Here is a 57,501-nt window from a genome sequence, read left to right as displayed (position 1 = left end):
CGCAATTGCATTACGCTATTTCAATCCGGTGGGAGCCCATCCTTCTGCTTTGATTGGTGAACTTCCCTTAGGTGTTCCGGCGAACTTAATTCCATTTATTACACAAACTGCCGCGGGAATTCGATCTGAACTTAAGGTGTTTGGCAATGATTACAACACAGTAGATGGTTCTGCTGTAAGAGATTATATTCACATCAATGACTTAGCGAGAGCACACGTGGTAGCGGTGAAAAGGATGTTGAACAAACAGCAAAAAGGCAACTACGAATACTTTAACATCGGTACCGGAAAAGGCCTCTCGGTGTTAGAAATTATCAAAGCCTTCGAACGCGTCAATAATTTGAAGCTCAACTATAAAATCGTAGAACGTCGTGCGGGCGATGTGGAGCAAGTCTATGCCGACACGACTTTTGCTAATCAAGAACTCGGTTGGAAAGCAACAGAAACAATCGACGAAATGATGCGCTCTGCTTGGACATGGCAACAATATCTGATGAGCCGGGAAAGTAAAAAATAAACCGTTATCGCTAATCTAAATCATGACCACGAACCCAGTAACTGCAACCATCACGAAGAAGACCTTCGGTAAAATGTCGGATGGTCGAGAAGTCTTCCAATACACGTTGTCGAACAAAAATAACATCAGCGTCGGCGTCATTAACTATGGTGGTATTATTACCAGTATTGTCGTACCCGATAGGAACGGAAAATTTGAAGACATTGCATTGGGGTTTGATACACTCGAAGATTATAAAGCTTACAGCCCATACTTCGGCGCGATCATTGGTCGTTATGGGAATAGGATTGGCAACGGTCGGTTTACGATCGACGGAACGGAGTATCACGTTGCGCAGAACAACAACGGTCAGCATCTTCATGGTGGGTTGAAAGGATTTGATAAAGTATATTGGACCATCGAACCGTTTGATAGCGATGAAGGCGCGGCATTAAAACTGACGTATCTTTCACCTGATGGTGAAGAAGGCTATCCCGGAAATCTGTCTGTCGAAGTAATCTATCTTCTCACTGACGGTAACGAATTTAAGATTTTAATATCCGCGACGACCGACAAAAAAACAATTGTGAACCTAACCACGCACAGTTACTTCAATTTGTTAGGAAATGCGAAACGTGATATTCTTGATCACCAAATTCAACTGTTCGCGGACCAATTTGTACCCGTTTCAAGCACGTTGATTCCGACAGGAAAATTAGAGTCTGTTGGCAACACACCTTTCGATTTTAGAACTCCACATACAATTGGCGAAGGTATTGATAGTACTCATGAACAGGTTCAGCTAGGATTGGGTTACGACCACACCTGGGTAACCGGCGACGTGGGCGTGAAAAAGAAAATCGCGGTGGCCTATGAGCCAACTACTGGACGTGAACTCACGGTATACTCCACGGAACCAGGTGTTCAGTTTTACACGGGCAATTTCCTGAATGGGGCGAAGGGTAAAAACGGCGTTGTGTACCCAAAGCGTTATGGATTCTGTTTGGAGCCGCAGCATTTTCCTGATTCTCCCAATAAAGCAGACTTCCCAACGGTAATATTAAAGCCTGGAGAGCGTTTCCACACAGAAACCGTGTACAAGTTCTCGACACGGTAGACAACTTAACGCTTTTCCGGAAGCTTGATTTTTTGGGTTTGAAAAGGAATTTGAACCTAATAGTCAAAAAGACAATAATTAAGTTGGATGTTTCCCGGAAAGCATCCATTTTTATCGATTGAATAGAATAGAAACGCATATTATAAAAGGAACCTAACAAGTATTTGCCTTCCATAAACCTTACAAACCAATAAACCAATGCAATCATTAGATGTGAAAGACTACATAGTCTTTCTAATTTACTTCGTCATCGTGGCCGGTTATGGCTACTGGATTTATCATCGCAAGAAAAAAGCAACAGCAGATTCGAAAGACTTCTTCCTCGCAGAGGGATCACTCACGTGGTGGGCGATTGGCGCATCGTTGATTGCATCAAACATTTCGGCCGAACAATTCATCGGTATGTCTGGATCTGGGTTCAAGATGGGCCTCGCGATTTCAACATACGAGTGGATGGCGGCGGCTACTCTTATCGTTGTGGCTGTGTTCTTCATACCGGTTTACTTGAAAAACAAGATCTACACGATGCCACAATTCTTGAATCAACGCTACAACGGAACAGTAGCGATGATCATGGCTGTATTTTGGCTATTGCTCTACATCGTTGTAAACTTGATGTCGATCCTTTATCTCGGCGCGCTTGCCATCAGCGGCATCACTGGCTTCGATATTTACTTGTGCATTTTCGCGCTTGCAATTTTTGCAATCTTTATCACCCTCGGTGGTATGAAGGTGATTGGTTACACAGATGTTATCCAGGTGTTCTTCCTGGTACTTGGTGGGCTTGTGGCGACTTGGATCGCCCTGAACTTAGTTGCTGAAGAAGCTGGTCAAGTTGGTGTGATCAACGGTTTCAAATTATTGACGACCGAAGCAAATGATCACTTCCATATGATCTTCAAGCCGAGCGATAAAAATTATATCGACTTACCAGGTCTTACGGTGTTGATCGGCGGTATGTGGATTACAAACTTAAACTATTGGGGATGTAACCAATATATCACTCAGCGTGCTTTAGGTGCGGATCTTAACACGGCACGAAACGGAATTCTTTTCGCAGCGTTCTTAAAACTGTTGATGCCGGTAATCGTTGTGCTTCCTGGTATCGCCGCATATGTGCTTCACTCTAAAGGATATTTTGCACAAGAGATGCTAGATTCAAAAGGTGTGCTTGACGTCAACAAAGCATATCCTTCATTACTTAACCTTCTTCCTGTTGGATTGAAAGGACTTGCATTTGCCGCATTAACGGCAGCGATTGTAGCATCGCTTGCAGGAAAAGCAAACAGTATCGCCACAATCTTTACATTGGATATTTACAAAAAAGCGATCAATAAAGATGCCTCTGAAAGCAAGCTGGTATGGCTAGGAAAAGCTTCGGTTATTGTATCGATGATTCTTGCGGTCATTCTCTCATTGCTTGTTGGTGAAAAATTGATGGGTGAGGGCAAACAAGGATTCCAGTACATTCAAGAATACACTGGGTTTGTTTCTCCTGGTATTTTTGCCATGTTTATTCTTGGTTTCTTCTGGAAACGAACAACCTCAAACGCGGCGCTCTTTGCTACGATTGCAGGTTTTGCATTCTCATTGGTGCTGAAAGTGCTTCCGCAGTTTGCAGACTTGTCATCACTTGCACCATACGGTTTCGCAGTATTAAATGGCGATGGCCTTTGGGAAATTCCATTCCTAGATCGCATGGGCTTTGTATTTATTTTCTGCGTGATCGGTATGAGTATTATTACCAATATTGAAAATAGACGTGGTGTTAAAACCAATGGACTTGAAGTTGATACGAGCATGTTTAAAATGTCGCCAGGCTTTGCTGCAGGATCATTGATTGTCCTGGGTATTCTTGCCGCGCTTTACACTATTTTCTGGTAGCAGAACGGAGAATTTAAAACTAAAGCCACAGTAAAATTGCTGTGGCTTTTTTATTTTTAACCTATGAACCGCATCGACCGTCTCACGGCCATTTTAATTCAATTGCAAACCAAGCGTGTTGTCAAAGCAGAAGAAATTTCTGAGCGTTTCGGCATTAGCTTGCGCACTGTTTATCGCGATGTAAAAGCATTGATGGAAGGCGGTGTGCCGATCGGATCAGAAGCAGGGAAAGGATATTTTATGGTTGATGGTTACAACCTTCCGCCTGTGATGTTTACGGATGAAGAAGCAAGTGCATTGCTTACGGCCGGAAAACTTGTTGAAAAAATGACTGATCATTCTGTGCGAAAAGCATATGAGTCAGCGCTCATGAAAATTAAGTCGGTTCTTCACGATGCTGAAAAAGATCATTTAGAAAGTTTGCAATCTGCGATGGAAGTACGATACGTGCCACCAGAGGGTAAACAAGAATTTCCCAATCACTTTCTCACTACGATTCAGCGCGCCTTAACGCAGAAGGAATCGTTGATGATGGAATACATCTCTACGTACGAAAAGGAATTTACACGACGCGAGATCGAACCCATCGGCATGGTATACTATCGATCGGGTTGGCATCTAATAGCATGGTGTAAATTAAGAAATGGTTATCGCGATTTTAGAGCAGATCAAATTAAAACCTTAGTGACTACGGGGAGTAAGTTTGATGGACGAAACTTGTTGTCATTACAAGAGTACTTTCAATCATTTTTACAAGCACATCAAGACGTCGAAAAAGTGGTGGTCACGTTCGACAAAGAGTTCATTCGGAAACGACCTGTGTATGGACAAGTTTCAGAACAAGATCTGGGTGATAAAATTCAGATGACATTTCTCTCAGGATATCTCAGTTATATGGCGCAATGGTTGCTGATGTATGGAACGCATGTTGAAATTCAACAACCAGAGAAGTTAAAAGAGATTATGGCAGGTCTCATCGAAGAGCTCCATACGCACTATACAAAGCAATCTGTGCTAACGGCTATCTGATCGATCGCCTCCCCACTTGTTATTTTTTTGTGGTGTCAATTCCACACCTCATGATTATACCCTCGTTCACGATCGCGTCAATTGTCGCAAAAAGGACGGTTGCTACTATGGAATGCAAATTGTGGTGTTGCAACAATAAACCAGCCCAGATGAACAAGGATTTACGGATACTCGTCTTGGAAGACATGGAGGATGATCTGGAAATAATTGAATACATGCTTGAAAAAGCCGGCATGCAATTCAAGACGAAGCGAGTCGACACCAAAGAGGAATTTATCACGGCGCTGCATCAGTTCAATGCCGACGTAATTCTGTCTGATCACTTTCTGCCAACATTTAACTCACTTGAAGCGCTTTCCATTACGCGACAAGCAGGATTTCAAACGCCATTTATTTTGGTGACCGGCGCGATTTCCGAAGAGTTCGCCGTGAATACATTAAAGCAGGGAGCCGATGATTATATATTGAAATCAAACCTCACACGACTTCCATCTGCCATTGTTAACGCACTCAAGCAACGCGAAGCGGAAGCCGAGAAAGCAAAAGCAAATGAAGCACTGCGTACGCAATACGAGGAACTTGTGAAAATCAACAAGGAGCTCGATAGCTTCGTGTATAGCGTTTCTCATAACCTGCGATCACCACTGATGTCTGTGCTTGGACTGGTCAACCTGGCGAAATCGGAAGATCAGAATCGTGATAACTTTTTCAATCAGTATTTTAAAATGATGGAAACCAGTATTCACAAACTGGATGAAACGCTGAAGGAAATATTGGACTACTCGCGAAACGCGCGAAAAGAGGTAAACATTGAGCGGGTTGATATTCGCAAAATTGTTGATGATAATCTTGAGCGAATGCAATATATGCCAGGCGCGCAAGACATTCGAAAGGAAGTGATTATCGATGATCAATTTCCGTTTTATACAGACCGATATCGATTCTCTTTCGTGGTGAATAATCTAATCAGTAACGCGATCAAATATCACGATCCGGATAAAGCCGAGCCGTTTCTACAAATAACGGTGTTAACGAAAGCTGATAAGGCAATTCTTGAATTCAAGGATAACGGTATTGGCATAAGCGATAAACATCTAAGCCGTGTATTCGACATGTTTTTCAGAGCAACTCAAAAGAACGATGGTGCAGGCTTAGGACTTTACATTGTGAAAGAAGCTATCGATAAGTTGAATGGACAAATTCAAGTGGTGTCGAAAGTAGGACAGGGGACAACGTTCTCTATTGAAATTCCATGCAGCGCTTTACCGACTGTGATGGGTGAAAATACAACAATCAATCAAGTCGAGGGCCACCTGCATCCTTGAGCTTGCGATCGAGGTCTGCACGCTTTTGGATTAATACTTCTTTAACAATTTCGCGGTAGGGCATTTCGTCGATTTGCTCGATCACTTGATTCTTTTCAATGTAGCGCATACCATATTGGTATCGCTCCATTGTTGCATACTTTAAAAAAGGCTTCCTGAGAATCTCTAAATCGAATTCTGTGGATGGAATGTTTGATTTTACAATGTTGAAAATGGCATTAGGAGATTGGGGATTTTTTTCTTTAAGGGCCTCAATCGTTTTCACTACATCGCGATTTTCTGTCTCATCAATCAATCGAATGATTGCCGCAAACGGAATGTCCAAAGAATCCATCTCGCGTATCAATTTTTCTGTCGCATGATTCACGGGGCGCTTAATTTTTGAAATCTTCGCCTTATATACTTCAGGTAATACGGCCGGTTCTGAATCTTGAACAATTGCTTTGCCGACGATCTCAGGAAGCATGCGATAGTATGCATACCAGACTACACCTGCAATAATCGCAACAATAACACAGAGGATGATGATGAGTTTACTAATGCCTTTCATGAGCGACAGTCAAACAACGAATGTATCAAAAGATTCGAACACTTCAAGTTAAAGCGCTACCGGAAAAAGCCTCATCATGTTGACGGCACATTATTTTCGACATGCAGCACGAGCATCGATATAATGAAACTATACCTTACTATTTTTTGTCTGCTGGCAAGCTTCACGTGCAGGGCACAGTTTAATGATTCTACGAACTACTATCTGAACTATACGGCCACCGGAATTGTCAACAAAACGAACGACGGCCGCTCTTATGTGCTTAACAATAATCTACGATTTAGCATCAGTAAAAAAAGGATATCAGCGAATTCTTCTGCGTTGTGGATCTATGGTAAACAGAATGAAAGCCGGACCAACAATGATATAATCGCTGCGTTGGACTTTAATATTTATGAACGCCGCCAGCCTGCGCGATTTTATACATGGGGACTTGCGTCGTATGAGTCAAGTTTCTCTTTGAAAATTAATGCACGTGTTCAAACAGGTCTTGGTATTGGCTACAACATTGTTGACCGACCTAATGTAGTTTTTATAGTCAGCGATGGTATTTTATATGAGCATAGTGATTTGTATCAAACGCCCGAAGGAATTGATAATGACTATGAAACCGCGCGTAATTCTTTTCGCATCAAATTTCGGTGGGTAATTAAGAACCGTGTAACAATCGACGGTTCTGATTTTTTACAGCACGCGTTGAACGATCGCAAGGATTACATTGTGAAGAGTAACACCAATGTGTCTGTGAAATTACTACGGTGGCTAAGTTTTACTACTTCGCTCGTGTACAATAAAATCTCCCTTACAAACCGGGAAAACTTACTGCTGAACTATGGACTTACCATCGAGAAATATTTCTAACTATTGCTTTTGAAATCCGAGTGAAGTAGAGTTTACACAATAGCGTTTTCCGGTCAATGTAGGACCATCATCGAAAAGGTGACCGAGATGAGATCCACATTTTGCGCACATAATCTCAATTCGTGTCATGCCATGGCTCTTGTCTACTGCAGTTTTTATTTTACCACCTGCAATTTCTTTGTCGAAGCTTGGCCAACCACATTCTGAATCGAATTTCATATCGGAAGTGAAAAGCTCATTACCGCATGCAGCACAAGTGTATACACCTTTGTCTTTATGATATGTGAAGGTGCCTGTAAACGGTCGGTCAGTTCCCTTCTCACGTAGAATGTGGTATTGTGTAGGGGTGAGTAACGCCTTCCATTCGGCTTCCGTCCGATTGATTTTTGTTACCGTGTCGGTAACATGAACCGATGAGTTCGGGGTTTGACTTGTTGATTGGTTACAACTTAAGAGGACAATACCCAAAAGGGCGATTATAAATGAGCGCATAATTTTTATTGGTTTGTGGGCTACGATGGCATAACAAAAGTATTCGCCAGTAAATTCCCTTGGCGCGTTTCGTGCACCGTTTATGTAGATACGAAAAGTGATGAGTGTCGGATTTCAATTTTTCATTTCGGAGTACATACGTTCGCCATCAATCTGAACGGATCGTGTACGGTGATATTCTTCGGAGACGTATTCAATCCAAGCCATAATGGATTTTTGAGGTACATGATCGAGAAGCCATAAAAACACTTTACGATCAATTTCATCAAGATTAAAGAACTCGAGTTTTTCATTTTCCATGCGTCGACGCAATATAAAATCAACATAGCCTAACATTGTAACGGCAATTAAAATAGGTAAAATTCGTGGGGCACTCAAAGGGTAAGAATCCGGGTTGATAATGTTTTTTTACCCCGCCTACGCAAAATTACTTAGTTGCTTTTATTTTGTCTTGAATGTAGCGGAGGTGATATACAGTCATTGCGTCTTTTGTTTTGGTCAAAGCCTTGTCAATTCGCAGATCGATCTCGGCTAGCTTGTTCGCGACCACTGGCCCCACATCTCGCGTGTCCCAACCGCTGCGTGGCGTTGCCAGCTCAAGAAGGCGTTCAATGTAATGTCGCTGTAAATTTCTCCGGTAAATTGAAATGGATGCGTATGTGTTAAGCTCTGTCCATATCTCTTTGTCTACGTCATCCAACAAATCTAAAAATCGATATGCCTTTAGCCCATACATCGCTTCTGACTCTTGAAGTTTATTAAGGGTCGTATTGCTCAGAATATTATTCAATGCCATACGATGAGCGTCAGTCACGATTTGCTCCGGTGATTGTCCTGTGCGCGAAAGCAGTGCGGTATCCAATAACCATGTTGGCGTTTGAAAAACATGTCTCGATAAAAATTGCACGGCCTCGCGCTGAAGAGAACCTGGTACCGGCGAGTACACTGGCCCCACTTGCTCTGCCGTTTTTACCGTTTCAAATGTTCCGCCGATGTATGTGATGACGTGGCCTAAATAGAAATTGTATTGGTTGATCACCCCTGCATACAGTTGCTTTAAATTTCGATAACCTTCGTTTGGTTCGTATGTCCAATGAATTAATCGCGGCACAATGCGTTGTAAGTTTTTTATTCCGTAATCACCAGCCTTCATCGCATTGTCTCCAAGATCTTCCGTTTGAATGCGTGGATCATCGATTGTAAATTCAGAACCAAACCAAAGTCTTTTGTCTTTCATCTTGTCCATGATCCAACCGTTGAGAAAAGGTATCTCATTCTCTTCGGATTTTATTTCTGGAAGAAGTCTATAACCATACTCGATCGCCCAACAATCGTAGTCACCGATGCGAGAAATCAAACCTGCTTCACCGACACTGTCTTCTGGCTGCGCCACGTAATTGAAGCGTGAGTAGTCCATAATGGACGGCGTATGACCGTGTACTGCAAGCCACTCACGGTCGCGAAGTTTTTCAACAGGCACTGTTGAACTACTGCCGAAATTGTGCGTGAGTCCTAATGAATGCCCGACTTCATGCGCGCAGACAGATCGGATAAGTTGTCCCATCAATGCATCATCGAATTTCATTTTTTGTGCGCGTGGATCTGTCGTACCACATTGCACCATGTACCATTCGCGGAGAATAGACATCAGGTTATGATACCAGTTTATATGGCTTTCCAATATTTCGCCACTACGCGGATCGGTGATGATAGGGCCGGCGGCATTGGCAAATGATGAAGGCTTATACACAATTGCAGAATGTCGCGAATCTTCCAAACTCCAGTTGGGTTGCTCGCGCGGGTCAGGTGCTTCTTTCGCCAAGATCGCGTTCTTGAATCCTGCCTTCTCGAATGCCTTCTGCCAATCCATTACACCTTGCATTAAATAAGGAACCCACTTCTTAGGTGTTGCAGGGTCGATGTAATAGATGATTGGCTTTTGTGGTTCCACCAATTCGCCGCTTTTATATTTCGCCATGTCTTGGGGCTTTGGCTCCAATCGCCAGCGCTTGATGTAATTAACTGTCTTAACACCTTGTGGATTTGCGTCGTAATCGACGTAGCGTTCCGTAAAATATCCCACGCGTCGATCTGCAAATCTCTTGCGCATCGGTTTCTTCGGAAGCAGAACGATCGAGGTATTCAACTCAAGCGTAAAGTTATTATCACTCGATGTTTGTGTATACGTTTTAATTGTTCTGATTTCTAAATTAAGCGGGAAGGAATTGATGTCTTTGATATAACACATGTTCGATTGCATGCTGCCGACCCGCATCGTTTTTCTTGCTGTTGAGTTGAAGAACAAGATGTCGTTGTCGCCATTGATGTAGTCGGTGATATCGATTACACTGCCACGAAGATTGAGCGCGTATGCCCCTACACCGAACGCGGCGACAAGTGGTTGAAGATTGGAGCGAACAACAGCGTGGAACATGGCATTCGTACTGTCGCCAGGATTTTCCTCATATGTGATTCGTCTCAAAAACAATTTATGATTCGGACCACGCTCGAAGCGGATAATTGTGCTGCCCACCTGATCGCCAGCATATCCGGTATATTCAGGTCGAACACCTGCAGCGCCTTGTGCAATCCGCGTAACCACAAGCAAATCACGGCCGAGCAGACTGTCAGGGATCTCAAAATAATAGTTGTCATCTACGCGATGAACGGTAAACAAACCTTTTCTTGTCAATGCGTGCGGCTTGATCAGTTTGGCATAAGTGCTTGGTGCCGACAATTGATCATTACCAGCGGGCACTGAACTGGGCGCCTCACGCTTCGTCGTATCCGGCCGATAGGAGGCAATGTATTTCTTCTGAGGCACAACTTGAATAGCTGTGTCTTTGGATTGTAATCTCGCTGTATCGCCACGTTGAATCTCCTGCCCAACGACACTATACCAACTCATCAGGAGGGCGTAACATAATATCTTTCGCATCATCCGTCGTTTTCTTTGTTTCGTTAACGCTGTTGTTTGATGTATAATCTACAATGTATGTTCAATCATTAACTTGATTTTAGGTAGTGAGGTTCCAAATTTAAAGTACAAAGAACGGAAGTCCATCGCATGTTATGGTCGATGAACGTATGGATTGCGCGGCTTTGAATACCCTGTAGGCTTTCAATAGAATTAGCATAACGATCGACCATCGATAAAATAGATAAAAGCTGCTGGCTGCTCATTTTGAAATTTAATTATCTTGCAGCTTGCCCCAACCCGGATGTCACAATTGCTACACTATCCTGCGAGCCCAGTTATCAACGACGATTCTGCGATTCGACCATCTCCAGAATTTAAAAAAGAAGTCTTTAATGTTACTGGCGCCATCTTCCTCTTTATCATCGTTTACTTTTTATTGGTTGTCGGTGCTACACTACTAGCCTTGCTGTGTGGCTATGGTGGCATTATGTTGGTCACCGCGTTTCCGAAATTTATTACGCTCATGCTTGGCCTTGGACTTTGCGGCCTGGGTATCATGGTGATATACTTTCTTGTGAAATTTATCTTTAAAACCAATAAAGTAGATCGCTCTGGACTCATCGAAATTACAGAGCAAGATCAGCCCGTGCTGTTTGCTTTTATACGAAAGCTTACAGAGGATACACAAGCCCCGTTTCCAAAACGAATTTACCTTTCACCGGAAGTAAACGCATGCGTGTTTTATGACTCCGGATTCTGGAGTATGTTCTTACCGGTTCGAAAGAATTTGCAAATCGGTCTTGGCCTGGTCAATTCGGTTAATGTCGGTGAGTTCAAAGCAATACTTGCACACGAATTTGGGCACTTCTCTCAGCGAAGCATGAAGCTCGGAAGTTATGTGTACAATGTGAACCGGGTAATTTACAACCTACTTTACGACAACGAGAGCTACGGAAAGACATTAGAAGGATGGGCGAACGTCAGCGACTACTTTGCCATTTTTGCAAGCATCACCGGAGCGATCGTGCGTGGCATCCAATGGATTTTGAGAGGTGTATATGAATTCATGAATAAACGTTATATGAGTCTCTCCCGACAAATGGAATTCCATGCCGATGCTGTTGCCGCGTATGTAAGCGGATCTGATCACCTCGTTACATCATTGCGTCGAATGGAAGTAGCGGACTCATGCTATAACACGTTGTTGCAAATGTATAACAGCCGGATTAAAGACAACTTAAAGGCGGACAACATGTACACGCAACATCACGCTGTGATGCAACGATTCTCGACAGAACACAACATTCCGTTGGTACACGGACTACCCCAGGTTGATGCCAATACATTCGCGCATTTTAATCAACAGCGATTGATGATCAAAGATCAGTGGGCATCGCACCCTAGCACCGACGACCGTGAAGAACATCTTAATCGACTCAATATTAAAACTCCGTTTGTTCACGATTCCGCGTGGGTTGTCTTCAAAAACGTGGAGGCGCTTCAACAAGAGATGACTGCCAAAATTTATGAAACTGTAAATTTTTCATCGGCTCCCCAGCCGTTAGATCTGAAGTCTTTTGTTGCGCACTATGACGACATAACCGAAAAGTATAGCCTTGATAAGTTTTACCAAGGATACTACAATGGACGGAACATCGCTTCATTCGATGTCGAGTTGGTTGATAAAAAATATCTTAATATCGAATCGGAATCAATCGACAACGTGCTTACCAAAGAAGTGATCGCGTTGCCCTTGAAAGTGTCGTCAATTACGCGTGACCTAGAAGGCCTTGACATGGTGATGAAGTCGAACGGAAAAATTAAATCATTCGACTTTGAAGGTATGCGCTATTCTTGGGATGATGTGGGAAGTATTGTTGATCGCGTTCGGAAAGAATTGAAGGAAAGTGAGGCGGCGATAGTTTGCGCTGATGAAAAAATATTTACGCTAGCACTCTCACGTGCAAAACGGAACGGTAGTGATGAGCGATTTAAACAAGACTATCAAACGCTCTTTCGCATGACTGATGAAGTAAAGAACGACGTGGCCATGTTTGACGATTTGTCTTCGATCATAGCACCGATATTTACTTCTCAGCTATCTATTGAAACAGCCCATGCTATTATGAATCAAGTTCGGATAGCAGAACAGAAAGTAAAACCGAGATTGGAGCTATTGATGGGAGGCCTCGATGCTGCGGAGCAAGAGTCAGTGAAGAAATATATTGAGAATAAGCATGTGTACTTTGACGGCACAAACTTTAATCAGTATACATTAAATCTCCTTTTTGAAGCGTTGGAAATATTAAGAACAACAGCAGCGGAATCGTGCTTCAAGTTCAAGAAAGATTTGCTACAAGTTCAAGTTAGTCTTTTATCGTAGGCCGTGGTCCATTAAGAATTTCGTTCACGGGGCAATACGTTGATCCACATATTTCAGCGAGTTCAATTAAATTTGCTTTCGTCTGCTCCAGTTCACGAATTTGCTTATCAATCAAGGACACTTTATGTTCTATGTATTTCTTACTTCGGCTAGGGTCGAGTGTGCCGGACGTGATTAATTCTAGAATACGTTTCGCTTCTTTCAGTGTAAACCCACGAGACTTGATCTCTTGAATGGCGGCAATTTTTCGCAAAATGTCGTCCGGATATTCTTTGTAATTGTTACCCCTGCGTGAATCCTCCGGAACCTCGATCAATCCTAATTTCTCGTAGAACCGGATGGTGTGCCGCGACAATTTTGTTTTTTCTGAAAGCTCTCCGATTAACATAGTGGTATCATTTAACGACCATAGAGTATACTCTACGGTTGGTTTTCTTGAATAAAATTAACCCTCTTTCTTTCTAAAGCCAAGTATTTTTTGCCTCAGCATGATTACTGGTACAACATCGAAAAGATTGTCTCAATTTCTACTTGACAGTAGACTATACTCTACGCCCTACATTGGTGGAAAAAAAACTTATGAAAAATCTCCTTATGATGTTGTTCGTTTTCATGACTGCCATGAATGTATCAGCACAGTCGTCAAAGAATGAATTTGTTTTTCAAGCCAAGAGTTCACGTGCAGAACTTAACAGGGGAGGATCAAGTAATCTTGATCTGAGCATCGCGCGATCAAAAAAGTATGAGCATAGTGAAATGAAACTTACCGTCGGGTCTGGATTGCCAGCTGGAGTTGTCGTTTCGTTCAATCCAACTATGGGTGATGTGAACAGCGCGACAGCGGCCATTGTAGTATCTGAGGGTGCCACACCTGGTACGTACAATCTCGTATTGAATTGTACAATCAATAACAGAACAAAGGGAATCATTGTGAAACTAATCGTGCTTGAGTGATGGAATCGGAAACCGTATTGAAGTCAGTTGACGTTGCACATGAGAATTCGGTACTCAAGAAGTCAAAAAAACCGAACATACCATTAGCACTGCGTACGATTCAGTGGATATTTCCGCGTGTTGAAAAGCTGGCGCCACGCATTGCAGAAAAGTGGTTTATCAATTTATTTTTCTCTCCGCCGCGTTTCCCGATACCAGCAAATGAATTAAAGTTCATTGAGGAAGCAGAACGCTTTGAACTCTCGGTATGGGACAACAGGGTTAGGTGCTACAAATGGGGAACGCAAGGTCCAGTTGTATTTTTTGTGCACGGTTGGGCTGGGCGCAGCGCGCAATTCAAAACCTTTATTCCTTTTTTTACGAATGCGGGTTATCAAGTAGTAGCTTTCGATGCACCTGCTCATGGTTTAACAAAAGGCAAAAAGACTACAATTATTGATTTTAAGAACACGTTATTGGCGCTGCGCCAGGTGTTTGGCAAGCCGCATGCCGTGATTGCCCATTCATTGGATGGTGCCGCTTGTCTTTATGCTATCACGGAAGGAATGGATGTTTCGAGACTCGTGACGTTGTCGACACCTACCAGTGGTGATCAAATCATTAAAGAGTTTTCAACGCGGTTGGGTGCGTCGTCATCATTGAGCGAAGCTTTACAACGATACATTAAAAGTCGTTTGCATAAGCCCTTTGATGAATTTATGGCGTCTCACTTTGTTCAACAGCTAAATCCAGGATTGCGCTGGCTCATTGTCCACGACACGCACGATCGCGAGGCTCCTGTCGAGAACGCTTTGTCGTTAAAGGACAGCTATCCCGACGCCTCGATATTAATTACAGAAAGGTTGGGACACGTTCGCATTCTAAAGGATGAAGATGTGATTACGAAAAGCTTGCTGTTTATCAGCTGTTAGACATCGCTATCTTGAGATGTTGAAACTTTTCGCTCCGAACGCGCGTATTGTTCCCAGTCTGAATATCTTTACGGAACAATATCATGGCACTTAGTCTGAAACAAATCGAAAAAATCTCGAAGGCATTGGGTGACGCCAATCGTTTGCGGATTTTGCAGCACATTAGTAAAAAAGGCGGGTGCGGGCAATGCTCTGAAATCCAGGGGCTCATTGATTTAACGCAGCCCTCCATAAGCCATCACATAAAGATTTTGATCGAATCCGGTCTGATTGAGCCAGAGAAAGAGGGGAGAAACTTAAAGTATACCCTTAACGAACGACTCTTTAAAGATTATACTGCGTCGGTCACGCAACTAAAGTTCTAGGAAAAGCCGGTTTACATGCCGGTTTTTATTTTGAAAAATATATTGAAGAATTTAAATATATAAATGAACAAATTGAAGGCAGATGCCGTTAATAACAACAGCCGGGTGTATCTCGGTTTTTTTTAAGATAAACATATTGAAATATTTAAATATATAACTAATTCAATTCTTACGTTATGACAGCCAAAGCCCTTTTTTCTTCCCTCCATACCGGTTCACATATTTTTTCCAACAGAATCGTAATGGCACCCCTCACGCGCAGTAGAGCTATTGAAAATAAACCCAATCTATTGATGGCGAGTTATTACGCGCAACGCGCCGAAGCCGGTCTGATCATCAGTGAAGGAACTTCACCATCACCCAATGGCCTCGGTTATCCGAGAATGCCCGGGATATTCACCCAAGCACAGATCGACGGGTGGAAACTTGTAACGCAAGCTGTTCATGCAAAAGGTGGAAAAATCTTTGTGCAACTCATGCATAGTGGCCGCATTGGGCATCAACTTAATCTTCCAAAAGGAGCACATCTCGTAGCGCCTTCTGTTGTTCAAGCAAAGGGTTTTCTCTCTACAGATCAAGAAGGTAAAAAAGCTTACGGCGTTCCCCGCGAACTTACCATTGAGGGAATACAGAATACGAAAGAAGAATATGTGCAAGCGGCAAAGAACGCCATTGCTGCAGGCTTCGACGGCGTAGAACTTCATGGCGCCAATGGATACTTGCTTGAACAATTTTTATCACCACATACCAACCAGCGTAGCGATGACTATGGCGGATCGGTCGAAAATAGGATTCGATTTGTTCTCGAAGTAGCCTCGGTTGTGGCGGATGCCATCGGAAAAGAAAAAACAGGAATTCGCTTGTCGCCTTATGGTGTAGCAAGTGATATGCACGCTTACGACGAGATCGATGAGACGTACACGAAACTTGCCGCTGCGCTAAACGAGGTAGGTTTACTTTACATCCATATCGCTGACCATAGTGCGAGTGGTGCGCCAGCGGTACCATCACAAGTGAAAGCGGCAATCCGTCGCGAATTTAGCAATGTGATTATCCAGGCTGGAGGATACGATGTGCACCGTGCAGAGGCTGATGTTACATCGGGGCACGCCGACTTAGTAGCGTTCGGAAAAACCTTTATTAACAATCCTGATCTCGTCGACCGTTTACGAAACGGTAAACCGCTGAATCTCATTTTAGACGCGAGCACTTTTTATACATCGGGAGCAAAAGGCTACACCGACTACCCTGTATTTGAAGAAGCTGCTGTCACTATCTAACGCTTTAAACACATAAACCTTAAAACTAAATTATTACTGTATGGCCACAACAACGAAATCTGTAGCAGCGCTTATCGCTAGGGTTTTACTCGGACTTATCTATTTTGTTTTCGGACTTAATTTTTTCTTACACTTTATACCGATGGATGCTAAGCAAAGTGAAGCCGCGAGCAATTTTGTCGGAGGTCTTTTTGGCTCGGGATATTTCTTCCCGTTTCTGAAAGGAGCTGAAGTTATTCTTGGGTTGTTTTTAATAATCCGATTGTTTGTTCCGCTTTCCGTTGCGGCACTTTTTCCAATCACATTGAATATTTTTCTCTTTCACGCATTTCTTGAGCCCGGTGCAATGGCGCTATCGGTATTGATGCTGCTTCTGAACCTGTATTTGGTATGGGCATATCGCGATAGCTTTAGCCCTTTGTTCCGCGCAAAGTCATCCGTTGCTGCGTAAACTAATTTCAATCAGCGTATAGATCGGCCAGTGGAGATTCCACTGGCTATATTTTTTTAGGTATCACTTATTTTTTTTGTCACTACTGACATAAGGTTGTCATATCACCCCGTGACCTTTAAAAGAAAAAGATATGACCTCGATCCAGCAGCAGATTGAAATAGAGTGGCCAGTGGAAGCTCTCTTTAACTATGTATCCGATCTTTCAAACAATCACGCGTGGCAGCGTCAGGTTGTCGACGCCACTTGGATCGGAGAGAACAGGCATGAGGTAGGTTCCGCGTTTCTCCAAACCCGAAGCATCCTCGGCAAGCAAGTTCCAGCATTGATGCAGATGACATCCTATCAACGGTTTCAAAAGCGTTCCTGGATTATTCTACACGACCGTCTTCGACAAGAACTGGCGTTGGAGTTCGAGCCTCGTGGTGAAAAGACCTTACTCAAGCTTACCATAGACTTCGATTTGAAGGGGAGTGTACGTTCCTTAAAGCCTGCAGTGTTAAAACACGCTATGCGAGAAGGTTATGAGAATCTATCACGGCTAAAAAATATTCTGGAAAATTCATAGTCTCAAATTTCTACTGACATACTGCTGTCATTCGTCACAATCACCTTTACAAAAAAAACACTATGGAAATCAAAGAAATTAAACCGATCAATTTTCTCTTCTTCCGCACCGAAGCAAAAGTAACGGAGCTTGCAAACTTTCTTACGGTTGCGAAAGACCTTTATCGCGAAGCCGTGAAGCTTGATCTATGGGTATGTGGCCCGGTGCATTGGCACTACTTCGGGTTTACGGGTGATTTTTCGAAGCCCTTTACACTTGAAATCGCACTGCCCGTCGACAAAATCGCGCAAGAATATGACGGTCCATTTCATTTTAAACGAACGGAGCCTTTTAAATGTGCCTCCCTCGTTCATCCGGGAGATTGGCTGTCACTGCCCAATGCCTATGCCGCGTTATTGTCGTTCATTTCGACAAACGGATTGAGTCCGTTAGCTGCAAATCGTGAGCTCTACATCAATACCGATTTCCAGCACCCAGAGGCAAATTGGACCGAAGTGCAAATCGGCGTGCAGTAGTACCTAACCATAACTCGCGTATGCTTAAAAAGATATTTCGTATTGCATGGATGGGCGCCGTGATCTGGCTTGTGCCATTTGTGGTATCGCTCGGGTTCATTGATGGTGAAGGTAAATTCACCATCACAAAGACAATGCTCAAGTCGGTGGTAATCGCGATATCAACTTTAGCAGGATGCTTTATGCTTCACCAATATTTCAAACAGGTGGTACGCGACTATTTTATTCACGGCGTTGCCACAGCGGTTGTTTGGCTTTTGATCAATTGGTTTCTTGACATCGCGATTTTTGCCCCTTTGTCTGGAATGTCTATGCGCAGCTATTTTGAATCTGTTGGCGTTTCACATTTGCAAATTCCGATACTCTGCATTGTGATGGGAGTACTGTTCGAACTCAGGTCGAAGTCATGTTATATGAAAACTAGAAATCATGTTTAATTTGAAATACAACGCATCAACGCTCATCAAATATTTGGTAGTCATTGTGGGGATCCTCATCGGGATCGCCGCAATGATCGTGACTTTCGCTTAGCATCTCTCGCTATTGTTATGATGTATGTTTACGATTGGGTTTAATTCGGTAAATTAGTTCATCGATGATATCGACGATGATGTTGATACGGCGATGAACTAACGAATTCCCAAATGACACACGATCAGCTCATCAAAGATTTTTATAGTGCTTGCAATCAACGCGATTATGCGTTTATGCAACAGGCCTATCATCCGAAAGCAACATTTTTTGATCCGGTATTTCAGGAACTGAATGCGCAAAAAGTAAAGGCGATGTGGCAAATGCTGCTCACCGCTTCGAAAGATTTGCGTGTGGAGTGCTCCAATGTCCACTCCAACAACGCATCGGGTAGCTGTCGCTGGGATGCCTGGTACACATTTTCAAAAACCGGTCGGAAAGTCCACAATATCATCCACGCCAAATTCCAATTCGAACACGGTCTGATCATCCGGCATGAAGATCAATTCGATCTATGGCGCTGGTCGCGACAAGCGCTGGGTACGTCAGGATTGTTGTTGGGATGGAGTGATATTGTCCAAGGCAAGGTCCGTGCAACCGCTAAGGGCTCGTTAGACAAGTTTATTGCGGCAGGACAATAGCTTAGCGAGTCATTTCTGAGTCGATGCGCGGGCGCTAGCTAAAACCTTAAACTTTCCATTTTAAACCTTGAACGTTTCGTAACTTTACGGCATGACTATTGAAGATAAGGTATATGCCGTCGAGCAGGTGATGGAGAAGTTAGACCGTGAGATTGCAAGTTTTCAACAATGGTCAACACTTCACTGTAAAAATGGGTGCGGCAAGTGCTGTTTTAAACCCGATATAGAGGCGTCGGCACTTGAGTTTCTACCCTTTGCACATCACCTTTTTCGCGAAGGCAAGGCTGATGCGTGGTATGAGAACCTTCGGGAATCGACATCACCTTTGTGTCTGATCTTAGATCCCACGATCAATGGCGTAGGGCTGTGCTCTGAGTATAAACATCGCGGATTGATTTGTCGATTGTTTGGATACTCGGCTAGAACTAATAAGTATGGTAGTCGCGAATTAGTGACTTGCCAGGTCATCAAAACAGAACAACAAGCCGCGTTTGAAGTTGCTGTGGAGAAGATCGCATCGCAAAAGGGAGAAGTGCCGATTATGAGCGAGTATTATATGCAGTTACATGCGATCGATCCTGACATGGCACGCGAATTTTTCCCAATCAATAAGGCAATAAAAAGAGCCATAGAGGTTATCTTGCACTATTATGCGTACCGGTAGAATTTTACAGGGAGTGATGATGCTGGTAGTAGGCATTTTATCCCATACGGTGGATGGGCAAACGATCGATTCCACCCGACGTACCCAGCCATTTGAGAAATTTTGGACGCGTTCAAGAACCGTTCCTAAGTTTGGCGCAGGCATCCAGGATCGCGCTTTTGTAGAGGTAGGTCTTATTTACCAATCGATTTATAAACATCCGCTAAGTCTGGCATCTCGTGGGGGCTACTTTTCTGTCGACGTGTTTATCGACGACAAGAATTTGTTGCTTGGACCTAAGGCCGGTTATGAATTTACAGCCGGTTTTTTGGGTATCGGTGGCGATGTAACCTATTTTATCGACAACAACTACAATGAAGCTGGAGATGACCGAAAGGCTTGGGCTTTCACGCCGAAGATTGGTTTATCAATACTCGGTTTTGCGAATATTTTTTACGGGTACGAGATACCTATTTCCGATGAGCGTATTTCTACCATTTCGCGAAACCGCTTCTCGATGACAATCAATCTTAATCGCGACTACTTTAATCTAAAAGAGGCCCCGAGACGCTAAAAAAGTGATTGGATAACGAGTGAAGCAAATTGCTTCAAATCGAAAGGCTTTGGGGCGTCAAGGGTTAGATCTATTGCCTGAGAATTTTCCGGGTTAATAAACCAAACCGTAAAGAAGACTATCAGCGCGATGATGATTCCAAAGATTAGGGTCAGGGCTTTTAAATCAATCTGCTTTTTCATGCTTGGTCTTTAGCCAATGGTGTGCCAGGCTAGAATTGGGCCTTAATCCGTCTTTTTTGATGACTTTTCAAATAAAGGATGTTCACTTTTGAACGATCATTTAACGCAGTGTACACCAGGTTACCATGCGTTCATGGAAATGATCAATATTGAACTTCTTTATTGAGTAGATTTGTTGGTAGTTCAATTCTTTAATTACAAACCGATGAGATTAATAATTGCAATGATCGTGGGGTTGGGATTTGGCAACTTGTCTTATGCGCAGGATAAAGCACCTGCGCCTAGCGCTAAAGTTGTGTGGTTAACCTTCAGCGAGGCGGTGGAAAAATCCAAGACCTCCAAAAGACCAATTTTCATTGACGTTTATACCGACTGGTGCGGATGGTGTAAAGTAATGGACAAAAATACTTTCAGCGATCCGAAAGTGGCCGATTTGCTTAACGAGAAGTTTTATGCTGTAAAGTTCGACGCTGAGCAACGTGAAGATGTTGTATTTAATGGCCAGACGTTCAAATTTGTTGAAAGCGGTAGGAGTGGTTATCATCAATTGGCGGCAGCGTTGTTAAACAACAAGCTTAGCTATCCGACGGTTGTATTCTTAGATGAAAATTTCGGAATGATATCGCCGGTGCCAGGGTATCGCCAAGCGCCCGAATTTCACATGATCGCCCAATACGTTAGCGGCGGTCACTACAAATCAGCTTCACTCGAGGATTGGAAAAAAGACTATAAATCACCGTACTAAGGGTGCGATTGATATTGAGCTGATAAACAAAAAGCCCCGATGGAATGCATCAGGGCTTTTTCGTTGTATTGCTAAAGATCATGATTAGTGATCCTTCTTTTCCTGTTGCTTTTTCGTTTTCACGAAATCTAAGTAGCCTAGTGCTGTGGCAAAACCTACCAGCACAGCGACAATCGCGATAAAAATGTTAGCTCCGTCTCCTATAAACTGTTGAAACATGGTTGTAAGTGGTTTTCGAGAACAAATTTATATTTCAGGGATGTACCTTAAAAGGAATTACTGTTAAATATTAGTTAATACACCATGTCCCGATTGCAAACGATAGCAACGCACACACGGGGTCATGCTATGTTCGGCCAAGCCCGGGCTTCTGGTCTACTTTCTTCTTTAAAACACGGCGTTTGTTCATGTAGTAGAAATTGAATCCACCGAGCACGATTAGGCCTGACAGGATGATTAAAACAATAAAAAGCCTGCTGTTACGAAGCTCTAAACTGCTGATCTCTGACTTTTGTTTGTACATGTCAAGCTCTTTCTCCTTCTCTTGGAAGTCCATGATCATTTCCATCTGCGCAATATTCCGGCTGCTTTCTTCTCCGTAGATTTTCTCCCTGGCCTCATCGTACCTTACCTGCGACTCATATGCTTCCTTCCACTTGTTTTGTGTAGCATAATTCTCGCCAATAGCCTTGTAGATAGAGGGCAAGAATGAGTAGGCCTGCACGTCGCCGCACAGCGCTAAAGCTTCATCCAAGTATTTCTGCGCTTGTGCCGGTTGTTTTGCACGAGCATACGTGATGCCTAAGTTGGTGAGTATATTCAAAATACCAAGCTTGTTGTCGTTGTTGCGCTCAAGGGCAAGCGCTTTCTCATAATTTTCAACGGCGCGCTCATAGTTGTTCTGTTTGAAGTAGATGTTACCGATGTTGGTAAGTGGATCAGCGAATTTAACATCTTGCTTCTCGCTGAGTTCGGAAGCTTGTGAAAAGAACTTCATCGCTTTATCATATAACTGTATTTCGCTGTACAGATTTCCCAGGTTATTCATCGAGCCAATGATCCGTTTCTTGTCATCTAACTCAAGCAACAAGTTGTATGACTCTTCGAGGTATTTCATGGCCTGTGAATAATCTTTCTTGATCGAGTAGATGTTTGAAATGTTATTCTTGGTAGTAGCGATACCTTCTTTGTTGTCGAGTTCGGTGTAGATCTTTAATGAATTGATATAGTACTCCAGCGATTTATCAAGCGCGCCTTGGTTGCGGTAGGCAATACCTAAATTGTTTAACGACGCAGCCTGTCCTTTTTTGTCACCGATTTCATTCGCAAGTGTATAAGCTTCTTTCGTGTAGCCTACTGCTTTCACCGGTTCTGTTTTAAGGTGCGCTCTGAATAATTCATTAAGCGTTTTTACTTTTCGATCGTTCTTCGCTGTATCCAACACAGCCTGTAGACTGTCGATATTCTGACCCACGATAGGGGATACTGAAATTGACAGAAGAAGTATTAAAAATGTTTGTTTCAAACTCATAGATAGGGGTAAACCGGTGATAAAAATAAGAAGTATTCTTGGAATAAGCGCATGGTATGCCTAAAACCGCCGCCTGCGTAAATGTGCTTCGACCGACGTTAATGTTTGTTCATCTTCCTCAATAACTATCATTTTATCTTTATGAAAAAGCTGATCTTTTTGATACCCCTGATCATGGTATTTTACACAACACTGCAGGCGCAAAAACAAAGCAAGAACAACCCTGAAGAAACTGCCATCAAAGAAGTCATAACACGGTTGTTCCGGGGGATGGAGAAAGGCGACAGTGCCATGGTGCGCAGTACTTTTGCGAAGGAAGTTTCATTGCTCACAGCCTTGCGCGATAAAAACAATAATCCCAAGCTCGTTCGTGAGTCATCAATCGATGACTTTTTAAAAGCCGTAGGAACCCCTCATGCGGATGTTTGGTATGAAGAAATCTGGGGGCTGGTAATTCAGATTGATGGAGACTTTGCACAAGCTTGGTGCGACTATGCATTTTATGCTGGAAATAAATTCAGTCACTGCGGGATTGATGCTTTTCACTTTTTCAAAGGCAGCGACGGCTGGAAGATTGTACACCTTGCTGATACAAGACGTAAAGAGGGCTGCGATATTCCCAAACCTATCCAAAAGAAGCACGATACACAGTAGTCGAACATTATTCATGGCATGACATTATCCACGATGACAGCACATGAGCTTACTTACATTTACCGACCGCGGCATTTATTGTGCGAAGGCTGACGTCTTTCTTGATCCATGGAAGCCCGTAAAGCGAGCAATCATCTCTCACGGGCATTCTGATCATGCAAGTTTTGGCCACGGTGCATATATGTGCACGACCGGTACTGCCCCTATCATCAAGCATCGTTTATCCTTAACTGACAATGTACAAGCTTTACCTTATGGCGAGCAGGTTGATATACACGGTGTGAAATTTTCCTTTCATCCTGCTGGTCACATCCCAGGGTCGGCACAAATTCGGGTTGAACATCAAGGTGAAGTGTGGGTGTTCTCGGGTGACTATAAACGCGCCCCTGATCATGTTTCAGAGCCCTTTGAGCCGGCACGTTGTCATACATTTATTACAGAGTCAACGTTTGGGCTACCGTTTTACCGCTGGCAATCACAGCAAGATATAATGAACGACGTAAACCTATGGTGGCGGAAAAATCAATCGGAAGGAAAAGTCTCTGTGATGGCCGGCTACGCACTTGGAAAAAGTCAGCGCGTTCTGAAAAATATAGATTCTTCTATTGGAAAAATTTTCACACATGGCGCGATTCATGTCATGAATGATGTGCTGATGCGTGCGGGAATGGTTTTGCCTGAAACAACGCGCGTTACTGCAGAAATGAAGAAGCAAGATTTTGAAGGCGCATTGATTCTTTGTCCGCCTTCTGCTGTCGGTTCATCGTGGATCAGAAAATTTATGCCTTTCTCCTTGGGGATTGCTTCCGGCTGGATGTTGTTACGCGGTGCGAGAAGAAGGAGAGGTGCCGATCGCGGATTTGTGTTGTCGGATCATGCCGATTGGAACGAGCTCAATACGACGGTGCATGAAACGGGAGCGGAACGTGTATTCGTAACGCATGGGTATGCGGCGGTGTTTGCACAATGGCTTCGAGAGAAGGGCCTCGATGCGCACGAAGTAAAAACACAATTTGAAGGAGAACTCGGCGAAATTGTAGAAGCTGCCAGTGAAGAGGGTGTGAAAACAGAATCTCAATGATGACGCTATGAAAAACTTCGCAGCACTGTTTACAGACCTGGATCAAACAACGAAAACTACGGGTAAGATCGATGCACTGGTGAATTATTTTAACAATGCATCCGATCAGGATAAGTTGTGGGCCGTTGCTTTGTTGTCGCATCGTCGCCCTAAACGAAGTGTGAGTACAGGAATGTTGTCGCTATGGGCATCTGCGTTGTCAGGATTACCGACGTGGTTGTTCGAAGAATCTTATCACGTTGTTGGAGACCTTGCGGAAACCATCACGCTGGTATTGCCGAAACCAACATCGTCATCAGAGGAATCGCTTACGTACTGGATTAACTTTATCAAGTCACTGGCACCATTGTCTGTTGAAGAGAAACGTGAAAAGATATTATGGGCCTGGGAGCAACTCGATCAGGTGCAACGATTTGTTTTTAATAAACTAATCACCGGAGGTTTTCGTGTCGGTGTATCACAACAGCTCATGGTGAAAGCGTTGGCGAAGCATGCAAATGCAAAGGAGAATGTGATTGCGCATAAGTTGATGGGGAATTGGTCGCCGGAAATAAATTCTATTCGTGAGATTTTATTTTCTGAAGAATCGCACGATATCTCGCAGCCTTATCCGTTTTACCTTGCGTATGCATTAGAAGAAGAAGTATCTGCGCTTGGAGAACCTCATGAATGGTTTGCCGAGCGAAAATGGGATGGCATTCGCGGCCAGATTATCGTTAGAGGCCGCGAGTTGTTTGTGTGGTCTCGCGGAGAAGAATTGGTGACTGATAAATATCCGGAGTTCAACGTCATGCTCGATCTTCTTGCTGATGGTACTGTGCTTGACGGTGAGATCATGCCTTTCAAAGATGATCTTCCGCTGTCGTTCAACAAACTTCAGACACGCATTGGTAGAAAAGTATTGAATCAGAAATTGTTGAATGAAGTTCCGGTGGCGTTTATTGCCTATGATGTGCTTGAGTGGGAAGGAAAAGATATCCGGGGGTGGACCATGACGGAGAGGAGAAAGTTGCTTGAACGAGTTTGTCATACGCCACACGAAGTGCTGCGCTTGTCGTCGCTGGTAATTTTTGATAATTGGGAACAACTTGCGGCGGAACGTGAGCGGTCGAGGGATTTTTTGAGTGAAGGAATTATGTTGAAGCGGAAGGATTCCATCTACAGAAATGGCCGTCGTCGTGGTGATTGGTGGAAATGGAAGATAGATCCTTTTACAGTTGATGCTGTGATGATTTATGCGATGGGCGGATCTGGGAGGCGGGCTAATCTTTACACGGACTATACCTTTGCTGTTTGGGATAAAGGACAACTCGTTCCATTTACCAAAGCATACAGTGGCTTAACCGATGAAGAAATTCGCGCTGTAGATCGTTGGGTGAAACAAAATACGATAGAAAAATTTGGCCCTGTGAGAAGCGTGAAACCGGAGCTGGTGTTTGAGCTGGCTTTTGAAGGGATTGCGAAGTCATCGCGTCATAAATCAGGAATTGCGCTACGCTTTCCGCGCATTAAACGGTGGCGCAAAGATAAACCAATGACGGAAGCGAACACACTTGATGATTTGTTACAGCTACTTTAACAGGTTGGTTATCATTGAAGAAACGCCAGGTCGAAATAGAAGATGTTATGATTTGCAGGATCTACGTAAAGTAAAGTGTTGCGCTGCATTTCCAGGAGCATCATTAACGTGGCTTTATCCTTGGCAATCGCTGGACTTACAAAAGTTGTTGTTTTTCCCTGGATAGATGTGGCATATACAATCACAGATTGGTTTACGTTGATTTCTTGAAAATTGCTTTCACTATTTCCGCTTACGGCGTTCATAAAAGCAACGCGAGGCATGTTATCATATTTTTCTTCGCGTTCTGTCCATCCGTTGGAGAAAACTTTACATTGTGTCAGATCGACGTCAATTTGCAGCCCATCTTTTTTCAGGTGTTGTATGATGCTTGCGTGTGTGTCGACACCATCTCCTGATTCTCTGGCAATGGTCAGAAAAATGATCGCTCCGGATGTAAGTAGGAGAAGTACGCCGGTTAAAAATAATGTCAATTGGAATACCTGAGCGCGTAACGTTCCCCAAATGAGGAGAACGCCTAAAAAGAATACTGCGAGGACAAGATAGAATGCGACCTTCTTGAAGATTTTGAGCATTGTGTGAAGGGAATATTTAGTCTTGCTGCTTTGGGTTCGCGATCTTCACAACGATCACTCTGCCATCGAATTCTTTTTCATTCAGTGCAGCGATGGCAGCGGTGGCTTCTTCATCATTAGGCATCTCAACAAAACCAAATCCTTTGGAGCGACCAGTCTCTTTATCGCGAACGATTTTACAAGATGTAACCTGACCGTACTTAGCGAAGGCTGCTTCGAGCTCTTCTTTTTTGCTTTTGAAATTTAGCTTTGCGACGAAGATGTTCATAATACACTGTTTAGGTAAAACAAACTGGGTATCGCGGGGTACCTTATCAAATATAGTTTAAAGTTAAAAGTTAAAAGTTTAAAGTCGAAGATTTTTTCGCTGGCCTGCGTGAGTGATGAGGAGATCGTCGCTAAAAAGGAAGCCGTCTCAGGATTTTGAGACGGCTTCGTTGAATATGACGAAGTCGGACGCCGAATTAAAGATGCATTTAACGTCAACACATCAGCACGTCGGCACTTCAACACATTAATCCAACGCCTTCACGCCAGGAAGAACTTTGCCTTCGAAGTATTCGAGCAAGGCACCACCACCGGTTGATACATAGCTAACTTTTTCATTGTAGCCGAATTGGTTCACAGCAGCTGCAGAGTCACCGCCACCGATTAATGAGAAGCCTCCTTTTTCAGTAGCTTTTACAACGGCATTAGCAACCGCTTTTGTGCCTGCTGCAAATTTTTCCATTTCGAATACACCCATTGGACCATTCCACAAAATAGTCTTAGAGTCTTCAATTGCTTTAGAAAAAACTTGTGATGCTTGTGGTCCGATATCAAGTCCCATCCAGCCATCTTTGATGGAAGTGTTATTTGCAATATCGGTATTGGCATCAGCGGCAAACTTGTCTGCTACGATTGAGTCGATAGGCAGTAGAAGATCGACACCTTTCGCTTTTGCTTTCTGAATAAGTTCTTTTGCGAGATCAAGTTTATCGGCTTCCACGAGAGAGTTTCCGATGTTACCACCCATTGCTTTGAAGAAAGTATAAGCCATGCCTCCGCCGATAACAAGATTATTTACTTTGTCGAGGAGGTTTTCAATGATCAAGATCTTGTCGGAAATTTTTGCGCCACCCATGATGGCCGTGAAAGGTCTTGCAGCTTTCTGCATCACTTTATCAGCATTCTCGAGTTCAGCAGCCATTACGTAACCTGCTGCTTTTTCTTTGAAGAACTGTGCTACAATTGTTGTGGACGCATGCGCGCGGTGTGCCGTTCCGAAGGCATCGTTCACATACACATCACCATGTTTGCTGAGCTTCTCTGCAAATTCAACATCGCCCTTTTCTTCTTGCTTATAGAAACGTAAGTTTTCAAGGATCAGAATTTCTCCAGGTTTAAGCGCTGCAGAAAGTTTGTATGCATCTTCTCCGATACAGTCGCTGGCAAATTTTACAGGACGACCAAGGAGTTGTTCTGTTGTTTTAAGAGTATGCTTCAGTGAGTATTTTTCTTCTGGTCCTTCTTTTGGACGACCAAGGTGCGACATTAGGATACAGCTCCCACCATCTTTCAAGATTTTGTTGAGTGTTGGGATCGTTGCACGGATTCTGTTGTCGTCAGTAACATTAAAACTTTTGTCGAGTGGAACGTTAAAGTCAACGCGAATCAAGGCACGCTTACCGCTGAAATTAATGTCGTTGATAGTTTTCATAGCTTATCTAGTCTGGTTTATTTAGATCGGGGACGAATTTATAAAACCTTCCACAGTCCACCCTCGTTGGGCTGTCGAATTTTTCAGAAAACGATTGATCCAACAACTGTTAGTGCGGAATTAATCGCCAAAGCTAATGTTTAGTCCTCGTGCGGCTTTCACCAGATATGCATCTTTGTCAACGAAGTGATAGTCGCGTGTGGCCTCTTCGAGTGAAACACTTGTAATGCTGTTGTTTCGAAACGAGACCATCTGTCCAAATTTTTTCTCCAGCGCAAGTTCAAAAGCTTTCACGCCGAATAGCGTAGCGAGTACGCGATCGAATGCAACCGGTGTTCCGCCGCGTTGAACATGCCCAAGAACAGTCTCGCGAATTTCGGCGTTGCACCCAGCATCTTTCAATTGTTTCGAGAGTTGATAAGCTACACCGCCAAGTCGTACATGTTCTGATCCCTTTTCTCCTGCAGCACTCGTAATACTACCGGCCTGTGGTTTTGCACCTTCCGCCACCACGATGTTTACAAAACCTCTACCTTTCTTGTATCGGAGATTAATGCGCCTGACGAGCTTTTCAATGTTGTAGGGGATTTCTGGAATAAGACAAATCTCGGCACCGCCTGCAATAGCAGTATGCAACGCAATCCATCCGGCATCGCGTCCCATCACTTCCATGATCATCACGCGATGATGACTCTCGGCTGTTGTCACGAGTTTATCAAAACTATCGGTAGCAATTTGAACGGCGGTCTGAAAACCGAAAGTAACATCGGTAGCAGAAAGGTCGTTGTCAATTGTTTTTGGAACGCCAATGATTGGAACACCTTTTTCAAAAAGTGCTTGCGATATTTTTTGTGAACCATCGCCGCCGATATTGACAATTGCATCAAACTTTAATGCCTTTAATTTTTTGACGAGTTCATCCGTACGGTCAATAAATTTTACGGTGCCATCCTTTTGCGTAACGGGAAACTTAAGTGGATTAGACTTATTGGTTGTTTTAAGTATGGTGCCGCCCTTAACATGAATACCGGCAGTTTTTCGACTTGTAAGTTTGATGATTTCTTGTGGTGAATTTAAAACGCCGTTGAATGCTTCAACTGTGCCAAAGACTTCCCAATCTTTTTCTTTTCGCGCACGTTTAGCGACGCCACGAATCACTGCGTTTAATCCAGGGCAATCGCCACCGCCAGTGAGTATCAATATTTTTTTTGTCATAGTCTATTTGGGTGTTGGGCATTGGGTGTCAGGTATTGGGCACTTGTTTGTTGATGAGGGATTGCATTCGGAGAGATACATCTTTCAACAACAGTTCGGTGTCCTAGTACGCCAACATCTCAATACATCGTTGGTTGTAATGAATTCAATATGAGAAATAATTGATAAGATGGCAACAAGGCAGAAAGCAAAAAAGCTGAGTTACTGATGTCCGGAGAAAATTTTTTTTAAACGATCCCAAAACCGGATCGCGCTTTACTCTTATCAGCTTTTTGAATGTTCTACTGAGCCGTCTGATTAGTCCGTGCATCGTCCTCTTCTTACTTTTCTTTTTGCTTCCCCAAATAGAAAAGTAACAAAAGAAAAAGGGGAAACTTATCCCGATAGCTATCGGGAGCTGCCCATCGCACATGCCGGAACTCCCCCGCGTTTAAGTTGTGCCACCGCGCGCACGCTCTATTAAAATTGATTTTTTAACAGCCCTTTTTGCCTATCAAAAACGATCGACTAGAAGTGCGGGTTATTTCCAAAACGAAAAATTCCCCGGACACTAGTAGCGGTTAGTAGTATGCAATCTTTTAACCTTAAACTTTTTACTTCGAACTTCTTCTCTAGTTTGCTGCCGCTCTGCGCAATCTGTCGTTGATAGCGCGACCAAGCCCGACGTCAGCAACAAATTCTGTCAGGATGCAATCGATCGGTAATTTATCAAGCTCTCGAAGCGCTGTAAATAAATGTTGAGCAGCTTGTTCGAGGCTACCTTCGGGTGAAAGTATGTATTGAAATTTTGTGTTGTAATTTTTTTGAAATGTCAGCAATGCGACGCGGTCAATAGGATATGACTGTCGTAGTGCGGCGATATCTCCGATGATCACTTTTTTTCGCGGCGCATAGTGACTCTTCAGTTGTCCTGGTGCCTTCGGGTTAGATGTAGAGAAAGCTTGAACATCGACTTTGCCGATTACGCTTTCGATTTTCTCTAAACTCAAACCGCCAAATCGATAGATGACAGGACGTTCATTTTCAAAGCCGACAATAGTAGATTCTAATCCAACAGGACAAGCACCGCCGTCAAGGATATAAGGGATCTTTTCACCCAATTGTTCAGCAACATGTTGTGCAGTTGTGGGGCTCACATAACCAAACGGATTTGCGCTCGGTGCTGCCAGCGGGAAGGGCAGTACTTCTAAGAGTCTTCGGGTTAGCGGGTGATCTGGACATCGAAGTCCTACAGTATCAAGGCCTGATGTTACGAGGTCAGGCACGAATGATTTTTTCTTAAAAAGAATGGTAAGCGGACCAGGCCAAAACTTTTCAGCGAGTAGGTGTGCTTGTTTAGGGATTTCGTCAGCATACTTGGAAACATGATCGAACGATGGCACGTGCACGATCAAAGGATCGAAGGAGGGGCGTTCTTTCACTTGAAAGATTTTGGCCGCCGCTGCCGGATCTAATGCATTACCAGCAAGTCCATACACCGTCTCTGTTGGAACAGCTACGAGGTCGCCTTTCAATAAGACTTCTTTTGCAAAATCGATGTCGCTTCCAATCATGGCCATAGTCGGCAAAGTTAGAGCTTAAAGCTTAAAGCGGAAAGCTCAAAGTTTTTAAAGAAAGGTTGTCCCCGTGGGCTTCCGTGGTCTAATCCGTTCCCTTTCTTAGCCCTTGATTCTGAGTTCGCTTATTTTTTTTTGTATGAAGTATGTTGATATTTGAGGGCTGAAGATTTCTTTAGAGCTCTTTTTTCAAGCATGAGGACGTCTCATCATAAAAAAAACTTACTATGAGTAACAAGACAAGAAACATCATTAAAGCCATCGCAGTAATACTCGTGCTTGTTGCGGTATTGATGCACCTTGGGTTTATTTCAATTTACTTTCTTTCATACTATAAATTCTGGCTTGCTGTTATAGCATTTGGTCTGATGCTATTGGCCAGTAAGTAACACCTCTTAAGATACGGTTCTTAAGGATCGTTTTCTTTTTGTAATACGAACACTTTTAGCAATTCGGTGTATAATCTACCTAATCGGTTTTAGTTGTGTACATCGTTACTTTTTGCAGCGGATCATGTTCATATTCAACTTCGCAAGTGACTGGTTTTTTCACGCATCCTAAAAAGCGAATTGTTGTCGGTGAATGACTCTAGTTTTTTCAGTGGAACCCATTGGAGATCATGACTTTCATCGGTAATGTCCAGCTTTTCGTTTTTGTCGGCAACGAAAACAAATCTAACATCATAATGATCATGTGCCTGAAATTGACTTCGCGCAGGAATGAGATGAACATCAATATCGAAGAGTAAGTCCGGGCTTAACGGGGTTAGTGTCTTCAAACCAGTTTCTTCCGTTGCTTCGCGCAGGGCAACTTGAAAGATATTCTCATCACCATCAGCATGACCTCCTGGTTGAAGCCAACGATTAAGTTTTGCATGCAGCGTAAGTAAAACATACTGCATGGAATCGTCGAGTATCCACGCCGACCCAGTCATGTGTCCAGGCAGAAAGTCGCGATGATAGCAACGATTGTGTTTTAGAAGGTCGAGGAATTGTTGCTTGTAATTCTGCTCTGTAGAATAGAGACTTTCATATTGTTGAATTGCTGCAATTAAAGCTGGTCTGGTTTTCATGATCCGGTAATGCTATAAGACTGAGAAATCCAATCGGCTACAAGGTCTGAAATATCATCGGCGGATTCAAACCGCGCAACATGTGTAACACGATGTCTTGAAGTCCGTCGTGAGTTGAAGATGGGGAAGTCTATGGAGGTGTCTGGCAGAAAAAACGTGATGTCAAGATATTTCTTTCTTGGTTTGATGGTTAAGAAAGTGCTTCGATGTTTGAGCATAATATAGTCTTTGATCGGGCTTTCTTGATAAGGCCCGATCTTTTTGACTATTCGTATAATTTTGTTGAACATCTTAACTACAGCCTCCGGCTGGCCTTCAAGCTGGGCTTGTGTAGTGGTGAGTTCGCAATGGTGTTTTTGGCCGGCGTTCCTGAATGAACGTTTACATGCAGGGCAAAGCCACACAGCTACTGAATAACAATGGTTACTTTATTAACACGGTTTGCTTCAAGCTTACCGGTCTGCTCACCGCCGCCAAAATTGTCTTTGTCGTCTTTTTGTGCAAGAACGAAATAAGAGATCGCTTTCAGTTCTTTAAATTTTACAATACCCTTTGCATCTGTTGTTCCTTCCGCAACCGGATTTTTTTCAGTCTTGTAGTCATCTTCGGTAGCATAAAGTTTTACTGTCGCGCCCTCTTCCGTATTGCCAAGGTCGTTTCTGATCGTGATGCTGATCTGCGTTTTGATTAATTGAAAAGCAGAAGCCATGCAAAGAAGCATTACAAATGTAGCGGCAAGAAATATTCTGGATGTCGTTTTCATAGTAGTTAATTAAACCAATCAAAAGTAGCGAACGCCGTGCCATTTTGCAATTGGTGTTGGTTATCCGTCGCCCAGGACTGCCGAACAACGGATAACCACCTTTTATGCAGATCTTATTTTTTGAACTCCTCCTTTACATGCTTCGCGTAATTTACCTTTTTAACGTCCAAACGCTTTAGGTGAATTTCCAGACGTTTTAAGAAGTCGTCGTAATTTCTAACTTCTTTTGCAGACCAAACGACTTCCGCCATAGCAACTGCGCGGGGATAAACCATATACTCTACATGGTCACTTGTCTTGATGTACTCTGTCCACACGTTGGCTTGCGCACCGAGAACATGCTTGGCCTCATCAGCGGAAAGTTGTGGAGGAACAGGTTCGTATTCATACACTTTTTTTACGGGAAGAAATCCGCCAATTGCCAATGGTTCATTTTTTGGATCTGCTTGGAATTTATCGAAGTAGCACCAATCGCCTGGTGTCATAATCACATCGTGTTTTTGTTTCGCTGCGGCAATGCCACCTTCTTCGCCACGCCAGCTCATCACAGTTGCATCCGGTGCCAATCCACCTTCCAAGATTTCATCCCATCCGATGATGCGACGACCTTTGCTGTTTAAATATTTTTCGATGCGTTGGATGAAATAGCTTTGCAATTCGTGTTCATCTTTTAGTCCTTCATCTTTCATTCGCTTCTGGCAATGCGGGCAAGCTTGCCATCTCGTCTTCGGACATTCGTCGCCACCAATGTGTATGTATTCACTTGGAAATAACGCGAGTGTTTCGTCAAGAACATTTTGGAGAAACGTAAATGTTTCTTCTTTTCCTGCACAAAATACTTCTGGAAATACACCCCATGTAGTTGCAGCCGCATAAGGTCCACCTGTACAACCAAGTTCACTATAGGCTGATAACGCTGCTTGTGCATGCCCTGGTAATTCAATTTCGGGAACAACGGTTACATAACGTTGTTTAGCGTATGCCACTACATCTTTAATTTCTTCCTGAGTGTAATAACCGCCATAACGTTGGCCATCGAAATTCTTGCCCGGATTTTTACTGCTTGCCTTTCCGATCACCGTCTCCTTACGATAGGCAGCAATTTCTTGAAGCTTTGGATACTGCTTGATTTCTATTCGCCATCCCTGATCTTCGGTAAGGTGCCAGTGGAAGCGATTGAATTTATGAAATGCCATCAAGTCAATAAATTTTTTTATGAACGCGACCGGATACATATGACGGCCTACGTCAAGGTGAATACCACGATAGCTAAAACGCGGTGCGTCGGTGATGGCTAACGCCGGAATACTCGTCGGATATTGCGACAGGATTTGTAAGAGTGTTTGTGTACCGTAGAAAACACCGGCACTTGTCGGCGCTGAAATCTCAACGCCGTTAGCGGATACGTTAAGTGCGTATGCGCCTTCTGTCGCTAAGTCCGCCGTTCGTTGGAGTGATAATTTAATGACGGTTTGATTTTTTACCGTTGATGTGTTGTTGTCAATAATCGTAACAGCTTTCTTAGTATCTGTAGAAGCAAAGTATTCTTTGATGAATGCAGCGATCTCTTTGCATTCGTCCGTGTTTGCCTGAAGGATAATTTCCTTGCCAAGCAATAAAGGTTTAGCGTCGGTGACTGTTACGGATGAGGGCTGCGGAATGATGGCCAGCCGCGTTTCTTTCTTTTGTTGTGCGAAGCCTACGAGTGCGATTGAGCAAAGTAGGAGTGTACAAAGTATTTTACGCATGGGATAGATTTGGATTAATGCTACGTATAGTTAGAGAAATGAAATCCAAAATTCAATTTACTTCTGAAGAATACTTGTAGAAAAAATGATGTGTTCGTGTGTGCTTCGAAATTCGAGACTGATTCATGGTAGCATTAATAATGTGCGTGTGTTTTTTCGATGAACGGGTTTTAGTCCTTATTCTTGAATCGTTAATCGTTAATCGTGTGAATGCCTTTCTGGAAAGGCAATAACGTTAGTAATTCGTTGGGGATAAACTAACTCGCACTTGTGCAGGCTAAGTAGATAGCAGAATTCATTTCGCCACAAAGGGCACGAGGAACACAAGGCGGTACTTCGGCATTCCCTTGTGAACGTTGTGTTCTTCGTGGCTAAACTTGTGCACGCTAAATAGAACCAGAATTCATTTCGCCACAAAGCGCACGAGGAACACGAGGGCGGTACTTCGGCATTCCCTTGTGAACGTTGTGTTCTTCGTGGCTAAACTTATGCACGCTAAGTAGATAGCAGAATTCATTTCGCCACAAAGCGCACGAGGAACACGAGGGCGAAACTTCGGCATTCCCTTGTGAACATTGTGTTCTTCGTGGCTAAACTTATGCACGCTAAGTAGATAGCAGAATTCATTTCGCCACAAGGAGCACGAGGAACACAAGGCGGGCACGTCGGCATTCCCTTGTGAACATTGTGTTCTTCGTGGCTTAACTTGTGCATGCTAAGTAGATAGCAGAATTCTTTTTGCCACAAGGAGCACTAGGAACACAAGGCGGTACTTCGGCATTCCCTTGTGAACGTTGTGTTCGTGGCATCCCTCATGAAAGAGGCAACGGATAGTCGATTACACTTCCTGTTCCATCGGTGATGATCAGCCGTAGCGAAGGTGGTAGTGGGATGTCTTTACGATGTTCGATAAGCCATTCGCGATGATGTTTGTTTGTTGTGATTGAATTTGTTGGTTCATCGGTCATGCCATTTTTCACCATTACGTTATCGATGGCAAATCCTTTTTTTCTTACCGTGTATAAAACTGTATTGCGATATATCGTTTTCTCAACCTTTGGTTTACGCATGAAGTCTGTCACGGCAGCGGTATACGCATTGGGAAGTTTTAATGCTTTTGCGCGCTGGATATAGTAAGCTTTCTTTTCGGGATCGAGTAGGATAGAACGAGCCCATGCGGACGCGCGTTTAAATTGAAGGCGTGTATTTCGTTGTGCCTCACTCTTGTTTGAATTGATCTGCTGTGGTAAAGCGCTGATAAAAGTTTTGCCACGCATCGTTCTAAAAACAAAATTACTCCCGAACTTGCCGCTGAGTCCATCTAAAAAACTTGATGGTAATACTGTTGCCATAACGCTGTAATTAATTATAATTATACTTTCCTAACCGAATTGATAAAGACAATTTGCACGACGGCAATGACAACGGCTGACACGCGCGTTGTACACACCATCACCTGACTCAAATCCGCTTATTTCTCGGCCCGTTGTCCAGTCTAACTCCACCCTACGTCCAGGCTGCATCCACACAAGCTTTTACCAAGGCAAGGTAACCGTATGTAACGATCGTCGTTGTAGCTCTCTGTTTGTTACTTTTCTATTCAGAGCGAAGCAAACGGAAGGTGATGGTGTGCAGATAAATTAAAATCGTGATCACGTGATGCAAAAAAAAAGACGGCCTCAAAAGTTGAGACCGTCTGCAATCTAAATTCGTTTGGCTTATTATCGAACAAGTACAACGCTGCCTCGTTGTTCTTGAACGCCTTGTTCGGGACGATATCTACTCTTGTATCGTACCACATACGCATAGGTGCCTGCGGGGACAAGTTGTGCGATATTGTTTTTATATCCACCATTCCATCTGAAGTCACGATCTGTCGATGCATAGATCATTTCGCCCCAGCGATTGAAAATGTAAATCGAGAAGTCTTCATCCTCAATAAAGAGTGAGTATAATCTAAACGACTGGTTCACGAAGTCGCCGCCTTCTTGAACCGTACTACTAGGTCTGAATGCGGTAGGTCCTGTCACGAGGGGTTCACATTCTTCAATGATTTCAATTTGGTCCACGATATTACAATTTCGAGAGTCCAACAATTCGACGAGATACGTTCCAGTGGCCGTGGCTTGATAAGTCTGGCTACCGGTCGTTCCCGGTATTGGTGTGCGTACGTCATCAACAACAGTATACCAAGTGTAATCTGTGTATCCAGTGCCTGGGTCGAGAAGAATTGTTCTTACGTTGGCAGGTGCCTGCGGGAAAGGACAGATATAGCCGCGATCGCTAAGATCTCCAGCGTTTGTAGGAATCAACGACGGCGCGTCTTCATCAGAACGCTTGCAACCACGCGAATCGGTCACTTCTACAATGTAAAGTCCAGCTTGGGAACCTACGGCTTGATCTGTCGTGCTAATCGGTGTGCCATTGTTGTTGTTCAAGAACCAGCGGTATGTAAATCCAGGATCTGCAATACTTGTTTGTGCTTCTAAGATGAATAAGCTGTTTTCGCACGGTGGATTCGAAGGATAGGTGATCGTGACCGTGAATGGAATTGAAGGGACTACACTGCGCACAGGTGACGTGTCGTCGCAACCAGTTGTCACATCAAATACGAACAGTTCAATATTGCCATTGGTGATTGATGGCGGCAACGCGAGTTGTGCACCGTTGCCGATATTACTACCACCGTCGCGCCATACATATGAGTAGTTTGTACTTGCTGGCGTTGTTGTTGAATTTAATACGACCGGGTTATCACAAACGTTGAAATCAAAATCGGCATTGATTGGCGTCGGATTTACGATTTGCGTGATCGTTACAGGACATTGTGCGTTGGTTGGATCGGAAATCTTAACGCCAATGGTTCCCGCTGCCGTTATGTTTACGGTTTGGCCAGTCGTTGCTGATGTAGGCCCAGTCCATTCATACGTCATGCCGCCCGGATTCGCCGTGGCGGTTGCTGGCGTACTACAAACATCAGGCACCAACGCGGCATTTGCTACAAGCGGTTTTTGTCCTAGGGTCAGTGGCGCTCCGGCAGAACATCCATTAATATTAATATTGATTGTATAATTACCTGGAGCGAGTTGAATTGGCAACGGCGTTGAAGCGCCATTGGCTTGTCCTGGCGTTGCTTGCCCTGTAAGGGTGTTTGTAATAATATACGTTGCATCAAACGGCCCCGGAAGCGGTGTGACACCATCGGATTGCGTTAATGCTACGTCTACAATTTCTGGATCGCAAATCAATTGGTTCACAGGTGTGACCATGAATGCACTTGTACTGATTGTAACGGCTGCACCACCGACGCAGGTTGTCAATTGATCTGTAAGCGTAACAGTATATGTGCCCGCCGCGAGACCAGTGACGGATGTGTTGAACACCGGCGGTACAGTAACGTTCGTGCCGCTTCCAACAATGGCGCCGGTACCATCGGTGATGATGTATTGCAAAGTCGACGTGCCGGCTGGAGGCGGTGTAATACTCAAGTCAATTTGTCCGGCATTAGAAAGACACGCGATTGGTCCTGGAGTGGTTAACACCGCTTGTGGCGTTCTGTTAACGGTATACGATATTGTATCTGAAGTCGTACATCCGGAATTTGGTTCATTGATGACTACGATGTAGGTATTCGTTCCTGGAGAACTGATATCCACATTTTGTGTTGGCGACGTGTTTGCCGTAATGCCTCCGTTGACATACCATTGGTGTGATACGGAAGGAGCGTAGAATGTATTTAATGTTGTGTTTACTGTTCCTGAACATGTCGTTACATCGGGCCCAAAATCAACCTGGCGGGTTCCGGGTAATACTTCAATTTCTGCATTGGTGCTACACCCTGTAATGGTACTGGTAATATTTACTGAGTACCTACCAATGCGGCTTACAGAAAGTAAACTTGTGGTTTGCCCTGTTGACCATAGATATGTGAGACCAGGTTCAGGTCGAGGATTGGCATTCAACACCAGCGGTGGTGTACACAGGGTCTGTGGCGTAGTAGGCGCTTGTGGTGGTTCTACGATCGTGAAGTTTTGTGTGAATACAGCAACAACGCCTTTACAACGATTGGTAATTTCCAAGCGCACAGTATGTGGGCCGAGAGAAAGTTCCCGCCTGATTTCTGTATTTCTAGAACTCTTAGTTCCGTAGACGACACCGTCGATGAACCATTCTAGCTCATCGATATTATCTCCACCGGTTCCTGTGAAAATAGTTTCTTCGCCGAAACAGAATCCGGCAACATTCATCGATGGTGTAGATGGCTGATCCATCAGGTTCTGTACAAAATTAGGGAGTCCTAGTTTACTGAATGTTCCCCCAGCCAATGGCTGACCATTCAGGTTCAATGTCGATATCACTCTGATGTCTCCACTCAATTGAATGGTACCCACGAAGCCGTTGGGTGTACCAGGTGTTTCATAGGCGACATATATTTGTCCATTGGGACCGACTTGCAGCGCGCCAAGTTTGACGCCATTTAAAGGCTTGTCGGATTGTTTATCTGTATTGGGTGCAGGAGGAACAACAGGAACAACTTCCGTTGCTATTCTGGTTGTTGCATCGATCGCAAACTCATACAGAAACGAAGGTGTTCCGGGCGCTGTCGAACTCAACGACGCGAACATGCGATCACCGGCGAACTCGATGCCATATACTTGCGCATTCATTTCATTCTTGAGTGCTACCTGACGGAAGTTGCTAATAATACCTGTGCTGTCCGCGAAGTCAAACATCTCGATGTGATGCGTTGGTGGCGTAGAAAGTGCTACCGCTAAAATATTGTTCGGTGATAACTTCATGTAGCCTTGACCTGCTTGTGCCACTGCTGTAGTGTGATCGGAACCGATGCCAGAGGTTACGGGATTTCCGATACCTTGTGTTGAGATCGGATAAGCACGGAATGCATTGTTTCCAAATTCGTGCGCAATTAGCCAGCCCGATGCAGAGGCAGTAATACGCTCTGTGCTGCGACGGAAAAGAACACCTTGGGATACAACCTGGCCGATGGTGCCTTTCTTACGATCGAACAATGCATATCGCAATTCGTAAGCACCTGTAACGTCGTAAACTTGCCGTGTTGTAAAGATGTAGTAAAGGGTTTCATCTCCGCGCACGGGAACAATCAATGCTGACTGTGATGAGCCGGGATCTCCACCAAGGTCTACAGGAGTACCTGCCGTGGTGGTTATTTCTTGGAATGCAGGACCAGGTCCCCACAGTTTTTGTCCGTCGGTGAAGATTACCACTTTACCGTTGCGATCCGATACCGTTGCAGTTCCTTCGGGAGCATCCATGACGGGATTGGATATTGGCAATACTGGGTTCGGTGGACGTGGATTAAAATCAAGTCCAGCGTTGTCTCCGAAGTACCACATGTTCGCCCTCGGATCTGGAATTTCATATTCTTTAATATTGACACCGCGATACACTTCGCATCCATTCAGCTCGGCGATGATGTAATAGTAGCCGGCAATCTGAGGAGCCAACACTGCAGACGACCCTGAACCTGTCGATACTTGTCCGTTTGGGCCATACCATGTCCACCGTGTAGGTTCTTGGCTAAATTCCGGAATCAGTTGAAATTGAGGAGAGCATGGTGCGGGTGGTGGCGCCGGCGGATCAAATTGTTTTGAGAGCGGAAGTTCGCACGAACAAGCTGTGGTGTCGCTCGGAATGTCGTTAATCTGAAGTTGATTGTCTGTAATCGTTATTGGCGTGCCAGGGAAGGTCTGTGACTGCGTTCCGACGTGTACAGTCATTGTTGGTGTGAAAGTGCCCGCGTCTGTGTAGGTGTAAATCGGATTCCAACTGGCAAGAGGCGCGGAGTTGTCACCAAAATTCCAGACAAGACTATCAGCATCGGGTGTAACGTTTGCAGGTGTGAACGTAGTTGGTGCATTTGCGCATGTACCACTTGATGTGAAAGATCCTGTGATGACGAATTGGTCTGACAACGCGAAATTTGGAAATTGTCTACCACCAAAGTCACCAGGAAAAGCGGATGCATCGTACGTCTGCGGATTTGTAACATCATCAAAACCAGTTAATGCGCCGAGTAAGAAAGGGCCGCCCACAGTCTGTTGGTATAGATGATAAATCACGCTGTCGGGTGCCATCTGCAAACCATAACTTCTTGCGGGGGCATTGGTAATCACCGATGTTGATGGGTTTGTGGGAACTTTGATATCGAACCGGACAATATCCGCAGTTACGGCAGGGGCAGTTTGTCCATGATATGATACGTAAAGATATTTTCCAGAATTGCTGAATTCAGTATCGAAGATTGCTTCTGTTGTAGCGCTGCTTACAGATGAATTCGGAATTATTTGAGAGGTTAAGAAAGGCGCCGTTTCGGTGAATGTTAACACCTCTACATTACGGTTTGCTTCTTTTGGTGCTACGGCAATTTTTTTTGTTGGTGCGTAGTAAGAGAAGTTTGCTGCATTTTGAATGAGGCCTTCGACTAAAGGTGTCGATGGATCGTCGGCAGTTACGGTATTTAAAACGAAACCGGTGGCCGTGATTTCCATGACGAGGTACTGGGATGTGCCCTGCTGATGTGCGATGAGCCAGAAATTAGTGTTATTCGAATGCGGTATGATAATCATGGCTTCCGAAAGCGCAGGTGATCCTGCAACAGGTTGGTTCGCGGAGGTTACGTTACCTAGCTTTGGGGCGGGCGCTACTGCGTTACCAAACTGATCCATGTCAACAGTGGTCACTTCCAAAAGTCGCGTGCCCGGGTTGCGGGTGAATACATAATATTGAAAGGGTTGCCCTGGTACTTTACAAAGAGCGACGGGTTGATTTTCAGTAGGGGTTCCGTTGGGTGAACCGCCTGGCATGGGCTGATGGGTGGCGTCGTAGATATTATCGCCGTCAGTATAGAACAGCAACGTTCCATTGAGCGGATCTGTTGCCACACCACTACCACCTTGTCCGAAGGTAGGGTTTTGATTCGTTACCACACTGGCCGATTGATCTGCAAGATGGAAACGCAGATCGCGCTGGGCGGTGCCGAAATACCATTGATGGTTGAAATAGCCTTGTGCCAACAAACCTGTTGGAATCAAGATTGCCATGGATGCCATCAACAAAGAAATGCGAAACGTATTGACCGTAAATTTTTTGAACATAGTGGACTTAATCTGTATCAACTTACTTGCTCGTACTAAAACCTTCAATTGTAAAACGCTCAAGGACCCCTAAAGTATACAATTTGGCATAAAATTACGTTAATCGTATAACGTCACCTGTCATCGTCTGCTTCGCTTTTTATGCGGATGAATTGCCAGATAACGAATAACTTTTTATTAATTTGCCCTGATTGCTTAATTCAATGTATAACGTGAAGCAGAAATTTTTACTGGTACTGTTCTTATTAATGCTGTTGGTGGAAGGTGCGGTAACTGCCCAGGACCCTCAATTTTCTCAATTTTACGCGGCACCATTGTATCTGAATCCTGCGCTGACAGGTGCAACAGGACAGGCGCGTGCTGGGTTGAATTATCGAAATCAATGGCCGGCTATCGATGCAAACTTCCGTACATTCTCAGCTTACTTCGATTATTTTATTGAGGATAAAAACAGCGGTATCGGTGCGATCATCACCAATGACTCAGAAGGGCTTGCAGGCTTGCGCTCTTTGAGCCTTGGCCTTCAATATTCCTATGAACTTCAGATCAATGATTACCTGGGCTTTCGGCCCGGAGTACAAGTAGCAATTTTTAATCGCGACATCAATTTTGGCAAGCTTACTTTTGGGGATCAGTTTGACCAACAAACTGGCGAATTGATTGATACACGAACTGCAGAGAGTTTTAATACGACCTCGGCCAAAACTTTTGTTGACCTTTCTTTTGGCGGCGTGCTCTTCACGAGGAATGCATGGCTCGGTGTTTCAGCATGGCATCTCACGCGGCCAAATCAGAGTCTTATCGGCGAAGACAGCCCACTTCCGATTAAATATTCATTGCACGGCGGATTTAAATTCAAGATGAAGCCCGGTGTAAAAGGGCAAGCCGGACAGATGCGTAATTCAGAACGTAGTATCTCGCCAGCGTTTCAATTTCGCCACCAAGGGAAATTTGACCAGCTAGATCTCGGGTTGTACTTCACATTTGAGCCCATCGTATTGGGTACATGGTATCGCGGGGTGCCCTTTAAAAGTCTCGAGGGAATCGGAAACAACGAATCGATTGTGTTGCTGTTAGGCTTCACGCAACTTGGCGCGAAAGACGCCATCAATATTGGTTATAGTTTTGACTACACCATCTCGAAGTTGGGCATCGGTAGTGGCGGCGCCCACGAGTTTAGTCTTGTTTACACTTGGCCTATGCGCAACCCGCGCAAACCACCGAAGGATAAATTGGTTATTCCTTGTCCTGACTTTTAGTTCACGGTTCATGGTTTACGGTTAACGGTTAACGGTTCACGGTTAACTGTTCACGGTTAACTGTTCACGGTTCAAGGTTATCTGTTAACTGTCAACTGTGAACTGTCATCTGTGAACTGTCATCTGTGAACTGTCATCTGTGAACTGTCAACTGGGAAACTTCATCTGTGAACTGTCATCTGTGAACTGTGCTTGACAACTAACGAAAGTTAGTAGTGGAAAAAATATTTTTAACTTCTTGCCTGCAAAGTTTGCCTTTTACCAAACTTTATCGTTTAATTTTGCATTATAAAAATAAACTAAAAACTGAATGGGTTTCATCTAACGTTTTACCTTAAACACTAAGAAAGAAATTGAAAACATTGTTCACCATATTCCAAGTAGCTAAGGCTGCTTTCCACTCCAGCAGAACTGCTCAGTTCTTCTTCATGGCCTGTCCGGTGACCAGGCGACCCCGACCCGTACGCTTCGCGCGTATCTGATACCCACATCACAACCATGTTGTTGCTAACGTGATGTCTAGGACATTGCGTCTTTGTGCTTTTTGGCACAGGTGTTTTCAATAATCAACAATATATTCTGACTTAAACATTGGAAAATCATAACCTCATTGTCAGACTGGCAACAGTCGACGATTCACATTACGCTGAAACCATCGTTACAGAGATGGCTGAATCAGCAAAAGCGCGTGGCACTGGTATCGCCAAGCGTTCTCCTGACTACATTGTCAAAAAAATGGAGGAGGGCAAGGCGATTATTGCCGTTACCGCTGACGGTACTTGGGTAGGATTCTGTTACATCGAAGCGTGGCAGCACGAAAAATATGTGGCGAATTCTGGTCTTATCGTGTCACCAGCTTTTCGCAAGACGGGTGTTGCTACGGAAATCAAAAGAAAAACTTTTGCGCTTTCACGCGAGAAATATCCGCACGCTAAAATATTTGGACTAACGACGGGCTTGGCCGTAATGAAGATCAATTCTGATCTCGGCTATGAACCTGTAACATATTCGGAACTTACCAGTGATGACGAATTCTGGAAAGGCTGTCAAAGCTGTGTGAACTACGAAATACTCATGAGCAAGCAGCGCAAAAACTGCATGTGCACAGGTATGTTGTTCGACCCTGTAGAGGCTGAAGCGAAACTGAAGGCTGCTCAGGAGCGCGAAGCTGCTGCTGCCAAACTTCAGCCGGCGAAAAATGAAACCGTTGTTACGCCAGAAGGTGAACTTGTTACGTCGCACCGCCATCGTGAGTTTAAAAACAACTTTGGTTTGTTCGAACGTTGGGTTCGCTTCAAACAATTCGTGCTCCTGAAATCCCGCAAAAAAGATGATGGAAGCGATCAGTCTGAAAAGAAAAAATCATTATTAAGCATATTCTTCTGGTAAGCTAAGGCCTTGCCCTTTTTCAATGCGAAAAAGAAATTCCCTGAAAAGGGCAGGGGCGAAGCATGTAAACAACAATCATGAAAAAGAAAGTATTACTGGCATTCAGCGGAGGACTCGACACCTCGTATTGTGTTAAATATCTTGGCGAAGAAAAGGGCTATGAAGTCCATACCATTACGATTAATACGGGTGGCTTCGATGCGCAAGAGATTGCTGAAATCGAGAAGCGTGCAAAAAATCTCGGCGTCGCTTCTCACAAGACTGTCGATGAAACCAAGAATTACTATGATAAGGTAATCCGCTACCTCATCTACGGTAATATTCTAAAAAATAATACATATCCCTTGAGCGTAAGTGCAGAACGTATGTCGCAAGCATTAGCGACGGCGATCTATGCGCGTGAAATTAAAGCCGATGCTGTAGCGCACGGAAGTACAGGAGCAGGAAATGATCAAGTGCGTTTCGACATGATCTTGAACATCCTCGCACCTGGTGTTGAAATTATTACGCCCATCCGTGAACTCAAACTTTCTCGCGAAGAAGAAATCAGCTACCTCAAATCAAAAGGTGTTGACATGAACTTTGAGAAGGCGATGTATTCTGTAAATAAAGGTATTTGGGGTACATCTGTCGGCGGAAAAGAAACATTGAAGTCGCTTGGAATGCTGCCTGAAGAAGCGTGGCCTACGCAAGTGACGAAGAAGGATTCTGAAGAAGTGAAACTTACTTTCGTGAAAGGTGAACTCACGAAGATCAACGATAAAGCATTTGCGCATCCGACGGAAGCGATTCAACATCTGCAATCGCTCGCCGGACCTTACGGTATTGGAAGAGACATTCACGTCGGCGATACGATCATCGGTATCAAGGGGCGCGTTGGTTTTGAAGCGGCAGCACCAATGGTGATCATCAAAGCGCACCATGCACTCGAAAAGCATGTGCTCACCAAATGGCAACTGAGCTGGAAAGATCAATTGTCGCAGTTTTATGGAAACTGGTTGCACGAAGGTCAATACCTCGATCCTGTGATGCGCGATATGGAAGCATTCCTAACAAAATCACAAGATAATGTCACCGGCGATGTGCACGTTCAATTGTTTCCTTATCGTTTCCAGGTGATGGGAATTCACAGCGAGTTTGATTTAATGTCTTCGAAATTCGGTAAGTACGGAGAGATGAACCTTGGCTGGACTGGCGACGATGTAAAAGGGTTCACGAAGATTTTCGGTAACCAAACGGTGATCTATCATCAAGTGACTGAAAGCGCGAAGAAAGGATAACCGACACGCGAAACCATTTACTATTTATTACAAGTGACTGCGGAATGCAGTAGTTCCGCCTTTACCATTTCTCATTCTTATCATGTCCAATAAAATTAAAGTAGGTATTATCGGCGGTGCAGGATACACCGGTGGTGAAACGATCAGACTTCTTATCAATCACCCACAGGTCGAGCTTGTATTCGTTCACAGTCGCAGCAATGCGGGTAATCCACTATATGAAGCGCACCCTGATCTTGAAGGTGACACAGATCTGAAGTTCACAGACTCATTACAACACAAGGTGGATGTGATCTTCCTTTGCTTAGGTCATGGTGAGAGTAAAAAATTTCTGCAAGACAACCCGATCGATGCGTCTATAAGCGTGATCGATCTAAGCCAAGATTTTCGTTTGGGAGAATCCCTTCCCGGTCGTGAATTTGTATACGGCTTGCCTGAACTCAACCGAGAAGCGATCAAGAAATCGAAGAACGTGGCGAATCCAGGGTGCTTTGCTACCGCGATTCAGTTGGGGCTTCTTCCACTCGCAAAGTCGAATGCATTGAAAGAAGTATTTGCAACGGGTATTACCGGTTCGACAGGAGCGGGTCAGAAACTTCAAGATACAACACACTTTACCTGGAGAGCGAATAATATCTCAGCATACAAAACACTTACACATCAGCACCTGAAAGAGATCAACAGATCGTTGAAACAACTTCAGCCTGCGTTTGCAGCGCCCATTAATTTCATCCCATGGAGAGGAGATTTTACGCGCGGAATTTTTGTGAGTAGCGTCATTACAACCGATCGCTCATTGGAAGAACTTAAAAAACTATATCAAGATTTCTATGCGGGACATCCTTTTGCTGTTGTCACCGACGGTACAGTAGACTTGAAACAGGTAGTCAATACAAACAAGTGTCTAATAGGTTTAGAGAAGGAAGGCGATAAAGTAGTCGTTCACACAGCGATCGATAATCTTTTGAAAGGCGCATCGGGGCAAGCAGTACAGAATATGAATTTGATGTTCGGGTTGGAGGAGACGACGGGGGTAAGGCTTAAGAGTATTGTCTTCTAGAGCTTAAAGCAGAAAGCAAGGTATTGCATAGGTTAGAGTTGAAAGTTGAAAGTTTAAAGTTGAGGTTAAGTGATATTTCATTGTGATTTTAAAACCGTTGTATTATGCAAGATTATCGAAAACTCGTTGTGTGGCAGAAAGCTCACAAATTGGTATTGCTCATCTATCAGATAACGCGCTCCTTCCCAAAGGAGGAGCGATTTAACCTGACATCACAAGTAAGACGATCAACGACATCTATTCCGACAAATATTGTCGAGGGGTGTGGAAAGTATACTCAATCAGACTTTGCTAATTATTTGCAAGTTGCATTGGGTTCAACTCAGGAGACTGAATACCTCTGTTTTCTGTCGCGTGAACTAGAATATGTGGATGATAAGAAATATAAAATTGTGTCTCAAGATATCGGTGCAGTCAAAGCGATGCTGATCTCCTTGATTCAAAAATTAAGAAACTAAAAACTTTAAACTTTTAACTTTCAACTTTGAACTCTATAAAAATGAAGTTGTTCGACGTATACCCCCTCTTCGACATTACTCCTGTAAAAGCAGAAGCTTCGTGGCTTTGGGATGACAAAGGGCAAAAATATTTAGACCTCTACGGTGGCCACGCGGTTATTTCGATTGGTCATTCTCATCCACATTATGTGAAGACGCTGAATCAGCAGCTCAGCAATATTGCATTCTATTCAAATAGTGTAAAAAATCCATTGCAAGAAAAACTTGCTGAGAAGCTTGGTCAGTTGTCGGGCTACCCGGATTACCAACTTTTTCTTTGTAACAGTGGTGCGGAGGCAAATGAGAATGCACTGAAGCTCGCATCGTTTGTAACAGGTAGAAAGAAAATCGTTGCCTTCAAGAAAGCATTTCACGGAAGAACATCCGGCGCTGTTGCCGCCACGGATAATCCAAAGATCGTGGCGCCTTTTAATGCAGGACACCAGATCGTGTTCGTTCCCATGAATGACGAAGCAGCGTTCGATGCTGTGATGGACAATCAAGTGGCAGCGGTGATCATCGAGGGGATCCAAGGCGTAGGTGGAATACAATTGCCAACCAACGCGTTTCTGCAGCATTTGGAGAAAACATGTAAAGCATTCGGTGCGCTATTGATACTCGATGAAATTCAAAGTGGCTACGGTAGAACCGGTAAGTTCTTTGCGCATCAATTTTCGGGCGTGAAACCTGATTTGATCACGATGGCTAAAGGTATGGGTAATGGCTTCCCGATCGGTGGCGTACTCATTGAAGGCAGCATCAAACCATGGAGTGGAATGTTAGGAACTACTTTCGGTGGTAACTATCTTGCTGCTGCAGCGGGTTTGGCAGTACTTGAAGTGATGGAAAATGAACAGCTGTTGAATAACGCTGCAACGATAGGTTCGTATTTGATCGCCGAGCTGAAGAAAATTAAATCAATCACGGATGTTAGAGGCGAAGGCCTGATGATCGGATTTGATTTGCCTGAAGAAAAGAAAAGTGTTCGCAATGATCTTTTGTTCAAGCATCACATTTTTACCGGCGAAGCCAAGCCGAATACTATTCGACTGTTGCCTTCGTTGGCAATGACACGTAAGGAAGCTGACCTTTTGTTGAACGCATTGAAAGAAGAATTAGCATGAGAAATTTTATTTCCGTAGAAGACGTACAAGATATCAATGGCCTTGTAAGAAAGGCACTTGATTTCAAAGCAGATCCCTTGAAGAATAAACAAGCCGGCGCAGGTAAACGCATCGGTTTGATCTTTTTGAATCCAAGTATGCGTACGCGTTTGAGTACACAAGTTGCCGCGGCCAACCTTGGTATGGAGGCAATCGTCTTCAACGTTGGTCAAGATGGATGGACGCTCGAGTTTGAAGAAGAGGCCATCATGAGTGGAAACACGGTGGAGCACGTGAAAGACGCGGCACCGATTTTAGGAAACTATTTCGACATCTTGGCGATTCGCACATTCCCATCGCTTCAAAATAAAGCCGATGACTACAGCGAGTTATACATTAAGCAATTCATCAAATACGCTGGCATTCCCGTGTTAAGTTTAGAGAGTGCAACGTTACATCCATTGCAGAGTCTAACCGACATACTCACGATCCAAGAGCATTTCAAAGAGAAGCGCCGACCCAAAATTGTGTTGACCTGGGCGCCGCATGTGAAAGCGCTGCCACAGTGCGTTGGTAATAGTTTTTCGCAGTGGGTGAACGCTTGGGGCGAAGCTGATTTTGTGATTACGCATCCGGAGGATTACGAACTCGACAAGCAATTTACGCAAGGTGCCTCGATCACACATGATCAGGACTATGCGTTACGTGATGCAGACTTTGTATACGTCAAGAACTGGAGCACTTATAATGACTACGGCAGAATCTATTGCAATGATCCGGCATGGATGCTTACCAATGAGAAGCTGCTGAAAACGAATCATGCGAAAGTAATGCATTGCCTTCCTGTTAGAAGAAACGTAGAGCTTAGCGATGAAATTCTTGACGGCGCAAACAGTATTGTAACACAACAAGCTTCCAATAGAGTTTGGGCAGCACAAGCGGTGTTGAGTGAACTTCTAAAAAATACCAAAGGATAATACCTGCTTTGATTATGAAACTTTTTATCATCAAGATCGGCGGAAATGTTTTGGATAATCCTGAAGCATTAAAGCGTTTCTTGTCAGACTTTGCTCAAATCAAAGAACCAAAGATCCTTATTCATGGTGGCGGGAAGATCGCCACGAAAATTGGTGATCAGCTTGGTATCGAATCCAAATACGTGAATGGTCGCCGCATTACCGATGCACAAACCATTGATGTTGTAACCATGGTATATGGTGGTTTGGTGAACAAGCAAATCGTTGCGGCTCTTCAGACATTGAATTGCAATGCTATAGGGTTGACGGGGGCAGACGGTAATTTAATCAAAGCTACAAAGCGTCCAGTAAAAGATATTGACTATGGATTTGTAGGCGATGTGAAAGCTGATGGTGTTAATACGGTGTTCCTTCATGCATTGCTGAACCAGAACGTGGTGCCGGTATTCGCACCACTAACACATGCTGACGGATCAATATTGAACACCAACGCAGATACAATCGCTTCTGTGTTAGCAGTGGCGATGAGTAAGATTTTTGAAGTACGACTAATTTATTGTTTCGAAAAACGCGGTGTGTTGATGGATGTGAATCAGGCTGATTCGGTGATCACGCACTTGCCTAAGAATTTGTATGACGATCTGCTTACCAAATCGGTATTTGCAGATGGTATTCTGCCGAAGCTTGAGAATGCGTATGATGCGATTCATTCAGGTGTGAAAGAAGTATTGATCGGTGAAGCTACCGATCTTTTGAAAAATACAGGTGCAAAAACTGAGGGTACGTTGATTACACTTTAGTTCGCGCACTTCGGCCACGGTGGCCAAAATTTTATTTATGGAATTACACGAAAAAGCGACCGATCTTCTACTGAAACTCATTGCTATTCCCTCTTTTAGCAAGGAGGAAGATGAGGTAGCTTCTGTCTTGGAAGAGTTCTTTGAAAAGCAGCAAGTGCACTCTTACCGCAAGGGGAACAATGTTTGGGTGAAAAATAAATATTTTGATCCCGCGAAACCCACGGTGCTGCTGAACTCTCATCATGATACTGTAAAACCCAACCCTCAGTATACACGGGATCCTTTTAAGCCAGAGATCATAGACGGAAAACTCTATGGCCTGGGTAGCAATGATGCCGGTGGACCACTCGTATCGTTGATCGCAACATTTCTGCATTACTATCCGCAGCAGAACTTGAAGTATAATGTAGTGATGGCTGCCACTGCCGAGGAAGAAATTTCTGGAACCGGTGGCATTGAAAGTATTTGGACGTCGCTTCCAACCATTGATTTTGCAATTGTTGGAGAGCCTACGTTATGCCAAATGGCAACAGCAGAGAAAGGTCTCATGGTCATTGATTGCATAGCGCGCGGTAAAGCAGGTCATGCTGCACGCGAGGAAGGTATCAATGCGATCTATGAAGCACTTGCCGATATTGAATGGTTTAGGACACATAAGTTTCCGTTGGTGTCCGACACGCTTGGCCCGATTAAAATGACGGTCACCATCATCAATGCTGGTAAGCAACACAACGTGGTTCCTGCAGAATGTCATTACACAGTGGATGTTCGCGTAACGGATAAGTATACCTTAGAAGAGCTTCTCGAAACAATAAAGAAGAATGTAAAAAGTGAGGTAACGCCACGTTCCCTTCGCATGCGTCCATCGGGAATTGACGACAATCATGATTTGGTGAAGGCTGCTGTCAAACTTGGTATTCATCGTTATGGATCACCAACAACATCTGATCAAGCGCTGATCCCTACGCCATCGATTAAAATGGGACCTGGAGATTCAGCACGTTCACATTCCGCTGATGAATTCATCTTCGCCCATGAAATCAAACAAGGTATTGACACGTATATTAAAGTCCTAAACGAAGTCATTCTCTAACATGAACCCGGCATTACTCTTAATCGATGTGCAAAAAGGTATTGATGAAACATCGCATTGGGGTGGTAACAGAAATAATCCTGAGGCAGAAGAAAATATTCAAAAGCTACTGTCGCATTGGCGAATGAAGAAATTTCCTGTTCTCATTGTTCAGCATTGTTCTGTGGATACACGATCACCTTTCTTTCCGGGTAAGATCGGCAATAATTTTATGTCGTTTATAGTTCCGCAACAGCATGAACGTGTGTTTGAAAAATCGACCGCCAATGCCTTCATCGGAACGTTCTTGCATCAACATTTGGCAAAAGAGAAAATTACATCGTTAGTCATCGCTGGATTTGTGACCAACAATTCTGTTGAGGCGACAGCCCGTAACGCGGGTGATTTTGGTTTTAAAACTACGGTCGTGTCCGATGCTTGTGCATGTTTTGATAAAGTAGGATTGGATGGAACCGTGTATCCATCAGCGCTCATGCATAGTATTTCATTGGCAAATCTTAAAGATGAGTATGCTGCGATCAGCAGTACCATCGATATTTTAAAAGCATATTAGTTCAGTAAGCATAAAGCAAACGAGATGAAACTCTGGCAAAAAGAAAAGGCATCGCTCAAAGAGGTTGAACGATTTACGATTGGTCGAGATCAAGAAATGGACATGATGCTAGCGCCTTACGATGTGTTAGGATCGCTTGCACACATCACGATGCTTGAGACGATCAACCTGTTGAGCAAAGAAGATTTGCGCGTGCTAACTGCGGAACTTAAGAAAATTTACAAGCGCATTGAGAAAGGTGATTTCAAAGTGGAAGAAGGCGTTGAAGATATTCATTCACAAGTTGAGCTTGAATTAACGCGCACATTGGGCGACGTAGGAAAGAAAATTCACAGTGGCCGCTCGCGGAACGATCAGGTTTTGGTTGATGTCAAACTTTATCTGCGATCTGAAATTGAGCACATCGTGATGGAAGTGAATAACCTTTTCGAATTGCTACAATCACAAAGCGACAAATTCAAGCATCATCTCCTTCCCGGATATACACATCTTCAGCTCGCGATGCCATCTTCTTTTGGATTGTGGTTCGGTGCGTATGCTGAAAGCTTGTGGGATGATGTAATTACTTTGCACGCTGCCTATAAAGTGGTGAATAAAAATCCACTTGGGTCGGCGGCCGGATATGGGTCATCGTTTCCGTTGAATCGAACAATGACAACAAAGTTATTGGGTTTCGAATCATTGAATCATAATGTGGTTTATGCGCAAATGGGTCGCGGTAAAAGTGAACGTATTGTTGCTTCGGCCATTGCTAACGTCGCGGCCACGCTTAGTAAGTTATCGATGGATGCTGTGTTGTTCATGAACCAAAATTTTGGGTTCATTAGTTTTCCAGATGAGCTTACAACGGGGTCCAGCATCATGCCGCATAAGAAAAATCCTGACGTATTTGAATTGGTACGCGCACGTTGCAACCAAATCGTAGCGCTGCCAAATGATATTGCACTGTCGACGGCAAACTTGCCTTCAGGGTATCACCGCGATATGCAATTGCTGAAGGAACAACTTTTTCCCGCTATCAGCCACTTGAAGGATTGTATCCGGATGATCCATCTGATGTTGAGTAATATTCGCGTGAAGGAAAATATTCTCGATGACGATAAGTATAAATTCCTCTTTAGTGTCGAGGAGGTTAACAAGCTTGTACTGGGGGGTATGCCGTTCCGTGATGCTTATAAAAAAGTAGGATTAGATATTGAAGCAAATCAATACAACCCGGATACTCAAGTGAATCACACGCACGAGGGAAGTATTGGTAATCTTCAGCTTTCTCAGGTGTCGGCCGGAATGCGTGAAACCATTGCCACTTTTGGTTTTGATCATTACAAAGCAGCGTTCGCGGATCTCCTAAAGGAATAATTTTTTCAACTCGAATAGGGGTAGTGTAAAAGTGGGTTGTCTTAAAGGGCAAAACAACTCACTTATGAAACGCAATATCATTACTATCTTATTTCTACTGATTGGCGCGACCTCCGCTTATTCGCAGGAAATACAAACCATTTTTCGAAACAACGGTACGGGACACGGCGGCTACGGAGCAATCACCAATAAGTTCACAACGATCAATGGTGAGTTTGCCAATATGTGCGGTATCTATGGCGGTTGGTATATCAATCACAAATTTCTGGTAGGTGTCAGTGCTGCTGCAGTCACGAATGATATTCGAGTACCTCAAAAATATAGTGTCAACCCAGATATTCCGATGAGCTATGAGTTCGGTCAAGTCGGACTCGTTACTGAATATGTGCTGGGTTCTAATAAGGCCGTACACTTCGCATTCAACTTATTTACAGGCGCAGGATTCACCGTACAATATGACCGCGAAGGCTATGGCGATGAGTGGGAATGGCATGATGACGATGATGATTCACATCATGACGAAAATTGGTTCTTCGTTGCCGAACCTGGTGTTCAGGTAGAAGTTAACATCACGCGTTGGATGCGCTTTAGTCCGGGTGTTTCTTATCGCATCGCTTCCGGTAGCGATGGCCTTGGTTTGTCTGACGCTAAACTTAGCGACATGAGCTACAACCTGACGTTGAAATTCGGTAAATTCTAATCTACACTTGTCTTTCGTAACAAACATCAACGATACGTCGAGGTAAGGTTTTTTGTTTGCCGAGGTACCTCACGCTCCCTGGTATAGAACTTCTTTCGTGATGAAAGGAGTTCTGCCTTTTGGGTTAGTTATCGGTTATCTTTTATTCGTTATCGGTAGTAACACACCTGCGATTTAGTATCCGGGTATATTCATTCCTAGGACGATATCTCTCTGCATCACGCCAATTCCATCCTTTCCGGCGAAGACTTTAACAATGCCATTGCCGCCGCGCTTTTGTTGGTGGCCGATTTCTTGGGGTGTCAAAAAAGGGTCACCTTCAAATAAGTATTCATCAATCCAGTAAGGCACAAGTCCGGGTTCTTTAACAACGGGATGGATATGCGCAGGGTTTTTTCCTTCTGGATACGATGCAGGTTGAAGGGTGTAAAATCGATATTTTCCATCATCACCGGTTTTTATCCATCCACGAATGTAACCATGTCTTTTCGCCCATCCTTTCGCGTTGCCTGTTGGTGGATAGATACCCTGTTGATTTGTATGATAGATGTAGAGGATTACATCTTTTGCTGGCGTCTTGCCATCGCGGTGGAAGATTGTTCCCGTCACTAAAATCTTTGGACCGATGTCATTAAAGTCGGGAAGCGTATCGACGGCATTCAATGTTTCATCGTCGTATTCTAAAGCAGCTTCACAGCCTTCACAGTCGCCGCCGACTACTTTGTCGGTCGCGGATTCTTTTCGATTGGTTTGCGCACATGACATGGAAATCATCGCGGTGACGAGAAGGCTAGTAGTGATGAAATTCTTCATGGGAGATATTGTTTTGATACCAAATACGGCATCGAAAGGATACGTTTCCATTTTATCTGACAACCTGCATTCATTTCTTGACGATCTGTCTGGCGATTGCTAGCCAATGCCCCGGCAATACATTAATTTGGGGTATGCATCGTTTCTGGAAATACAACATTGATCATGTCATTTTCTGGACTGCCACCGTGGTGTTTCACATGTTCACGCGATCATCCCTGATTGCGGAAGCTGGAATTGAGCAATTCTTCTTGGAGATTATCATTCGCAATGGATTGCTCGCAATTATGATTTATGCGAATCTACTGTTATTAATTCCGAGATTACTCGTTACGAAAAGAATCACATCTTATGTTGCAGCATTGTTGATTTCTATCGTAGGCTATATATTATTTAAAAACCTACATGATCAGTATTTGCACGGTTATATTTTGCAGCGTCCAAATCAGAATTTCTTTCAATATTCGTATTACAATTTTTCCATTGCCATATTTTATCTCACGTTTAGCATAGCTCTTCATTTAAGCAAGCAATGGTATTTTCAACGGGAGCAACTTCGGCGCATTGCACTTGAAAAACTTACTGCCGAACTTGACTATTTGAAAGCGCAAATCAATCCTCATTTTGTATTCAATTCGATCAACACCATTTACTTTCAGATAGACAAGGAGAATACGACGGCGCGCGAAACGCTTTCTGTGTTCTCGGAATTGCTACGGTATCAGTTGTATGAATGTAATGGTGATCAGATCGAAATCGAAAAGGAGGTCGCCTATTTAAAGAACTATGTCTCACTTCAAAAATTGCGGCGTGATGAGCAATATCAAATTTCATTTCGTGCAGATTCTTCGTTGACGGGTTTTTCAATCGCGCCTTTAATTATCATTCCATTTGTGGAAAATGCTTTTAAACATGTTTCACATTACCCTGATCGGAATGAAATTAATATAGAACTCACGCGCCGCGGCGACCGATTTTGTTTGGCGGTTTTTAATACAAAGGATCAAATAATAGATAGTCGTAAGCACGAAGGGATAGGCTTAAAAAACGTACAGCGCCGACTCACGCTACTGTATCCGCAAAGGCACATATTAGATTTTCAGGATCAGGATAAAACTTTTAGGGTGTTGTTAGAATTAAAGATCGATGTATGACGGCAAAATTGAACTGCATTATTATCGATGATGAGCCTGTTGCAAGAAAAGGGCTGCAAGAATATATTGAGGCGTTGGAGTTCTTGTCGTTAAGGGGCACTGGCGAGAATACTTTCAAAGCAGCTGAGCTACTTCGAATACATTCGGTAGACCTGATGTTTCTGGATATTCAAATGCCGCATCAATCTGGATTGGCTTTTCTCAAAGAACTATCCAATCCGCCGATAACAATCCTAACCACGGCATATTCGGAGCACGCGGTAGAGGGCTTTTCGCTTGATGTCATTGATTATTTAGTTAAACCCATTCCTTTCGAGCGGTTTAAAAAAGCCTGTCAAAAGGCATACGACTTTCAGCAGCTGCGAATGAAGGCCAGCTCACAACCCGATAGCGTTGAGTCGTATTTCTTTGTGAAATGCGATGGGAAGTTTGAAAAGATTTTCTTTCACGAAGTACGGTATGTTGAGGCTTTACAAAACTATGCCGTTATCTATACAGCTGGCCGGAAATTCATCACTTACATTACGTTGTCTGGCGTAGAGGCGAAACTTCCTGAAAAGAAGTTTTTAAAGGTTCACAAATCGTTTATCGTGGGGCTTGAGCACGTCCGCGCCATCGAGGGAAACGAATTGATCATTGAAAGCAGCAGAATACCTATAAGTCGGTCGTTACGCGACGAGGTTCTTCACCGCATCATGGGAAGCCACCTTTTTAAACGCTAGTGGAACCAATTTCAGCAATTCTGCTTTCTTTGCAGAACTGGAATCGTATTCTATGCAACCACAACAAATTCTATACACTATCCTCGCCATTACAGTTATTGGATACATCTTCGATCAGCTGCTGGATTACATCAATCTCAGGGCGCAACCGAATGATATTCCTGACGATGTAGCCATCTTTTATGATCGCCAGAAATATCAAACGTCGATAGGCTATCATCGTGAGAAAACTAAATTTGGATTCCTTACCGCAGGTGTTAGTTTTCTGATCTCCATTGGTATGTTATGGTGGGGAGGATATGGCTGGCTCGATGCATTCCTGCGGCCATACATTCAACACCAAATCTTCCACGCGCTAGCGTTTTTCGGAATCATTGCCATTATTTCTGATGTGATCATGATCCCATTTCAGTTGTATAACGTCTTTGTCATCGAAGAAAAATATGGGTTCAATAAATCAACGGTGAAGTTATTTTTCCTGGATAAACTAAAGGGATATCTTCTTGGGGGAATAATAGGAGGGCTGTTGCTGTCGTCGATGATTTACTTGGTGGTTAATATTGGTGATACGTTTTGGATCTGGTTTGCTGTGGTTGCTTGCACATTCGTGTTTTTGATGAATATGTTTTATGCATCGCTGATCGTTCCCATGTTTAACAAATTAACACCGCTTCCTGATGGCGAATTGAAAGAGGCCATTGAGGCGTTTGCTAAGAAAGTAGCATTTCCACTGGATAACATTTTTGTGATCGATGGATCAAAACGTTCCAGCAAAT

General features: G+C 43.8%; 58 protein-coding genes (2 of these 58 cut by a window edge). 38 read left to right on the top strand and 20 right to left on the bottom strand.

Going from position 1 to position 57,501, the window contains the following annotated elements:
• The 5 genes from galE to DQQ10_RS08860 form a co-directional block, all read left to right on the top strand.
• On the top strand, window positions 1–517 hold the end of the coding sequence (gene galE / locus DQQ10_RS08880) for a UDP-glucose 4-epimerase GalE (RefSeq protein ID WP_112746493.1). 518 nt of this gene lie to the left of the window's left edge; 517 of the gene's 1,035 nt are visible here — the last part of the coding sequence; its start codon lies off the left edge, out of view; it ends in the stop codon at window positions 515–517.
• A gap of 22 nt (window positions 518–539) precedes the next feature.
• On the top strand, window positions 540–1,613 hold the full coding sequence (locus DQQ10_RS08875; RefSeq protein ID WP_221409702.1) for an aldose epimerase family protein: 1,074 nt from the start codon (window positions 540–542) through the stop codon (window positions 1,611–1,613).
• 198 nt (window positions 1,614–1,811) lie between these two features.
• A complete protein-coding gene (locus DQQ10_RS08870; RefSeq protein WP_112746492.1) occupies window positions 1,812–3,497 on the top strand; it encodes a sodium/sugar symporter in 1,686 nt (561 codons plus the stop codon).
• A gap of 63 nt (window positions 3,498–3,560) precedes the next feature.
• Window positions 3,561–4,526: a helix-turn-helix transcriptional regulator gene (locus tag DQQ10_RS08865; protein WP_112746491.1), complete on the top strand. Its 966-nt coding sequence runs from the start codon at window positions 3,561–3,563 to the stop codon at window positions 4,524–4,526.
• Between the two features lie 149 nt (window positions 4,527–4,675).
• Window positions 4,676–5,851, top strand: a complete 1,176-nt coding sequence (locus DQQ10_RS08860) for a sensor histidine kinase (protein ID WP_165823861.1) — start codon at window positions 4,676–4,678, stop codon at window positions 5,849–5,851.
• Here DQQ10_RS08860 and DQQ10_RS08855 read toward each other — a convergent pair.
• Entirely contained in the window at window positions 5,820–6,401 is a 582-nt protein-coding gene (locus DQQ10_RS08855) for a hypothetical protein (RefSeq protein ID WP_112746489.1), read from the bottom strand. The two genes, DQQ10_RS08860 and DQQ10_RS08855, sit on opposite strands and share 32 nt — an antisense overlap.
• 123 nt (window positions 6,402–6,524) lie before the next feature.
• Here DQQ10_RS08855 and DQQ10_RS08850 point away from each other — a divergent pair, with 123 nt between their 5' ends.
• Window positions 6,525–7,262, top strand: a complete 738-nt coding sequence (locus tag DQQ10_RS08850) for a DUF481 domain-containing protein (RefSeq protein ID WP_221409701.1) — start codon at window positions 6,525–6,527, stop codon at window positions 7,260–7,262.
• On the opposite strand, the gene msrB is transcribed toward DQQ10_RS08850, so the two are convergent.
• The 3 genes from msrB to DQQ10_RS08835 form a co-directional block, all read right to left on the bottom strand.
• Window positions 7,263–7,754 carry a peptide-methionine (R)-S-oxide reductase MsrB gene (msrB, locus tag DQQ10_RS08845; protein WP_112746488.1) on the bottom strand — a complete coding sequence of 164 codons (492 nt, stop codon included), beginning with the start codon at window positions 7,752–7,754 and terminating at the stop codon, window positions 7,263–7,265.
• A gap of 114 nt (window positions 7,755–7,868) precedes the next feature.
• On the bottom strand, window positions 7,869–8,090 hold the full coding sequence (locus tag DQQ10_RS08840; RefSeq protein WP_112746487.1) for a hypothetical protein: 222 nt from the start codon (window positions 8,088–8,090) through the stop codon (window positions 7,869–7,871).
• Between the two features lie 91 nt (window positions 8,091–8,181).
• Window positions 8,182–10,695 (bottom strand): zinc-dependent metalloprotease, encoded by a 2,514-nt coding sequence (locus tag DQQ10_RS08835; RefSeq protein ID WP_112746486.1) that lies wholly within the window; start codon window positions 10,693–10,695, stop codon window positions 8,182–8,184.
• A 280-nt stretch (window positions 10,696–10,975) separates the two neighbouring features.
• Between DQQ10_RS08835 and DQQ10_RS08830 the strand changes: the two genes are divergently transcribed.
• Entirely contained in the window at window positions 10,976–13,057 is a 2,082-nt protein-coding gene (locus tag DQQ10_RS08830; RefSeq protein WP_112746485.1) for a M48 family metallopeptidase, read from the top strand.
• Here the strand turns inward: DQQ10_RS08830 and DQQ10_RS08825 are convergent.
• The gene (locus DQQ10_RS08825; RefSeq protein ID WP_112746484.1) at window positions 13,041–13,445 is read right to left on the bottom strand and encodes a MerR family transcriptional regulator; all 405 of its coding nucleotides are present in this window, start codon (window positions 13,443–13,445) and stop codon (window positions 13,041–13,043) included. The two genes, DQQ10_RS08830 and DQQ10_RS08825, sit on opposite strands and share 17 nt — an antisense overlap.
• A gap of 191 nt (window positions 13,446–13,636) precedes the next feature.
• Here DQQ10_RS08825 and DQQ10_RS08820 point away from each other — a divergent pair, with 191 nt between their 5' ends.
• From DQQ10_RS08820 to DQQ10_RS08770, 11 genes are all read left to right on the top strand, one after another.
• Window positions 13,637–14,011 (top strand): hypothetical protein, encoded by a 375-nt coding sequence (locus DQQ10_RS08820; protein ID WP_133259587.1) that lies wholly within the window; start codon window positions 13,637–13,639, stop codon window positions 14,009–14,011.
• Complete coding sequence (locus DQQ10_RS08815) at window positions 14,011–14,922, top strand: alpha/beta hydrolase (RefSeq protein ID WP_112746482.1); 912 nt, start codon at window positions 14,011–14,013, stop codon at window positions 14,920–14,922. The genes DQQ10_RS08820 and DQQ10_RS08815 overlap by 1 nt, the downstream gene beginning before the upstream one ends.
• An 83-nt stretch (window positions 14,923–15,005) precedes the next feature.
• Complete coding sequence (locus DQQ10_RS08810; protein ID WP_112746481.1) at window positions 15,006–15,287, top strand: ArsR/SmtB family transcription factor; 282 nt, start codon at window positions 15,006–15,008, stop codon at window positions 15,285–15,287.
• 176 nt (window positions 15,288–15,463) lie between these two features.
• Window positions 15,464–16,567: an alkene reductase gene (locus DQQ10_RS08805; protein WP_112746480.1), complete on the top strand. Its 1,104-nt coding sequence runs from the start codon at window positions 15,464–15,466 to the stop codon at window positions 16,565–16,567.
• Window positions 16,568–16,607: 40 nt separating this feature from the next.
• Window positions 16,608–17,018: an acyltransferase gene (locus DQQ10_RS08800; protein ID WP_185147028.1), complete on the top strand. Its 411-nt coding sequence runs from the start codon at window positions 16,608–16,610 to the stop codon at window positions 17,016–17,018.
• Window positions 17,019–17,151: 133 nt separating this feature from the next.
• Window positions 17,152–17,586 (top strand): SRPBCC family protein, encoded by a 435-nt coding sequence (locus DQQ10_RS08795; protein WP_112746479.1) that lies wholly within the window; start codon window positions 17,152–17,154, stop codon window positions 17,584–17,586.
• A 62-nt stretch (window positions 17,587–17,648) separates the two neighbouring features.
• Window positions 17,649–18,101, top strand: coding sequence for a GyrI-like domain-containing protein (locus DQQ10_RS08790; RefSeq protein ID WP_112746478.1), 453 nt, complete (start codon window positions 17,649–17,651; stop codon window positions 18,099–18,101).
• Window positions 18,102–18,121: 20 nt separating this feature from the next.
• Complete coding sequence (locus DQQ10_RS08785) at window positions 18,122–18,538, top strand: hypothetical protein (protein ID WP_133259586.1); 417 nt, start codon at window positions 18,122–18,124, stop codon at window positions 18,536–18,538.
• A gap of 207 nt (window positions 18,539–18,745) precedes the next feature.
• The gene (locus DQQ10_RS08780; protein ID WP_112746476.1) at window positions 18,746–19,213 is read left to right on the top strand and encodes a nuclear transport factor 2 family protein; all 468 of its coding nucleotides are present in this window, start codon (window positions 18,746–18,748) and stop codon (window positions 19,211–19,213) included.
• A gap of 91 nt (window positions 19,214–19,304) precedes the next feature.
• Window positions 19,305–19,877 (top strand): YkgJ family cysteine cluster protein, encoded by a 573-nt coding sequence (locus DQQ10_RS08775; RefSeq protein ID WP_112746475.1) that lies wholly within the window; start codon window positions 19,305–19,307, stop codon window positions 19,875–19,877.
• Window positions 19,864–20,430: a hypothetical protein gene (locus DQQ10_RS08770; protein ID WP_133259585.1), complete on the top strand. Its 567-nt coding sequence runs from the start codon at window positions 19,864–19,866 to the stop codon at window positions 20,428–20,430. The genes DQQ10_RS08775 and DQQ10_RS08770 overlap by 14 nt, the downstream gene beginning before the upstream one ends.
• Here DQQ10_RS08770 and DQQ10_RS08765 read toward each other — a convergent pair.
• Window positions 20,427–20,612, bottom strand: coding sequence for a hypothetical protein (locus DQQ10_RS08765; protein ID WP_112746473.1), 186 nt, complete (start codon window positions 20,610–20,612; stop codon window positions 20,427–20,429). The two genes, DQQ10_RS08770 and DQQ10_RS08765, sit on opposite strands and share 4 nt — an antisense overlap.
• Window positions 20,613–20,817: 205 nt before the next feature.
• On the opposite strand from DQQ10_RS08765, the gene DQQ10_RS08760 reads away from it, so the two are divergent.
• On the top strand, window positions 20,818–21,357 hold the full coding sequence (locus tag DQQ10_RS08760; protein ID WP_221409700.1) for a thioredoxin family protein: 540 nt from the start codon (window positions 20,818–20,820) through the stop codon (window positions 21,355–21,357).
• Between the two features lie 84 nt (window positions 21,358–21,441).
• Here DQQ10_RS08760 and DQQ10_RS28300 read toward each other — a convergent pair whose 3' ends face one another.
• Window positions 21,442–21,576 carry a hypothetical protein gene (locus tag DQQ10_RS28300; RefSeq protein ID WP_262511764.1) on the bottom strand — a complete coding sequence of 45 codons (135 nt, stop codon included), beginning with the start codon at window positions 21,574–21,576 and terminating at the stop codon, window positions 21,442–21,444.
• 127 nt (window positions 21,577–21,703) lie between these two features.
• Window positions 21,704–22,888 (bottom strand): tetratricopeptide repeat protein, encoded by a 1,185-nt coding sequence (locus DQQ10_RS08755; RefSeq protein ID WP_112746472.1) that lies wholly within the window; start codon window positions 22,886–22,888, stop codon window positions 21,704–21,706.
• Window positions 22,889–23,029: 141 nt separating this feature from the next.
• Here DQQ10_RS08755 and DQQ10_RS08750 point away from each other — a divergent pair, with 141 nt between their 5' ends.
• The 3 genes from DQQ10_RS08750 to DQQ10_RS08740 are packed head-to-tail and all read left to right on the top strand — an operon-like array spanning window position 23,030 to window position 26,202.
• The gene (locus DQQ10_RS08750; protein WP_112746471.1) at window positions 23,030–23,542 is read left to right on the top strand and encodes a nuclear transport factor 2 family protein; all 513 of its coding nucleotides are present in this window, start codon (window positions 23,030–23,032) and stop codon (window positions 23,540–23,542) included.
• Window positions 23,543–23,585: 43 nt separating this feature from the next.
• Window positions 23,586–24,623 carry a ligase-associated DNA damage response exonuclease gene (locus DQQ10_RS08745; RefSeq protein WP_112746470.1) on the top strand — a complete coding sequence of 346 codons (1,038 nt, stop codon included), beginning with the start codon at window positions 23,586–23,588 and terminating at the stop codon, window positions 24,621–24,623.
• A gap of 7 nt (window positions 24,624–24,630) precedes the next feature.
• Complete coding sequence (locus DQQ10_RS08740) at window positions 24,631–26,202, top strand: ATP-dependent DNA ligase (protein WP_112746469.1); 1,572 nt, start codon at window positions 24,631–24,633, stop codon at window positions 26,200–26,202.
• A gap of 11 nt (window positions 26,203–26,213) precedes the next feature.
• Here DQQ10_RS08740 and DQQ10_RS08735 read toward each other — a convergent pair whose 3' ends face one another.
• From DQQ10_RS08735 to DQQ10_RS08715, 5 genes are all read right to left on the bottom strand, one after another.
• Window positions 26,214–26,777 carry a hypothetical protein gene (locus DQQ10_RS08735; protein ID WP_112746468.1) on the bottom strand — a complete coding sequence of 188 codons (564 nt, stop codon included), beginning with the start codon at window positions 26,775–26,777 and terminating at the stop codon, window positions 26,214–26,216.
• Window positions 26,778–26,793: 16 nt separating this feature from the next.
• Window positions 26,794–27,045: an RNA recognition motif domain-containing protein gene (locus tag DQQ10_RS08730; RefSeq protein ID WP_112746467.1), complete on the bottom strand. Its 252-nt coding sequence runs from the start codon at window positions 27,043–27,045 to the stop codon at window positions 26,794–26,796.
• A 246-nt stretch (window positions 27,046–27,291) separates the two neighbouring features.
• On the bottom strand, window positions 27,292–28,476 hold the full coding sequence (locus DQQ10_RS08725; RefSeq protein WP_112746466.1) for a phosphoglycerate kinase: 1,185 nt from the start codon (window positions 28,474–28,476) through the stop codon (window positions 27,292–27,294).
• A gap of 120 nt (window positions 28,477–28,596) precedes the next feature.
• Window positions 28,597–29,691, bottom strand: coding sequence for a 6-phosphofructokinase (locus tag DQQ10_RS08720; RefSeq protein WP_112746465.1), 1,095 nt, complete (start codon window positions 29,689–29,691; stop codon window positions 28,597–28,599).
• A 611-nt stretch (window positions 29,692–30,302) separates the two neighbouring features.
• A complete protein-coding gene (locus DQQ10_RS08715; RefSeq protein WP_112746464.1) occupies window positions 30,303–31,250 on the bottom strand; it encodes an L-threonylcarbamoyladenylate synthase in 948 nt (315 codons plus the stop codon).
• A 224-nt stretch (window positions 31,251–31,474) separates the two neighbouring features.
• On the opposite strand from DQQ10_RS08715, the gene DQQ10_RS27905 reads away from it, so the two are divergent.
• Complete coding sequence (locus tag DQQ10_RS27905; protein ID WP_165823860.1) at window positions 31,475–31,636, top strand: hypothetical protein; 162 nt, start codon at window positions 31,475–31,477, stop codon at window positions 31,634–31,636.
• A 134-nt stretch (window positions 31,637–31,770) separates the two neighbouring features.
• On the opposite strand, the gene DQQ10_RS08710 is transcribed toward DQQ10_RS27905, so the two are convergent.
• The 6 genes from DQQ10_RS08710 to DQQ10_RS08685 form a co-directional block, all read right to left on the bottom strand.
• Window positions 31,771–32,319 (bottom strand): NUDIX hydrolase, encoded by a 549-nt coding sequence (locus tag DQQ10_RS08710; RefSeq protein WP_112746463.1) that lies wholly within the window; start codon window positions 32,317–32,319, stop codon window positions 31,771–31,773.
• Entirely contained in the window at window positions 32,316–32,723 is a 408-nt protein-coding gene (locus DQQ10_RS08705; protein WP_262511763.1) for a DUF5655 domain-containing protein, read from the bottom strand. Before DQQ10_RS08705 ends, DQQ10_RS08710 begins: the two co-directional genes overlap by 4 nt.
• Window positions 32,724–32,725: 2 nt before the next feature.
• Entirely contained in the window at window positions 32,726–33,082 is a 357-nt protein-coding gene (locus DQQ10_RS08700) for a prealbumin-like fold domain-containing protein (protein ID WP_245970333.1), read from the bottom strand.
• Window positions 33,083–33,195: 113 nt separating this feature from the next.
• Entirely contained in the window at window positions 33,196–34,830 is a 1,635-nt protein-coding gene (locus DQQ10_RS08695; RefSeq protein ID WP_112746461.1) for a beta-N-acetylhexosaminidase, read from the bottom strand.
• Window positions 34,831–35,642: 812 nt separating this feature from the next.
• Window positions 35,643–36,182, bottom strand: coding sequence for a hypothetical protein (locus DQQ10_RS08690; RefSeq protein ID WP_112746460.1), 540 nt, complete (start codon window positions 36,180–36,182; stop codon window positions 35,643–35,645).
• Between the two features lie 369 nt (window positions 36,183–36,551).
• The gene (locus tag DQQ10_RS08685; protein WP_112746459.1) at window positions 36,552–41,966 is read right to left on the bottom strand and encodes a T9SS type B sorting domain-containing protein; all 5,415 of its coding nucleotides are present in this window, start codon (window positions 41,964–41,966) and stop codon (window positions 36,552–36,554) included.
• A 212-nt stretch (window positions 41,967–42,178) separates the two neighbouring features.
• On the opposite strand from DQQ10_RS08685, the gene DQQ10_RS08680 reads away from it, so the two are divergent.
• The 12 genes from DQQ10_RS08680 (at window position 42,179) to DQQ10_RS08625 (ending at window position 54,036) form a co-directional block, all read left to right on the top strand.
• Window positions 42,179–43,225 (top strand): PorP/SprF family type IX secretion system membrane protein, encoded by a 1,047-nt coding sequence (locus DQQ10_RS08680; protein ID WP_245970332.1) that lies wholly within the window; start codon window positions 42,179–42,181, stop codon window positions 43,223–43,225.
• Window positions 43,226–43,816: 591 nt separating this feature from the next.
• Window positions 43,817–44,614, top strand: coding sequence for a GNAT family N-acetyltransferase (locus tag DQQ10_RS08675; protein ID WP_245970331.1), 798 nt, complete (start codon window positions 43,817–43,819; stop codon window positions 44,612–44,614).
• Between the two features lie 77 nt (window positions 44,615–44,691).
• Window positions 44,692–45,894 (top strand): argininosuccinate synthase, encoded by a 1,203-nt coding sequence (argG, locus tag DQQ10_RS08670; RefSeq protein WP_112746457.1) that lies wholly within the window; start codon window positions 44,692–44,694, stop codon window positions 45,892–45,894.
• Between the two features lie 82 nt (window positions 45,895–45,976).
• Window positions 45,977–46,954: an N-acetyl-gamma-glutamyl-phosphate reductase gene (argC, locus tag DQQ10_RS08665; protein WP_112746456.1), complete on the top strand. Its 978-nt coding sequence runs from the start codon at window positions 45,977–45,979 to the stop codon at window positions 46,952–46,954.
• Window positions 46,955–47,058: 104 nt separating this feature from the next.
• On the top strand, window positions 47,059–47,412 hold the full coding sequence (locus tag DQQ10_RS08660; RefSeq protein ID WP_112746455.1) for a four helix bundle protein: 354 nt from the start codon (window positions 47,059–47,061) through the stop codon (window positions 47,410–47,412).
• A gap of 41 nt (window positions 47,413–47,453) precedes the next feature.
• Window positions 47,454–48,575, top strand: coding sequence for an aspartate aminotransferase family protein (locus tag DQQ10_RS08655; protein ID WP_112746454.1), 1,122 nt, complete (start codon window positions 47,454–47,456; stop codon window positions 48,573–48,575).
• Window positions 48,572–49,531: a Rossmann-fold NAD(P)-binding domain-containing protein gene (locus tag DQQ10_RS08650; protein WP_112746453.1), complete on the top strand. Its 960-nt coding sequence runs from the start codon at window positions 48,572–48,574 to the stop codon at window positions 49,529–49,531. Before DQQ10_RS08655 ends, DQQ10_RS08650 begins: the two co-directional genes overlap by 4 nt.
• A 14-nt stretch (window positions 49,532–49,545) precedes the next feature.
• Window positions 49,546–50,331 (top strand): acetylglutamate kinase, encoded by a 786-nt coding sequence (gene argB / locus DQQ10_RS08645; protein ID WP_112746452.1) that lies wholly within the window; start codon window positions 49,546–49,548, stop codon window positions 50,329–50,331.
• Window positions 50,332–50,368: 37 nt separating this feature from the next.
• Window positions 50,369–51,424: a M20 family metallo-hydrolase gene (locus tag DQQ10_RS08640; RefSeq protein ID WP_112746451.1), complete on the top strand. Its 1,056-nt coding sequence runs from the start codon at window positions 50,369–50,371 to the stop codon at window positions 51,422–51,424.
• A gap of 1 nt (window position 51,425) precedes the next feature.
• Window positions 51,426–51,977 carry a cysteine hydrolase family protein gene (locus tag DQQ10_RS08635; protein ID WP_112746450.1) on the top strand — a complete coding sequence of 184 codons (552 nt, stop codon included), beginning with the start codon at window positions 51,426–51,428 and terminating at the stop codon, window positions 51,975–51,977.
• Window positions 51,978–52,001: 24 nt separating this feature from the next.
• Complete coding sequence (gene argH, locus DQQ10_RS08630; RefSeq protein WP_112746449.1) at window positions 52,002–53,336, top strand: argininosuccinate lyase; 1,335 nt, start codon at window positions 52,002–52,004, stop codon at window positions 53,334–53,336.
• 64 nt (window positions 53,337–53,400) lie between these two features.
• Window positions 53,401–54,036: a hypothetical protein gene (locus DQQ10_RS08625; RefSeq protein WP_112746448.1), complete on the top strand. Its 636-nt coding sequence runs from the start codon at window positions 53,401–53,403 to the stop codon at window positions 54,034–54,036.
• 174 nt (window positions 54,037–54,210) lie between these two features.
• Here the strand turns inward: DQQ10_RS08625 and DQQ10_RS08620 are convergent, their stop codons facing one another.
• Window positions 54,211–54,849 (bottom strand): dioxygenase family protein, encoded by a 639-nt coding sequence (locus DQQ10_RS08620; RefSeq protein ID WP_112746640.1) that lies wholly within the window; start codon window positions 54,847–54,849, stop codon window positions 54,211–54,213.
• Between the two features lie 134 nt (window positions 54,850–54,983).
• Here DQQ10_RS08620 and DQQ10_RS08615 point away from each other — a divergent pair, with 134 nt between their 5' ends.
• The 3 genes in view from DQQ10_RS08615 to DQQ10_RS08605 are tightly spaced (at most 52 nt apart) and all read left to right on the top strand, a layout consistent with a single transcriptional unit that may run on beyond the window.
• Complete coding sequence (locus DQQ10_RS08615; protein WP_112746447.1) at window positions 54,984–56,003, top strand: sensor histidine kinase; 1,020 nt, start codon at window positions 54,984–54,986, stop codon at window positions 56,001–56,003.
• On the top strand, window positions 56,000–56,725 hold the full coding sequence (locus DQQ10_RS08610; RefSeq protein WP_112746446.1) for a LytR/AlgR family response regulator transcription factor: 726 nt from the start codon (window positions 56,000–56,002) through the stop codon (window positions 56,723–56,725). Before DQQ10_RS08615 ends, DQQ10_RS08610 begins: the two co-directional genes overlap by 4 nt.
• Before the next feature lie 52 nt (window positions 56,726–56,777).
• Window positions 56,778–57,501, top strand: partial view of a M48 family metallopeptidase gene (locus tag DQQ10_RS08605; RefSeq protein ID WP_112746445.1) — the 5' portion only. It continues 509 nt past the right edge of the window; only the first 724 of its 1,233 coding nucleotides appear in the window; the start codon lies at window positions 56,778–56,780; its stop codon lies beyond the right edge, outside the window.

The organism is Pseudochryseolinea flava (assembly GCF_003286915.1).
GTDB classification, from domain to species: Bacteria; Bacteroidota; Bacteroidia; order Cytophagales; family Cyclobacteriaceae; genus Ohtaekwangia; species Ohtaekwangia flava.
This window is presented reverse-complemented; position numbering and strand designations above follow the sequence as displayed.

What these genes read in the sequence shown, in the direction of transcription:
- DQQ10_RS08780 (WP_112746476.1), top strand. Translation starts at nt 18,746, where the DNA reads ATGACACACGATCAGCTCATCAAAGATTTTTATAGTGCTTGCAATCAA.
- DQQ10_RS08860 (WP_165823861.1), top strand. Translation starts at nt 4,676, where the DNA reads ATGAACAAGGATTTACGGATACTCGTCTTGGAAGACATGGAGGATGAT.
- DQQ10_RS08765 (WP_112746473.1), bottom strand. Translation starts at nt 20,612, where the DNA reads ATGAAAAAGCAGATTGATTTAAAAGCCCTGACCCTAATCTTTGGAATC.
- DQQ10_RS08760 (WP_221409700.1), top strand. Translation starts at nt 20,818, where the DNA reads ATGAGATTAATAATTGCAATGATCGTGGGGTTGGGATTTGGCAACTTG.
- DQQ10_RS08790 (WP_112746478.1), top strand. Translation starts at nt 17,649, where the DNA reads ATGGAAATCAAAGAAATTAAACCGATCAATTTTCTCTTCTTCCGCACC.
- DQQ10_RS08800 (WP_185147028.1), top strand. Translation starts at nt 16,608, where the DNA reads ATGGCCACAACAACGAAATCTGTAGCAGCGCTTATCGCTAGGGTTTTA.
- argH (WP_112746449.1), top strand. Translation starts at nt 52,002, where the DNA reads ATGAAACTCTGGCAAAAAGAAAAGGCATCGCTCAAAGAGGTTGAACGA.
- DQQ10_RS08825 (WP_112746484.1), bottom strand. Translation starts at nt 13,445, where the DNA reads ATGTTAATCGGAGAGCTTTCAGAAAAAACAAAATTGTCGCGGCACACC.
- DQQ10_RS08865 (WP_112746491.1), top strand. Translation starts at nt 3,561, where the DNA reads ATGAACCGCATCGACCGTCTCACGGCCATTTTAATTCAATTGCAAACC.
- DQQ10_RS08740 (WP_112746469.1), top strand. Translation starts at nt 24,631, where the DNA reads ATGAAAAACTTCGCAGCACTGTTTACAGACCTGGATCAAACAACGAAA.
- DQQ10_RS08755 (WP_112746472.1), bottom strand. Translation starts at nt 22,888, where the DNA reads ATGAGTTTGAAACAAACATTTTTAATACTTCTTCTGTCAATTTCAGTA.
- DQQ10_RS08795 (WP_112746479.1), top strand. Translation starts at nt 17,152, where the DNA reads ATGACCTCGATCCAGCAGCAGATTGAAATAGAGTGGCCAGTGGAAGCT.
- argC (WP_112746456.1), top strand. Translation starts at nt 45,977, where the DNA reads ATGTCCAATAAAATTAAAGTAGGTATTATCGGCGGTGCAGGATACACC.
- DQQ10_RS08815 (WP_112746482.1), top strand. Translation starts at nt 14,011, where the DNA reads ATGGAATCGGAAACCGTATTGAAGTCAGTTGACGTTGCACATGAGAAT.
- DQQ10_RS08635 (WP_112746450.1), top strand. Translation starts at nt 51,426, where the DNA reads ATGAACCCGGCATTACTCTTAATCGATGTGCAAAAAGGTATTGATGAA.
- argB (WP_112746452.1), top strand. Translation starts at nt 49,546, where the DNA reads ATGAAACTTTTTATCATCAAGATCGGCGGAAATGTTTTGGATAATCCT.
- DQQ10_RS08715 (WP_112746464.1), bottom strand. Translation starts at nt 31,250, where the DNA reads ATGGCCATGATTGGAAGCGACATCGATTTTGCAAAAGAAGTCTTATTG.
- DQQ10_RS08655 (WP_112746454.1), top strand. Translation starts at nt 47,454, where the DNA reads ATGAAGTTGTTCGACGTATACCCCCTCTTCGACATTACTCCTGTAAAA.
- DQQ10_RS08700 (WP_245970333.1), bottom strand. Translation starts at nt 33,082, where the DNA reads ATGAAAACGACATCCAGAATATTTCTTGCCGCTACATTTGTAATGCTT.
- DQQ10_RS08650 (WP_112746453.1), top strand. Translation starts at nt 48,572, where the DNA reads ATGAGAAATTTTATTTCCGTAGAAGACGTACAAGATATCAATGGCCTT.
- DQQ10_RS28300 (WP_262511764.1), bottom strand. Translation starts at nt 21,576, where the DNA reads ATGTTTCAACAGTTTATAGGAGACGGAGCTAACATTTTTATCGCGATT.
- DQQ10_RS08725 (WP_112746466.1), bottom strand. Translation starts at nt 28,476, where the DNA reads ATGAAAACTATCAACGACATTAATTTCAGCGGTAAGCGTGCCTTGATT.
- DQQ10_RS08745 (WP_112746470.1), top strand. Translation starts at nt 23,586, where the DNA reads ATGAGCTTACTTACATTTACCGACCGCGGCATTTATTGTGCGAAGGCT.
- DQQ10_RS08615 (WP_112746447.1), top strand. Translation starts at nt 54,984, where the DNA reads ATGCATCGTTTCTGGAAATACAACATTGATCATGTCATTTTCTGGACT.
- DQQ10_RS08850 (WP_221409701.1), top strand. Translation starts at nt 6,525, where the DNA reads ATGAAACTATACCTTACTATTTTTTGTCTGCTGGCAAGCTTCACGTGC.
- DQQ10_RS08835 (WP_112746486.1), bottom strand. Translation starts at nt 10,695, where the DNA reads ATGATGCGAAAGATATTATGTTACGCCCTCCTGATGAGTTGGTATAGT.
- DQQ10_RS08610 (WP_112746446.1), top strand. Translation starts at nt 56,000, where the DNA reads ATGACGGCAAAATTGAACTGCATTATTATCGATGATGAGCCTGTTGCA.
- DQQ10_RS08640 (WP_112746451.1), top strand. Translation starts at nt 50,369, where the DNA reads ATGGAATTACACGAAAAAGCGACCGATCTTCTACTGAAACTCATTGCT.
- DQQ10_RS08805 (WP_112746480.1), top strand. Translation starts at nt 15,464, where the DNA reads ATGACAGCCAAAGCCCTTTTTTCTTCCCTCCATACCGGTTCACATATT.
- DQQ10_RS08625 (WP_112746448.1), top strand. Translation starts at nt 53,401, where the DNA reads ATGAAACGCAATATCATTACTATCTTATTTCTACTGATTGGCGCGACC.
- DQQ10_RS08785 (WP_133259586.1), top strand. Translation starts at nt 18,122, where the DNA reads ATGCTTAAAAAGATATTTCGTATTGCATGGATGGGCGCCGTGATCTGG.
- DQQ10_RS08820 (WP_133259587.1), top strand. Translation starts at nt 13,637, where the DNA reads ATGAAAAATCTCCTTATGATGTTGTTCGTTTTCATGACTGCCATGAAT.
- DQQ10_RS08875 (WP_221409702.1), top strand. Translation starts at nt 540, where the DNA reads ATGACCACGAACCCAGTAACTGCAACCATCACGAAGAAGACCTTCGGT.
- DQQ10_RS08720 (WP_112746465.1), bottom strand. Translation starts at nt 29,691, where the DNA reads ATGACAAAAAAAATATTGATACTCACTGGCGGTGGCGATTGCCCTGGA.
- DQQ10_RS08810 (WP_112746481.1), top strand. Translation starts at nt 15,006, where the DNA reads ATGGCACTTAGTCTGAAACAAATCGAAAAAATCTCGAAGGCATTGGGT.
- DQQ10_RS08855 (WP_112746489.1), bottom strand. Translation starts at nt 6,401, where the DNA reads ATGAAAGGCATTAGTAAACTCATCATCATCCTCTGTGTTATTGTTGCG.
- DQQ10_RS08870 (WP_112746492.1), top strand. Translation starts at nt 1,812, where the DNA reads ATGCAATCATTAGATGTGAAAGACTACATAGTCTTTCTAATTTACTTC.
- DQQ10_RS08775 (WP_112746475.1), top strand. Translation starts at nt 19,305, where the DNA reads ATGACTATTGAAGATAAGGTATATGCCGTCGAGCAGGTGATGGAGAAG.
- DQQ10_RS08695 (WP_112746461.1), bottom strand. Translation starts at nt 34,830, where the DNA reads ATGCGTAAAATACTTTGTACACTCCTACTTTGCTCAATCGCACTCGTA.
- DQQ10_RS08685 (WP_112746459.1), bottom strand. Translation starts at nt 41,966, where the DNA reads ATGTTCAAAAAATTTACGGTCAATACGTTTCGCATTTCTTTGTTGATG.
- DQQ10_RS08840 (WP_112746487.1), bottom strand. Translation starts at nt 8,090, where the DNA reads ATGTTAGGCTATGTTGATTTTATATTGCGTCGACGCATGGAAAATGAA.
- DQQ10_RS08830 (WP_112746485.1), top strand. Translation starts at nt 10,976, where the DNA reads ATGTCACAATTGCTACACTATCCTGCGAGCCCAGTTATCAACGACGAT.
- DQQ10_RS08730 (WP_112746467.1), bottom strand. Translation starts at nt 27,045, where the DNA reads ATGAACATCTTCGTCGCAAAGCTAAATTTCAAAAGCAAAAAAGAAGAG.
- DQQ10_RS08735 (WP_112746468.1), bottom strand. Translation starts at nt 26,777, where the DNA reads ATGCTCAAAATCTTCAAGAAGGTCGCATTCTATCTTGTCCTCGCAGTA.
- DQQ10_RS08770 (WP_133259585.1), top strand. Translation starts at nt 19,864, where the DNA reads ATGCGTACCGGTAGAATTTTACAGGGAGTGATGATGCTGGTAGTAGGC.
- DQQ10_RS27905 (WP_165823860.1), top strand. Translation starts at nt 31,475, where the DNA reads ATGAGTAACAAGACAAGAAACATCATTAAAGCCATCGCAGTAATACTC.
- argG (WP_112746457.1), top strand. Translation starts at nt 44,692, where the DNA reads ATGAAAAAGAAAGTATTACTGGCATTCAGCGGAGGACTCGACACCTCG.
- DQQ10_RS08750 (WP_112746471.1), top strand. Translation starts at nt 23,030, where the DNA reads ATGAAAAAGCTGATCTTTTTGATACCCCTGATCATGGTATTTTACACA.
- DQQ10_RS08690 (WP_112746460.1), bottom strand. Translation starts at nt 36,182, where the DNA reads ATGGCAACAGTATTACCATCAAGTTTTTTAGATGGACTCAGCGGCAAG.
- DQQ10_RS08620 (WP_112746640.1), bottom strand. Translation starts at nt 54,849, where the DNA reads ATGAAGAATTTCATCACTACTAGCCTTCTCGTCACCGCGATGATTTCC.
- DQQ10_RS08660 (WP_112746455.1), top strand. Translation starts at nt 47,059, where the DNA reads ATGCAAGATTATCGAAAACTCGTTGTGTGGCAGAAAGCTCACAAATTG.
- msrB (WP_112746488.1), bottom strand. Translation starts at nt 7,754, where the DNA reads ATGCGCTCATTTATAATCGCCCTTTTGGGTATTGTCCTCTTAAGTTGT.
- DQQ10_RS08710 (WP_112746463.1), bottom strand. Translation starts at nt 32,319, where the DNA reads ATGAAAACCAGACCAGCTTTAATTGCAGCAATTCAACAATATGAAAGT.